Origin of the sequence: Methylobacterium iners, assembly GCF_022179305.1 — a bacterium.
GTDB lineage: Bacteria > Pseudomonadota > Alphaproteobacteria > Rhizobiales > Beijerinckiaceae > Methylobacterium > Methylobacterium iners.
Genome location: NZ_BPQP01000072.1, coordinates 1 through 54,503 on the forward strand (window position 1 = coordinate 1; position 54,503 = coordinate 54,503).

At 67.8% G+C, this 54,503-nt stretch carries 59 protein-coding genes, 2 tRNA genes and 1 pseudogene (1 of these 62 running past the window's edge); 28 read left to right on the forward strand and 34 right to left on the reverse strand.

Annotated features, from left to right (window positions below; genetic code table 11):
* A partial coding sequence (locus tag MFF55_RS20610; protein WP_238245986.1) for a hypothetical protein occupies positions 1-408 on the reverse strand: 408 nt, incomplete at its 3' end.
* 716 nt (positions 409-1,124) lie between these two features.
* On the opposite strand from MFF55_RS20610, the gene MFF55_RS20615 reads away from it, so the two are divergent.
* The 3 genes from MFF55_RS20615 to MFF55_RS20625 all read left to right on the forward strand — a co-directional run bounded on the left by MFF55_RS20615 (position 1,125) and on the right by MFF55_RS20625 (position 2,657).
* Complete coding sequence (locus MFF55_RS20615) at positions 1,125-1,388, forward strand: DUF6894 family protein (protein WP_238245987.1); 264 nt, start codon at positions 1,125-1,127, stop codon at positions 1,386-1,388.
* Between the two features lie 8 nt (positions 1,389-1,396).
* Positions 1,397-1,732 (forward strand): hypothetical protein, encoded by a 336-nt coding sequence (locus tag MFF55_RS20620; protein WP_238245988.1) that lies wholly within the window; start codon positions 1,397-1,399, stop codon positions 1,730-1,732.
* 103 nt (positions 1,733-1,835) lie between these two features.
* Positions 1,836-2,657, forward strand: a complete 822-nt coding sequence (locus MFF55_RS20625; RefSeq protein WP_238245989.1) for a hypothetical protein — start codon at positions 1,836-1,838, stop codon at positions 2,655-2,657.
* Between the two features lie 373 nt (positions 2,658-3,030).
* Here the strand turns inward: MFF55_RS20625 and MFF55_RS20630 are convergent, their stop codons facing one another.
* Both MFF55_RS20630 and MFF55_RS20635 read right to left on the reverse strand, forming a co-directional pair.
* Positions 3,031-3,207, reverse strand: coding sequence for a hypothetical protein (locus MFF55_RS20630; protein WP_238245990.1), 177 nt, complete (start codon positions 3,205-3,207; stop codon positions 3,031-3,033).
* A gap of 84 nt (positions 3,208-3,291) precedes the next feature.
* Positions 3,292-3,369, reverse strand: a tRNA-Ala gene (locus MFF55_RS20635).
* 382 nt (positions 3,370-3,751) lie between these two features.
* Between MFF55_RS20635 and MFF55_RS20640 the strand changes: the two genes are divergently transcribed.
* Complete coding sequence (locus MFF55_RS20640; RefSeq protein ID WP_238245991.1) at positions 3,752-3,937, forward strand: hypothetical protein; 186 nt, start codon at positions 3,752-3,754, stop codon at positions 3,935-3,937.
* A 791-nt stretch (positions 3,938-4,728) separates the two neighbouring features.
* Here MFF55_RS20640 and MFF55_RS20645 read toward each other — a convergent pair.
* From MFF55_RS20645 to MFF55_RS20660, 4 genes are all read right to left on the reverse strand, one after another.
* Positions 4,729-4,896 (reverse strand): hypothetical protein, encoded by a 168-nt coding sequence (locus MFF55_RS20645; protein WP_238245992.1) that lies wholly within the window; start codon positions 4,894-4,896, stop codon positions 4,729-4,731.
* Positions 4,897-5,463: 567 nt separating this feature from the next.
* Entirely contained in the window at positions 5,464-5,733 is a 270-nt protein-coding gene (locus MFF55_RS20650; RefSeq protein WP_238245993.1) for a hypothetical protein, read from the reverse strand.
* Positions 5,734-5,735: 2 nt separating this feature from the next.
* Complete coding sequence (locus tag MFF55_RS20655) at positions 5,736-5,948, reverse strand: hypothetical protein (protein ID WP_238245994.1); 213 nt, start codon at positions 5,946-5,948, stop codon at positions 5,736-5,738.
* Between the two features lie 193 nt (positions 5,949-6,141).
* Positions 6,142-6,714: a Ros/MucR family transcriptional regulator gene (locus tag MFF55_RS20660; protein WP_238245995.1), complete on the reverse strand. Its 573-nt coding sequence runs from the start codon at positions 6,712-6,714 to the stop codon at positions 6,142-6,144.
* 500 nt (positions 6,715-7,214) lie between these two features.
* Between MFF55_RS20660 and MFF55_RS20665 the strand changes: the two genes are divergently transcribed.
* From MFF55_RS20665 to MFF55_RS20680, 4 genes are all read left to right on the forward strand, one after another.
* Positions 7,215-7,739, forward strand: a complete 525-nt coding sequence (locus tag MFF55_RS20665; protein ID WP_238245996.1) for a histidine phosphatase family protein — start codon at positions 7,215-7,217, stop codon at positions 7,737-7,739.
* A gap of 791 nt (positions 7,740-8,530) precedes the next feature.
* Positions 8,531-8,896: a hypothetical protein gene (locus MFF55_RS20670; RefSeq protein ID WP_238245997.1), complete on the forward strand. Its 366-nt coding sequence runs from the start codon at positions 8,531-8,533 to the stop codon at positions 8,894-8,896.
* Complete coding sequence (locus MFF55_RS20675) at positions 8,883-9,209, forward strand: hypothetical protein (protein ID WP_238245998.1); 327 nt, start codon at positions 8,883-8,885, stop codon at positions 9,207-9,209. Before MFF55_RS20670 ends, MFF55_RS20675 begins: the two co-directional genes overlap by 14 nt.
* A gap of 4 nt (positions 9,210-9,213) precedes the next feature.
* On the forward strand, positions 9,214-12,561 hold the full coding sequence (locus MFF55_RS20680; protein ID WP_238245999.1) for a phage tail length tape measure family protein: 3,348 nt from the start codon (positions 9,214-9,216) through the stop codon (positions 12,559-12,561).
* A gap of 186 nt (positions 12,562-12,747) precedes the next feature.
* On the opposite strand, the gene MFF55_RS20685 is transcribed toward MFF55_RS20680, so the two are convergent.
* The 4 genes from MFF55_RS20685 to MFF55_RS20700 all read right to left on the reverse strand — a co-directional run bounded on the left by MFF55_RS20685 (position 12,748) and on the right by MFF55_RS20700 (position 14,093).
* Positions 12,748-12,981, reverse strand: coding sequence for a hypothetical protein (locus MFF55_RS20685; RefSeq protein WP_238246000.1), 234 nt, complete (start codon positions 12,979-12,981; stop codon positions 12,748-12,750).
* Between the two features lie 129 nt (positions 12,982-13,110).
* Positions 13,111-13,323 (reverse strand): hypothetical protein, encoded by a 213-nt coding sequence (locus MFF55_RS20690; protein ID WP_238246001.1) that lies wholly within the window; start codon positions 13,321-13,323, stop codon positions 13,111-13,113.
* A gap of 185 nt (positions 13,324-13,508) precedes the next feature.
* Complete coding sequence (locus tag MFF55_RS20695; RefSeq protein WP_238246002.1) at positions 13,509-13,733, reverse strand: hypothetical protein; 225 nt, start codon at positions 13,731-13,733, stop codon at positions 13,509-13,511.
* Positions 13,734-13,841: 108 nt separating this feature from the next.
* Positions 13,842-14,093 carry a pilus assembly protein PilZ gene (locus MFF55_RS20700; protein WP_238246003.1) on the reverse strand — a complete coding sequence of 84 codons (252 nt, stop codon included), beginning with the start codon at positions 14,091-14,093 and terminating at the stop codon, positions 13,842-13,844.
* 112 nt (positions 14,094-14,205) lie between these two features.
* Between MFF55_RS20700 and MFF55_RS20705 the strand changes: the two genes are divergently transcribed.
* The 4 genes from MFF55_RS20705 (at position 14,206) to MFF55_RS20720 (ending at position 17,206) form a co-directional block, all read left to right on the forward strand.
* A complete protein-coding gene (locus MFF55_RS20705; RefSeq protein WP_238246004.1) occupies positions 14,206-14,634 on the forward strand; it encodes a hypothetical protein in 429 nt (142 codons plus the stop codon).
* A 686-nt stretch (positions 14,635-15,320) separates the two neighbouring features.
* Complete coding sequence (locus MFF55_RS20710) at positions 15,321-15,512, forward strand: hypothetical protein (RefSeq protein WP_238246005.1); 192 nt, start codon at positions 15,321-15,323, stop codon at positions 15,510-15,512.
* A 258-nt stretch (positions 15,513-15,770) separates the two neighbouring features.
* Positions 15,771-16,652: a TIGR04255 family protein gene (locus MFF55_RS20715; protein WP_238246006.1), complete on the forward strand. Its 882-nt coding sequence runs from the start codon at positions 15,771-15,773 to the stop codon at positions 16,650-16,652.
* Positions 16,649-17,206, forward strand: coding sequence for a hypothetical protein (locus MFF55_RS20720; RefSeq protein WP_238246007.1), 558 nt, complete (start codon positions 16,649-16,651; stop codon positions 17,204-17,206). Before MFF55_RS20715 ends, MFF55_RS20720 begins: the two co-directional genes overlap by 4 nt.
* Positions 17,207-18,064: 858 nt before the next feature.
* On the opposite strand, the gene MFF55_RS20725 is transcribed toward MFF55_RS20720, so the two are convergent.
* From MFF55_RS20725 to trpB, 7 genes are all read right to left on the reverse strand, one after another.
* Entirely contained in the window at positions 18,065-18,409 is a 345-nt protein-coding gene (locus MFF55_RS20725; RefSeq protein ID WP_238246008.1) for a hypothetical protein, read from the reverse strand.
* A gap of 49 nt (positions 18,410-18,458) precedes the next feature.
* Complete coding sequence (locus tag MFF55_RS20730; protein WP_238246009.1) at positions 18,459-18,725, reverse strand: hypothetical protein; 267 nt, start codon at positions 18,723-18,725, stop codon at positions 18,459-18,461.
* A 119-nt stretch (positions 18,726-18,844) separates the two neighbouring features.
* A complete protein-coding gene (locus MFF55_RS20735) occupies positions 18,845-19,003 on the reverse strand; it encodes a hypothetical protein (RefSeq protein ID WP_238246010.1) in 159 nt (52 codons plus the stop codon).
* Between the two features lie 69 nt (positions 19,004-19,072).
* Entirely contained in the window at positions 19,073-19,369 is a 297-nt protein-coding gene (locus tag MFF55_RS20740) for a hypothetical protein (protein WP_238246011.1), read from the reverse strand.
* Between the two features lie 532 nt (positions 19,370-19,901).
* Positions 19,902-20,123: a hypothetical protein gene (locus MFF55_RS20745; RefSeq protein WP_238246012.1), complete on the reverse strand. Its 222-nt coding sequence runs from the start codon at positions 20,121-20,123 to the stop codon at positions 19,902-19,904.
* Positions 20,124-20,776: 653 nt separating this feature from the next.
* A tRNA-Met gene (locus MFF55_RS20750) sits at positions 20,777-20,853 on the reverse strand.
* A gap of 84 nt (positions 20,854-20,937) precedes the next feature.
* On the reverse strand, positions 20,938-22,179 hold the full coding sequence (gene trpB, locus MFF55_RS20755; RefSeq protein WP_238246013.1) for a tryptophan synthase subunit beta: 1,242 nt from the start codon (positions 22,177-22,179) through the stop codon (positions 20,938-20,940).
* 172 nt (positions 22,180-22,351) lie between these two features.
* Between trpB and MFF55_RS20760 the strand changes: the two genes are divergently transcribed.
* The 6 genes from MFF55_RS20760 (at position 22,352) to MFF55_RS20785 (ending at position 26,226) form a co-directional block, all read left to right on the forward strand.
* Complete coding sequence (locus tag MFF55_RS20760) at positions 22,352-22,531, forward strand: DUF1328 domain-containing protein (RefSeq protein WP_238246014.1); 180 nt, start codon at positions 22,352-22,354, stop codon at positions 22,529-22,531.
* 31 nt (positions 22,532-22,562) lie between these two features.
* Positions 22,563-23,432: an SDR family oxidoreductase gene (locus MFF55_RS20765; RefSeq protein ID WP_238246015.1), complete on the forward strand. Its 870-nt coding sequence runs from the start codon at positions 22,563-22,565 to the stop codon at positions 23,430-23,432.
* A 296-nt stretch (positions 23,433-23,728) separates the two neighbouring features.
* Entirely contained in the window at positions 23,729-24,112 is a 384-nt protein-coding gene (locus MFF55_RS20770) for an exopolysaccharide production protein YjbE (protein WP_238246016.1), read from the forward strand.
* 310 nt (positions 24,113-24,422) lie between these two features.
* The gene (locus tag MFF55_RS20775) at positions 24,423-24,995 is read left to right on the forward strand and encodes a sigma-70 family RNA polymerase sigma factor (RefSeq protein WP_238246017.1); all 573 of its coding nucleotides are present in this window, start codon (positions 24,423-24,425) and stop codon (positions 24,993-24,995) included.
* Positions 24,992-25,729, forward strand: coding sequence for an anti-sigma factor (locus MFF55_RS20780; RefSeq protein ID WP_238246018.1), 738 nt, complete (start codon positions 24,992-24,994; stop codon positions 25,727-25,729). Before MFF55_RS20775 ends, MFF55_RS20780 begins: the two co-directional genes overlap by 4 nt.
* Before the next feature lie 233 nt (positions 25,730-25,962).
* Positions 25,963-26,226, forward strand: a complete 264-nt coding sequence (locus tag MFF55_RS20785) for a hypothetical protein (RefSeq protein WP_238246019.1) — start codon at positions 25,963-25,965, stop codon at positions 26,224-26,226.
* 20 nt (positions 26,227-26,246) lie between these two features.
* On the opposite strand, the gene MFF55_RS20790 is transcribed toward MFF55_RS20785, so the two are convergent.
* Together MFF55_RS20790 and MFF55_RS20795 are read right to left on the reverse strand one after the other, a co-directional pair.
* On the reverse strand, positions 26,247-26,426 hold the full coding sequence (locus MFF55_RS20790) for a hypothetical protein (RefSeq protein WP_238246020.1): 180 nt from the start codon (positions 26,424-26,426) through the stop codon (positions 26,247-26,249).
* Between the two features lie 110 nt (positions 26,427-26,536).
* Positions 26,537-26,986, reverse strand: a complete 450-nt coding sequence (locus MFF55_RS20795) for a GNAT family N-acetyltransferase (protein ID WP_238246021.1) — start codon at positions 26,984-26,986, stop codon at positions 26,537-26,539.
* 138 nt (positions 26,987-27,124) lie between these two features.
* Here MFF55_RS20795 and MFF55_RS20800 point away from each other — a divergent pair, with 138 nt between their 5' ends.
* Together MFF55_RS20800 and MFF55_RS20805 are read left to right on the forward strand one after the other, a co-directional pair.
* Positions 27,125-27,358: a DUF2171 domain-containing protein gene (locus MFF55_RS20800; RefSeq protein WP_238246022.1), complete on the forward strand. Its 234-nt coding sequence runs from the start codon at positions 27,125-27,127 to the stop codon at positions 27,356-27,358.
* A complete protein-coding gene (locus tag MFF55_RS20805) occupies positions 27,343-27,687 on the forward strand; it encodes a hypothetical protein (protein WP_238246023.1) in 345 nt (114 codons plus the stop codon). The genes MFF55_RS20800 and MFF55_RS20805 overlap by 16 nt, the downstream gene beginning before the upstream one ends.
* 49 nt (positions 27,688-27,736) lie before the next feature.
* On the opposite strand, the gene MFF55_RS20810 is transcribed toward MFF55_RS20805, so the two are convergent.
* Positions 27,737-28,726, reverse strand: coding sequence for an Ldh family oxidoreductase (locus MFF55_RS20810; protein ID WP_238246024.1), 990 nt, complete (start codon positions 28,724-28,726; stop codon positions 27,737-27,739).
* A 414-nt stretch (positions 28,727-29,140) separates the two neighbouring features.
* Entirely contained in the window at positions 29,141-29,542 is a 402-nt protein-coding gene (gene lanM / locus MFF55_RS20815; RefSeq protein ID WP_238246025.1) for a lanmodulin LanM, read from the reverse strand.
* Positions 29,543-29,862: 320 nt separating this feature from the next.
* Between lanM and MFF55_RS20820 the strand changes: the two genes are divergently transcribed.
* From MFF55_RS20820 to MFF55_RS20840, 5 genes are all read left to right on the forward strand, one after another.
* On the forward strand, positions 29,863-30,978 hold the full coding sequence (locus tag MFF55_RS20820; protein WP_238246026.1) for an efflux RND transporter periplasmic adaptor subunit: 1,116 nt from the start codon (positions 29,863-29,865) through the stop codon (positions 30,976-30,978).
* Position 30,979: 1 nt separating this feature from the next.
* The gene (locus tag MFF55_RS20825) at positions 30,980-34,129 is read left to right on the forward strand and encodes an efflux RND transporter permease subunit (RefSeq protein WP_238246027.1); all 3,150 of its coding nucleotides are present in this window, start codon (positions 30,980-30,982) and stop codon (positions 34,127-34,129) included.
* On the forward strand, positions 34,126-35,538 hold the full coding sequence (locus tag MFF55_RS20830) for an SGNH/GDSL hydrolase family protein (RefSeq protein WP_238246028.1): 1,413 nt from the start codon (positions 34,126-34,128) through the stop codon (positions 35,536-35,538). Before MFF55_RS20825 ends, MFF55_RS20830 begins: the two co-directional genes overlap by 4 nt.
* Before the next feature lie 392 nt (positions 35,539-35,930).
* Positions 35,931-37,079, forward strand: a complete 1,149-nt coding sequence (locus MFF55_RS20835) for a glycosyltransferase (RefSeq protein WP_238246029.1) — start codon at positions 35,931-35,933, stop codon at positions 37,077-37,079.
* A complete protein-coding gene (locus tag MFF55_RS20840) occupies positions 37,067-38,194 on the forward strand; it encodes a hypothetical protein (RefSeq protein WP_238246030.1) in 1,128 nt (375 codons plus the stop codon). Before MFF55_RS20835 ends, MFF55_RS20840 begins: the two co-directional genes overlap by 13 nt.
* Here the strand turns inward: MFF55_RS20840 and MFF55_RS20845 are convergent.
* From MFF55_RS20845 to cobF, 12 genes are all read right to left on the reverse strand, one after another.
* Positions 38,161-38,964 carry an MBL fold metallo-hydrolase gene (locus tag MFF55_RS20845; protein WP_238246031.1) on the reverse strand — a complete coding sequence of 268 codons (804 nt, stop codon included), beginning with the start codon at positions 38,962-38,964 and terminating at the stop codon, positions 38,161-38,163. The two genes, MFF55_RS20840 and MFF55_RS20845, sit on opposite strands and share 34 nt — an antisense overlap.
* An 18-nt stretch (positions 38,965-38,982) precedes the next feature.
* Positions 38,983-39,762 carry a TatD family hydrolase gene (locus MFF55_RS20850; protein ID WP_238246032.1) on the reverse strand — a complete coding sequence of 260 codons (780 nt, stop codon included), beginning with the start codon at positions 39,760-39,762 and terminating at the stop codon, positions 38,983-38,985.
* Between the two features lie 35 nt (positions 39,763-39,797).
* Complete coding sequence (gene metG / locus MFF55_RS20855; protein WP_238246033.1) at positions 39,798-41,363, reverse strand: methionine--tRNA ligase; 1,566 nt, start codon at positions 41,361-41,363, stop codon at positions 39,798-39,800.
* 72 nt (positions 41,364-41,435) lie between these two features.
* Positions 41,436-42,494: a DNA polymerase III subunit delta' gene (locus tag MFF55_RS20860; protein ID WP_238246034.1), complete on the reverse strand. Its 1,059-nt coding sequence runs from the start codon at positions 42,492-42,494 to the stop codon at positions 41,436-41,438.
* A complete protein-coding gene (tmk, locus tag MFF55_RS20865; protein WP_238246035.1) occupies positions 42,484-43,197 on the reverse strand; it encodes a dTMP kinase in 714 nt (237 codons plus the stop codon). The genes MFF55_RS20860 and tmk overlap by 11 nt, the downstream gene beginning before the upstream one ends.
* A complete protein-coding gene (locus MFF55_RS20870; RefSeq protein ID WP_238246036.1) occupies positions 43,194-44,399 on the reverse strand; it encodes a D-alanyl-D-alanine carboxypeptidase family protein in 1,206 nt (401 codons plus the stop codon). Before MFF55_RS20870 ends, tmk begins: the two co-directional genes overlap by 4 nt.
* Positions 44,400-44,597: 198 nt before the next feature.
* The gene (locus MFF55_RS20875) at positions 44,598-45,875 is read right to left on the reverse strand and encodes a septal ring lytic transglycosylase RlpA family protein (protein WP_238246037.1); all 1,278 of its coding nucleotides are present in this window, start codon (positions 45,873-45,875) and stop codon (positions 44,598-44,600) included.
* A 183-nt stretch (positions 45,876-46,058) separates the two neighbouring features.
* Positions 46,059-46,370, reverse strand: a complete 312-nt coding sequence (locus tag MFF55_RS20880; protein WP_238246038.1) for a ribbon-helix-helix domain-containing protein — start codon at positions 46,368-46,370, stop codon at positions 46,059-46,061.
* Positions 46,354-46,992 (reverse strand): division plane positioning ATPase MipZ, encoded by a 639-nt coding sequence (locus tag MFF55_RS20885; protein ID WP_238246039.1) that lies wholly within the window; start codon positions 46,990-46,992, stop codon positions 46,354-46,356. The genes MFF55_RS20880 and MFF55_RS20885 overlap by 17 nt, the downstream gene beginning before the upstream one ends.
* Before the next feature lie 301 nt (positions 46,993-47,293).
* A complete protein-coding gene (locus tag MFF55_RS20890; protein WP_238246040.1) occupies positions 47,294-47,878 on the reverse strand; it encodes a hypothetical protein in 585 nt (194 codons plus the stop codon).
* Between the two features lie 16 nt (positions 47,879-47,894).
* Positions 47,895-49,076 (reverse strand): hypothetical protein, encoded by a 1,182-nt coding sequence (locus MFF55_RS20895; RefSeq protein ID WP_238246041.1) that lies wholly within the window; start codon positions 49,074-49,076, stop codon positions 47,895-47,897.
* A gap of 234 nt (positions 49,077-49,310) precedes the next feature.
* Positions 49,311-50,069: a precorrin-6A synthase (deacetylating) gene (gene cobF / locus MFF55_RS20900; RefSeq protein WP_238246042.1), complete on the reverse strand. Its 759-nt coding sequence runs from the start codon at positions 50,067-50,069 to the stop codon at positions 49,311-49,313.
* 501 nt (positions 50,070-50,570) lie between these two features.
* On the opposite strand from cobF, the gene MFF55_RS20905 reads away from it, so the two are divergent.
* From MFF55_RS20905 to MFF55_RS20915, 3 genes and pseudogenes are all read left to right on the forward strand, one after another.
* Positions 50,571-50,972 carry a hypothetical protein gene (locus MFF55_RS20905; protein ID WP_238246043.1) on the forward strand — a complete coding sequence of 134 codons (402 nt, stop codon included), beginning with the start codon at positions 50,571-50,573 and terminating at the stop codon, positions 50,970-50,972.
* Positions 50,973-51,056: 84 nt separating this feature from the next.
* The gene (locus MFF55_RS20910; RefSeq protein WP_238246044.1) at positions 51,057-52,754 is read left to right on the forward strand and encodes an efflux RND transporter periplasmic adaptor subunit; all 1,698 of its coding nucleotides are present in this window, start codon (positions 51,057-51,059) and stop codon (positions 52,752-52,754) included.
* A pseudogene (locus MFF55_RS20915) lies at positions 52,755-54,503 on the forward strand (efflux RND transporter permease subunit) (it continues 1,358 nt past the right edge of the window).

Below are 54,503 nucleotides of genomic sequence, written 5' to 3' on the forward strand. Positions count from 1 at the left end.
ACGCTCCTCGGCTGCCTTCACACGCTCGTCAGCAGTCTTGAGCAGCTTTTCAGTGCGGGCCTGCATCTCGGCGGTGCGCGCATCGGCGGCACGCACACGCTCAGCTGCTGCCTGAATGTCCTCTCGGGCACGATCCAGGAGGGCCTGAACGCGCAGCTCCTGCTCATGGGCCTGGGCCTCGATTTCGCGGCTATGGGCTGCAGCCTCACGGATGCGGTCGATCAGCTTCGTCCAATCGCGTGCTGAGGACCGGTGGGTCGGGGGTGGTGCTTGGCTCTCCAGCTCATCGAAGGAGCCCACCAAACGCAGGACGTTGCTCAAGCTGTTGTCTCCGGCCACGGCTGCCTCTGTGCCACGAGCATCGAGCTGAGAGGGGCGATCCCAGGGCAGGCGCTTGATCGGGTCCATGTCACGACTCCCCCTGCCAGCGTCACCGCGGACGCACCACTCGCAGCTGTGGCGAGAGGATCTAGAGACCAAATTCCTGTGTCAAATTTGCTGGATTGATCTATGTAAATTCTGATGACTTTGTGGTTGCTTGCTGCTGATTTATCACACTGTCGGAAGTCGGTGTTCCCGTCGAGCAGGTCGGTTGTAAGCGCCGGATCATCTCTGCAGATCTTGGATGTTAGCAAGGTCTGGCTCAGCCCCTACAGCTGTTGCCGTCCCCTGCAGCCCTGATTGGGCGTTGCATTGAGGTCCGCAGCCTCGGTTTGCAAATCGGTGCGGAGCCACTCTCTGGAACGGGCGTTGCCCGCCCATGCACACGGCGCTTGGTCTTCTCGTGCTCGGATAGGCGCTCTGCGAGGCTGGTGGGCTCCTCGTCGGTTGGTCGCGAACCGACGTCGTTCGTCGCTCTGGTGCCTTCGCCCAGCTCACGGGTGTCATGCTCGGCACCACGGCGATGCTCCTGGCAGTCGTCCGCCTCGTCGATTGACGACTATTGCGGCTCCGCCTAGCTGCGAGCCGGCCCGTAGGGCGTGGTTGACGAAGGGAATGCGCCCTTGGCGACACGACCGAACGCGCTTTCGCACCCTGGGAGCCGAACTGACCGCTGGGCTTGCCGAACGTTAGCGCGGCAGGTCCCTGCCTCACGATAGCGTGCCTCCGTCATGGAGGATCCGATGCCGCGTTACTTCATCGACACGAGCGACGGCACGTTTGACGTACGGGACGACAAAGGTCTCGACCTGCCCGATATGGAGGGCGCGCGTCGCGAGGCAGTGACAGTCCTGCGCGAGATGGGCCGCCATAGCCTCGACGGAAACGTACGCAGTCAGATTGCCGGCAGCGTGCGCGACGAGGCAGGAACTGTTCTGTTTGAGGCTGTGCTGGTGTTGTCCCAGTACTTGATGGTCAGGCCACCATCGACCTTTCGGGGGGTGTAGGAGCCGCAATGCTGGAGTCATGGGTACGCTCGCCGGGCACATGGTTGTTCGCAAGTCTGCAGCCTGTAACCTCCGATGGGGTGATTCCCGGAGGCATCGACATGCCTGATGCGCCTATCGAACCACCGGCCAACGACCGCCATCGCCTTTTGCAGGAATGGGAGCGGGCCGCCGACGTTGCCGCCCACAACCTGGGCGTCGACAAGATGCTGCCAGATCTTTGCCCTGAGCATTGGCAATGGGTCCTCGCCAGTGTTGAGGCTCGAATGAAGCTGCGAGGCGTTCCTCTGCCGCTCGGCTGGGAGAAAGCCCTGGCGCTCCAAGTCGGTCGGCGCCAGGAGTGACGTATTCTGAACCTGAGGTAAGTCGGTGGCTTTGCCTCTTGGATGAGCGGGCTCAAGGACCAGCAAGTTGCCAGCAAGACGTTCTCGTCACCTTCGATCAGCCTTGGCTTTCGCGCTGTTTACCTGTCAGCTTCTGCCGGGCGCTGCTTCTGCTCAGGATGAGCCGATCAGCCTGGCCGATGATCCCTTCGAGGTCACTGATCCGAACGCCACCCCCGTTGGCGAGGCGGTCTTTGGCATTGCAGGTTCGTATGAGCGAGCACCGAGCGGACGAGTGCGCAACACGTACGGCGCAGAGACCGAGATTGGCTTTGGAATTGCCCCCGACCTTGATCTCCGGATCGGCCAGTCCGGCGCCTACGGCAACCTCGACATCGGTCGTCGGCTTGGCACCATCGCCTCTGAGCAGTCAGAGGACATGGTCCGTAGTGGGCGCGCCGAGCTTGGGGGCGTGACGCAACTGGGCAGCCTCTACCAGCTCAGCAAGGAGCAGGCTGCTGTACCGTCCGTGGGACTGCTCGGGCGCGTGCGGGCGCTCTACGGACCGGATGGGACGGCCTATGAGACGGATGCGGTCGCTCTGTTCGGGAAGTCCCTCGTAGGAGGCGAGAGGCCGCTTGGGATCAGCCTGAACGCGGGCCTGATCTCCCGCATCGACCCAGGACCGAGCGACCGGCCGCATCGTTATCTCGCCAACGCCTCCATCGGACAAGCGATCTCGCGAGACACAGCTTTAGTGGCGAGCTACGCGCGAGAGCAGCAGGAGCGTGGCGATCAGGATTTTAGCTTGGCACAGATTGGCGTTCGCCATCGCTTGCGGAGCCAGAAAGCCATCGTCGGCGTGGCGGTCGGGATCGGGCTGAACCGAGACACGCCGCAGTACCAAGTCGCTGTCGCAGTTCAGTGGCAGATCGGCGCCCCATAGAGGCTCTTTCCCCCACAGTCCTCGCGGATGTTAATCAGAGCGGATAGGCGCATTTCTCTACCCCGTCAGCCAACCCGCTATGACGGGTCATGCATTGAGGGCCCGGCCGTCGCGAGCTGTGCCCCACAAGGTTGGGACCTCACCGCCGCTTCCCATAAGGCCTGCGCCAGGGGTTCATCTCCTTTGCCATCCAGAGCCCGGCCCGCAGGTAGGCAAGGGCACGCACGAAAACCCGTCTGAGGCCGACGGGGGCTTGGTTGTCGTTCAACACGCGGTTCCTCGAATGATCAGGGGCCGACTGCAACGAGCGGGCTAGAGCCCAAACAAAAGGACGGCCCGATGCCGCCCCTAAGTCCATCGCCTTCTAAACCAATCAAAGATTGAGGACTTCGACCTTCAGCCCTCGATCCAAGATCGCTTGTGGGATGTGGGCAGCGTCCAGGTAACCCGCCTCGTGCGCCATGGCTTCGAGAGCAGACGCGTCGCCTGCGGCCGCGCCTGTCCAGAGAATGCTGCCCGTCGTCGCTTGTCTCACCTGAAATACGCGCATTGCGCCCTCCGTCGCCTGTCGATTCGACGGATCAAGGCCTGAGCGTTCACCCGGTTCCGGTTTTCGGCCTCCCACATCGTGAGATGGAGGGCCGGGCTCGGAATCGAACCGAGCCTGTGACGCCTTGCACGGCGTCCGGGTGATCCGCTCCCCCACCGGCCCGTAGGCCTGGTCTCGCGCCTGAATTGTTTGCGCCGGCCTAAGCGGGTCCGTCGAAGTCTAGCGATCCCTCTTCATCTTCGACTGCATCAGCGCGACATCGACAAGGTCTAGGAGGCATCGTCACCCGCGGCTAGCACGCCCGGGTCTGGACCTCTGAGGAGCAACAGAACGCCAACCTGCAGCGCCAGATAAACGACATAGAGAAATCGTTCAGCGACACGTTCAGCCTGCGGGGCGCCTTGGCTCAAATGCAGCGTCGGATCGATGCCTTGGAGGAGGTGCGGTCGAGGCGATAGGCTTAAATCACGGACGGGGCTGACCATGCGAGCAACGTGACAGCCTCAATGATCCCGAAGGCCAGGCTCACGACACGACCGCGGACATGCCGAAGAAGCTGAAGGAAGGTCCCGCGACGGAGCGGCTGCAGATCGTGGCGCCAGTCTCATTCGTTCAGAACGTTGATGCGTTCAGGCGGGAGCATCCTGACCTTCCAAACCGATCAGAGGCCATTCGGATGCTGGTGACTGAGGCGCTGGAGATGCGGCGCGCGAAGAGCCGAAAGCCCTGACCCTGGCACGCACCCTGCTTTTCTGCCGCGACCTTCCTCACGTTGGGCGATTGGCTCAACTTCAGCCCCGCCGGCACCCGCCGCGCTGGGCTTTCCTTTGCGGCTCAGGCTGGGCATCATTCCTTGGTCCGGGAGCTTCTTTCCTGTCGCATATCGGACAGGTCCTGCCGTTGTGGATCGTCCCCCGATCTGCGGCGGCAGGGCCACCCGTCGTTCAGCCCTCCTCGCTCGCACCGCGGCGGGCTCTTCTGCCACGTCGAGCTTTAGCGAAGGTCAAGCCCTGCAACGAAGTTCTAGGAGGCTTGTAGCCTAAGATTGAAGCTGAAGCCTTCCCGAATAGTGGCGGGAACTGGCCTCGACATTTCAGCATCTTCGCTTAGCCGCAGGCTGTATGCGAAAGTTTCAGGCTGCGCCGGAATGGCAATCGGTGCAACAGCATAGGAAACTCCGGTTCCGAGTGCTGCCGCCATTGCGAAATAAGCTCCGACGTAGGTCGCCAACTTCTTGACTGGTTGATGATGTACGAGCGCGGGCCCTGAGTCACTTGCAGAAAAACAATGAGGCGCCAGCTCTGACACCGCTGGTTCAGAGACATGTGCGAAGTCGAAGGTGTCTTCGCATGCGATAGTGTTCAGACATAACGTGCTCATACCAATCGATTTATAAGACTCACGCTAACGGCGCGTTAAGGACCTGACCACCGCAATGACTCTCTTGTTTCAGTCATCCCGCTCCCGCACCAGCGCCGGCCCGGCCGCCGTCAGGAACCAGGCTGTCCCACAAGACCGGTGCTACTTCCAGCGCGTCAGCCCTTCCTCGACCAGCCCGCGCGCGACCAACACCAGCACCGGCATCGCGGACGTGTAGACGCCGCGGCGCAGGCCGAGCGGACGCAGAGCGCAGGCGCGCAGCGCCTTAAGATGGCGGCCTCGGACGGGCGCGGCTGTGTCGTCGCGCACTGTGCGGCCAGGTCGAGGTTAGGGTGTATCGAGGGGCACTGGGCTTGAGGGCTCAGCAGTACCCCGTGAAGTCCTCTCCGCCGAGAGACTGGCGCTCACCCTTTCATCCGCCAGCCGCCAGTGCTTTTCTGAAGCAAGCTTGCGCTTTTCCTCGTCCAATTCATCGGTTAGCTTACCAAGGCGCGACAGGGCTCTAAGTCGGGATCTAAGTGCCGTACCCAGAACGGAACTCATCAGCCCTATGACGGCAGCCATGATGAGCAGCGTCAGCTTGGCCCAATACGGTAGGTCGAGGAACGCGACGATGAACTGAGACGGATCGAGCACTCGAACTCCTCCCGACATGCACACTGCTCTACGAGCGACAGGAGCTTGTCCGACTTACCGCATGTTTCGTATCAGGATCCATAACGTCCAAGCGACAGACGTCCGCTTCCGGAGGCGACAAAGGCGTGCTCTCAAAGTGAGGTTGGGTCGAAGGTGGATGGTCCGCTTCTGGTTAGAGGATCAAGGTCCGGGTGCCACCCGTAGTGGGCGCAAGACAATCCTGCACACTTCAGTATGACGTCACCCCTTCACCGGCCGGGCCAGGAGGATCGCCGTGCGCACCGCGCTGCGCCTTGAGCCATCCTTGAACGCCGGGTCGTTTAGCATCCGCATGGCAAAGGGGCTCGCCTGGACGGCTGCGGCAAGATCCAAGACGTACTCGCCGCCGATCGCAAACTCGGCCGTTGTCCGGTCTGTCATGAAGGCGTTCACGGCCGCGACGAGGTCTTCCTCGGTGATGGCGTTGGCCTTGTAGAGCTCGCCGAAGGTCGCTCCGGTTTTCTCGGCCATCGCTACTGCATCCCCTGCAACCCGCCCATCAGCCCCGTATCCCAAGCCAGTGCCACGACGCCACCGAAGGTCACCGGCGGCCCACCGTCAATGCTGTAGGTGTCGGCAGGATCCGCGAGCTTCTGAACGATCCGGCCGGCGATGCGCAGCGCGCTGATCGCCTCGGCAAGGAGGGAGCGGGCGGCATGGGGTAGAGGAAGGTTGTCCGGCAGCATAGCCGGGCGAAACTAACGTGGGTTTATGAGCACGAAGTGAAGGCGCGAAGCAGCCCCTGCTCCTGAACGCTCAGATTGGGATGCCCTCAGGCACACCCGGCACGTCGCGCCGATCGTGCGTCCGCTGGAACAGGGTGCAGTTGCGCACACTCGTTTCGAGTGCGGGTCAGGCTTCCCGCCTGACCCGACAACCTCACTCAGCGGCAGCAACAGCCTTGCTGGCTCGACCGCGCTTCTTCGGTGCTGAAGCCGAAGGGGTAGCAACATTGGTTGTGCGCCGGCCGCCGCGAGCCTTCGGCGCATCCGTGACAGTCTCAGCCACGTCAGCGCTCTTTGGTGCAGCCGGCTGACGCGCCCGCCCAAGCCCAATGGTGCGAGCGAGCTCGGAGCGCTGCCTGGCGTAGCTCGGCGCGACCATCGGATAGTCGGAGGGCAGACCGTACTTGGCCCGGTAGCCTTCCGGTGTCAGGCCACGGCTTGAGAGGTGGCGCTTCAGCGACTTGTAGGGCCTGCCATCCTCGAAGCTGATCAGCCCCTCATCCCCGATCGACTTCTTGACCTGCGCCGGGGTGGCCTTGGTCACGGGCTCCTGAGCAGGAGCGCTCGGCTTGCCGAGGCCGAGCAATCCTGAGTGGACGGACACGATGAGGTCTGCAAGGCCGGAGGCCGGGACCGAGTTGTTGGACACGTAGGCCGCCACGATCTGCGTTGTTAGCTCGACCGTATCATCCTGCTCAACGATTTGCGTTTCGACGTTGTCTGTCATGGCGGGCCTTCTTTCGCTAGTATATACGCAATCAGCGAAGGGCGCTCCAAGATCAAGGCCTCTACGCAATTTTATTCGCAGCGATCTTGTAGGCAGCCCCCACGGAAATTTGCTGCAGGTCGCGCCGTTACTCAAGGCGGAGCTGACCTGAAGTTCTAGCTTCGCCGCGGGATTTTCCAAGACGAACGTAGCACTTCGGAGTGAGCAGCGACGGAGTGGCCCGGCCTGTTTGCCCCGCCGCCCGATCTGGTCACGGGCTGGCGGGGCGAGTCGTCCATCTCACAGGTGAGCCGGTACGCAACTTGGCTCGCGGATAGGATGGATGAGGCCAGTTAGCCAAACCTCAGTCTGGCGCCATCACGCGATCTCAGAACGGGAAGAGAATGGCTGGACCCGTCGTCAACTGCTTGGGTTGGCACAATGGCGGTCGATGTGACGAATGAGGCTGCTGACGGGTTGCTGTCTCGGGCCACTCAGTTCCTCACGTCAGAAAGCCCGCCATGAGCCCCAGCCGCATCATGATCATCCGTCACGCAGAGGAGCACGAGACACCGGGCGTGACCAGCGAGGGCCAAGCCGATCCCGAAAGCCTGACCGTACGGGGCTGGCAGCGCGCAGGCGCCCTGGCGTCTCTCTTCGGCTCGGGACAACGGGGCCTTGCGACGCCCGACGTCATCTTCGCCTCGGGCGTCGCCCCCGGCAGCGAGAGCCTGCGTCCTCAGCAGACCGTCGCACCGCTCCACGCCCTCCTGGGGGAGAGGGGTGCCATCGACTACAGCGAAGCCTTCGCGAAGCCGGAGACGGGCGCCCTGATGGCCGAGGTGATGACGCGCTCGGGCGTCGTCCTGATCGCCTGGAACCACTCGCGCATCCCGGATTGCGTGGCCGCACTGGCAAACCCGCCGCAAGCCCCCGACGAATGGCCGGGGTACCGCTACGATCTTGTCTGGGTGTTGGACCCCGCGGAGGAGGGTTGGACCTTCAGGCAGATCCCTCAGCAACTCCTGGCGGGCGATGCTGCCTGAGAAAACTCTCCTCACGAAAGCTCCCGTCGGCGGGATCTCCCATCCCAAAGAAAAAGGCAGCAGCCCGACCAACCCTGGGCGGTTCCCGTGAGTTGCTGTTTGTAAGGCTCGCTCAGGCTGACGCGACCGCGTAGGGAACGTAAGTCGGCTCGGACTGCGCCAAGCAGGGCATCGCCATGAGTCGGTCGCTTCCGTTTATCGCTCTAGCCCTACTCATCGCCGTGGCTGTGGGCACCGCCGTGTTCTGGGGCTTCGGCCTTCTCAGGAGCCCGAAGGACGACACGTCTGGAAAGCCGGCCGTCGCAGCCTGCGAGCCGCAGGGATACGACAAGCCGCCACGTCCTGCCGACTGCCCCCAATCCGCGCCGCCGACGCAGCGCACGCCCTGAGGCTATGGACTGGCTACCGAAAGAGCGAGCGGACGAGGGCGTGCCCAGCTTCATGGTGACAGGTGGAGCGGCGCCGGCCCTTCGTCCTAGCCATGCTTCGAACCATCACTCCGATCCCGGAAGCAGATACCGATACCTCCTCGGTTCTCGGAAATAAATTCAAGACCGGCAGCTTCCAGAGTGAGCTTCACCGCCCAGAGATCTAGGGCCTGTCAGCTGAAACAGGGCGGCTCGGCATGCGCAAAGGCGGTGCATGCCGCGTTCAGGCAGCTTGAAGCGAGACAGGCCTTCACGATACGTTCCCACGTCGCCGCGGCTCTGAAGCCGTAGCCGCGACATGCCATAGGCGCTCCACACAGAGCGCGCGGGCCCCGATCCGGTCACCGGAGGAGCCCTGCCTGCATGTCGTCCGACCTCCCAAACTCCAGACCCGGCCGCAAGGCGATCATCGCCAACCATCCGCATCGGCAGGACATCGAGCTTGCGCGAGCCGCAGGTATCAGCCTCGCTCGGATTGCTCAGCGCTTCGGCGTTGGCCGTGGAGCCGTAGACCGACACTGGCGTGGCCTCTCGTCGGAGTACCGAGCTGAGCTCGTTGCCACCGCCCGCTCTGTGGAGAGCCAGCACTGGCGGGAGGTGACCGCCGAGCTCGCCTCGATTGCGAAGCGTTATCCCGAGGCGCGTGCCGATATCGACGCCCTTGCGCAACTACTACAGCAATCGCCGCCGGGCAGCATCATGGGAGGCTGTGCCAATGGCACCCATTGAAGCCTCCGTGAATATCCCCGCAGAGGCGCAAATGTCCGCGCAACGCATGTCCCGCCGGGAGCTCACAAAGGCCGGCAGCATGATGGGCGCCGACTCTGTCCGTTTCATCGATGACACCCTGCCTGAGGGCGCGACGAAAGCCTTCGCGGAAAAGGCCGTCGACCTGTTTTTGACGGCAATGGAGCAGCAGGCTGCGATCTACCTCGAGGATGGCGTCCCGCCAAAGTGGGTCCGCGAATTCAAGAGTGCCTTCCTGCGCACGATGCGGGCTGAATTCCTGGCCCTGCAACGGGCGGCAGCTCAGAGGAATTAGCTCTATGCCCTCGATCGAAAGCATCCGCCGCATCACGCTCCAGGCCCGCGCCGTTGGTGTGACCGAAGCGCGGACGGCCATGGATCGTTTGGTGACCACGGTCGACGGGGTCACGGTTGCCAACGAGCGCATGGCCAGGGCCACCGAGGCGACGGCGATCATCACCGACATGGCCTCACGCCGGCAATTGTCGGCCACCGCGGCCGTCGACAAGCTTCGGGCCTCGATCGATACGCAATACCGCTCGACACAACAGCTCGAGAAGGGAATGCGGACCCTCGACAGGGCGTATGCGCAGGGTGCTGTCGACGCCACGGCCTACGAACGGACCTCGGGGCTGCTCGAGGCTCGATATGGCACCCTGGCAGCCGCCTCACAGCGCGCGGCCGATGCGCAGCGTGCCGCCTGGAAGGATCTCGGGGGCGTCGGCGCCAAGCAGCTCGAAAGCGTGGAGCTCAGCCGGAAGGTCGCCTCGATGGGCTCCACGCCGGCCATGGGCCCAGCCGCGAACAGCAACCGCCTCCGCGGCGACCAGGTCCAGAATTTGGCCTACCAGGCGTCCGACATCGTCTCATCACTCGGCAGCGGCAGCAGTCTGGCGACGGTGGCCTTTCAGCAGGGTCCGCAGATTGCCCAGGCCTTCGGTGGACCGGGCGGCGCGAGCGTCCGCGGGGCGCTGGCTCAGGCCGGGGAGGCGGCCTCAGGACTCGCGGCCCGGGTTGGCCTGGTGGGCGCGGCGATCAGCGGGGTGGGCACCGTCGCACTCACAGGCGTTGCGGCCTTCGTCAGCTGCCGGAATTCGATGCGCGACCTGCAGGCCTCCCTGTCGGGAATTGGACGCGCCTCTGGAACGACCGCGGACGAGATTAATGCGCTGGCGCCGGCAGCGGCCGCCGCGGGTGACGTGTCGGTCCGTACCGCCCGTGAGATGGCGGGACAGTTCGCCGCCACGGGCCGGATCGGATCCGAGATCTATGCCGGGCTAATTGGGTCCGTGAAGGATTACGCCGCCACGACAGGCCAGGAATTGCCCGACGCCGCGAAGGTGCTCGCCGAGGCCTTCGCTGATCCGGCCAAGGGTGCGGACGACCTCAACAAGCAATTGGGCTTCCTGTCGGACGCGACCCGGGAGAATATCCAGCGCCTGCAGGCTCAGGGTGACCGGTTGGGCGCACAACAGGCCTTGCTGGCCGCCTATCGAACCGGTCTGACAAGCGCGACCGAATTGACCTCCGGATGGGGCAGGGCCACCGCAGCGGCGGGGACGCTCATCTCGGATGCGTGGGACAAGGTCGGGCAGGCGATCGATCGCGTGGCCACCGGTGGTGACCTAGAAACCCGACTGGCGACCGCACAGACCGTGCTGGCCAATTCGAGGGCGCGCGAAAGCTACCTGCCATTCGGGATCGGTGCGCGGGACACAGCCGCGGCACAGGCCGAATTGAAGCGCCTCCAGAGGGAGATCGACAAGCGTCGGAGGCAGAACGAGGCGGCACAGACGGCACAACGGTCGCTGCAGATCGGCGTGATTGTCCGCTCGACGGATCCCGAGCGCCAGGAATTGAAGAAGCTCCAGGATCAGGCCGAGCAGCTCCGCAAGGCAATTGCCGACCCGATCAAGTTCGGCCTGGACCGCAGCGCCCTCACGGACACCACCACTGCCTTCGAGGGCCTGAGCCGTGCCACGCGCAACATGGCCGACGACATTGCCCGGTTCGGGAGCGTGGCGACCGCGACCCTCAACCGGACGGCGGAATTCAACAATCGCACCGCCACCTTCGCACCCACGGCACGGGCAACGGCGGCCATCGAGAAGGAATACGCCGACAAGGAACGCGACGCCGATCCGCGCGACCTGGCCGGCATCCGGCGGGCCCGGGATCTCGAATTAGAAACCCAGCGCCTCCGGACGATCAACGGGAGTTCGTCCGGCAGCGGGCGCTATTCCATGGGTGTGGGACAGGCGCCGGCGCAATACCGCGATCAGATCATCGCCTCGTCCAATGCTAGCGGTGTGAACGCCGATCTTCTGGCCGCGCAGATTCGTCAGGAGAGCCGGTTCAACCCGAACGCCGTGAGCTCTGCCGGCGCGCAGGGCATCTCGCAGTTCATGCCGCAGACCGCCCGCGGCATGGGCCTGCGGAATCCGTTCGACCCAATGGAGTCCATCGTGAAGCAAGGCGAGCTCATGGCTCAGTTGCTTCGGCAATTTAACGGGAACGAGGTGGCAGCGCTCATTGGCTACAACGCCGGGCCACGCACGGCTCAGCGCTTCCTCAATGCCGGCAGCGATCCGTCCGTGCTCCCGGCTGAGACGCGGGATTACATCAAGCAGATCCTGACGCCTCCGCCTGGCGCCGAGCAGATGATAAAGGCCGAAGGCGATCGCGCAGCAGCCCTCGAATTGGAGCGGAAGAACCTCGAGGCGAACAATCGGCTGTACGGCCAGAACGGCAAGGCGCTCGAGACCACGATCGAGGTGAACCGTCGTCTGTTCGAGGAGCAGCAGAAGGGCGTCACGATCACGGAGTCCTATGCCGCGGCGATTCGGCAGGCAGAAGTTGAGCGAGCGGCTATCGCCCAGCAACTGGCAACCACGCGCTATGGCCGGGACGCTGCCTTCGAGCGTGAGCAGCTTGGACGCCCTGCCTCGGAGCAGAGCGCCTACAGCCGGGCTCGCTCAGTGATTGGCGACACCACCTCGCCGGCCGCGCAATTCATCATCGAACAGGAGGCCATGACCGCGAACATGCGCGAGCTTCGGTCCGAGGCGACTAACGCTCTGGGCGGGTTTGCCAGCGATCTCGCGCGCGGCTCCACCGCCATGCAGGCTCTGGCCAATCAGACCACCCGATGGGCTGACAAGCTCCTGAACCTGGCAGCGGACCAGGCCGTGAGCGCACTGTTCCGGGGCTTCCTGGGCGGCAGCGGAGGCGGGAGCGGCGGATTGCTCGAAGGCCTCCAGAGCCTGAACCTGGCCAGCCTATTTGGGGGCAGTCCCCTCCCGACCTTCGCGGCTGGCGGCATCAGCAATGGGCCGAGCATCTTCGGTGAGGCAGGGCCCGAGGCTGCGGTACCGCTGCCGGATGGTCGCCGGATCCCAGTGCACATCAGCCAGCCGGCGAACAGCAATCAGGCCGGGGAGGGTAACACCGTGCTCTCACCATCCTTCGCAGTGTTGATTCAGGCGACGGGCTCGTCGGGTGACGCTGCGATGGATCGCCGAAATGCTGAAGCCAACGCCAAAGCCGCCATGGAGCAGGCCGAGGTGATGTGGGTGAGATTCGCCAGCAAGCACATGCGACCTGGCGGGGTGGTCTACGAAGGCGGCGCTCGCCGCTCGAACGCATAGATGCATCAGCGGCCTTCCGCAGGGGTGGACTGCTACTGACGCAATTCGTTGGGTCGAGCGACAAGATGCCGAACTTCGCAGGCTCGGTGATGCAAGCCTCCACCGTTGCCGCCTCCGCGACGGCGCGGTGGGGGGGTCGGGCTCGTGATGGGGCCTCGAATCATCGGTGGCTTCGCACGCCGCGGGTCAGTCCTTGCCCAGTCCCTTATCGGACGGACCCGAGGCATATTCATCAGCTTCCGTGCCAGGGCGCGCGCCGGCACGCTCTGGCGTCGCCGGAAGTCTGCCTGTTGCCGGATCAGCGGCGCTCGTCACAGATCCTTCGGGCTTGGCCCCCGGCTTCTGGGTCAAGTGGCCAGCCTTTTGGTCGTAGGCGCTATTGGCCAGGTCTTCGGTCGAGGTCTTCGGCTCGTCGGACATTCGCCGTGCTCCGCTAATCAATCCAACGCTCCAAGTTTTCACTAGGTCGGCGGACCTTGCCCTGGTTGTGGGTATGCCGGTCTAGGATCGTGGTCGCTCAGCTCAACCAGTGGCGATTCGGTCCGCTTGTCACGTTGCGGAGATCGACTCGGGCGTACGGCGACCGGATGTATGCCGCAGCGACTGCTCGCAAATCATCGCCGGAATGTCCCCCTCGCCGCGCTGCTGGGTCCATTGACCGGCTTTTCGATCCTCAAAGTCGAGGCGTGCTGAGATCTGCTTTGCCAGATCGGCGCCGATGATGCTGACGCCGAGAGCGTTGCTGACATCCTGGTTCATCATGGCGTGCGGTCCTCCGAGTGCCGATCTTCCGCGGCCAAGCCGCGCTGTCGGGTTCATGCGAACTACGCGCTTAACCATAAAGCGTTCCGGCTGGTCCCCTACCAGCCGCCTTTTCGTGACACTGGCCACACCGTAGCCACCGGGTTGGTAGGGTGAGCGCATGACGGCTGCATCCCCAACCGTGACTATTCCGCAGCTTGGACGTTTAGCCCCGGCAGCGCCGACATCGCCAATAGCACGCCGACACAGGCAATCGCTGCCGCGAGCACCCGGCTGCCGTCGAAGTCGAGAAATCGCAGCCTGAGGGTCCCTGCCAGAGCGAAGGCGAGGAGCGCGACGGTCAGCGCCAGAGGGCACCAGACCAGTCGGAAGCCGGGAATGCAGCGGAGGAAGTGCGAGAGGGTCGTCATGCGTGGCGGTGTAAGCCAGCCCTGTTGCGCCACGATCTCTTCGGGCGCGACGATTGTTGCGTCGCGTGGGCGAGAGCGCAGCAGTCTGACTGCTCTCTTTCGCCTCCGTCACACCGTGAAGGCGACGCCGATCTTCGGGCCCTCACGCCAGATTACGAAGCAGGAACGACGTGGCTCATTTTCGTCGACGAACAGTTCGAACTCGTTAGGCACGGGCTCTAGAGACAGCGGCTCAATCTGCGCGCCGCACTCCGAGATGTTCCAGATCAGACACTCGATGTCGACGGAGCATGCATTGATCTGGATAGCGCCGATCTTAAAGGCGATCTGCCGTGGAGACTTGCGGAGATTTACGTTCACGGCAGAGCCTCTGAGGCCTAACTGCGCAAACGATGGTGGTCACAAATTAAGCGCGGTTCAAAGCAACCATTCAAAAGCTACGCTGTGCCGTCTCATTCTCGCTAGGGGCCGCATGAGCGCCCTTCCCACCTATGGCCTATTTGGCATTACCCTCACCGAGCCGACCAATCAGGCTGATGACCCTCAGGCCGAGAGGGACCCAGTGACGAACTCATCCAGTGCTCGACGGACCGCTTCCAATCCCGCGATGCTGGCGACTTCAGATGCCGGGAGTCTCGGAAGACGGATTGCAGCGAACGGCTCGGCATTGAGCTTCTGCGCCTTTAGACGCGCTTTCACGGCGAAGGTACGGCCATCGGAACTGCCATTCATCGCGGTTACTCCTGTTGAGCTGCTCGGAAAGCTGAACAATGTGAGTAAGCATTTCCATGCCTCTCAGTTCCCGCAGAGAGACCACGAGCTTAGTCGTCTCAGCGGCCCTGGCTACTGTTTTTCCAACCCATCGGTATTCGAACGCGGGATGCGGCTGACGGAGCAGTGATGAGCCCGCGGTAGATCTCCTCAGGCACCCCATAGTTGTTGTACGCATGACCGAACAGATGCGGACGGGCGGCATGCTGTACGGGGGCGGCGCCCGGCGGAGCAACGCATAAGTGCCGGAATGGGCTACCGCGGGCGCATATTGCTGGTGATCCTAAAGGGTGATCTGAACCGCGTTCAATCGCAATGGGAGGGGTATTCCGAAGCCGGATGTAACCTAAGACTTCGTGGCAGAGGCAGTAGACCTACCGAGCCAAGGCGCTCGAGGTCACCGCACCGGCTCCGTCAGCCGTTGCGCCAATCCTCGGCCGCCGTGCGAATGAGAATGTGCCGCCGAGGCGCGCCCTTCGGCCCGAGGACTTCGGCGCATTGCCGATCTTGCCTCGATAACCTGCCCGCTCCCTCGGCCCCTTTACTGAGCACAGCCGCGGGGCTGGTTGGTTAGCTTCTTGGCGGATCGCGACGTAGGCCTGCATCTCGGGGCCGGTCGCCTGACAGGGAAGTGAGCGCCGGCGCTAACGAGTCAGATGGAAGGCGACGAGCCGACGGCACTGGCCATGTGCGAAGGCGAAAGCTGCGAGCATCACGGCAAGCCCCACGTCCGCATCACCCACGTCGATTTTGTGGCGCTCGAACAAGCGTTCAATTTAACCGTTGGTCCTGCCCGAGAGAGATTGCGAGGAAGCAATGACCGAGAAGAAGCCACTCCATGCCGAGGACCCGGGCGAGGTTGGTGGAACCGGTGCTGAAGGCCACGGCACTCGTACGGTCGAGATCGGTGCAGGGGGCGAGACTCCCAAGCCCAAGATCGAGGGCATCCACGCGACTGAGAGCGTGGATCCAGCTGAAGACCCAGGCATTCAGAACAGCGTCGCGTGAATTGATCCGCACGACGACCAGAAGCCCCGCCTCATGTGGGGTTCTCTGCATTTCGCGATCTAGGTCGAGAACGACTTACGATGTTCCGATCCCGCTAGAGCGTCACTGAGCGTCGAGGGAGACCAAGCGCATTGCGGCCACAGAGGAGCGAGCCGCCTACGCTGAGCGGTGGTTGCAGCGTCTGCGGGATGCCGTCTTGCAATCCTCCGTTAACACGTCGAGATGATGCTCTCGCGGCTTTGGGGATCGTCTGACTAGATGCGGTGGAAACCTGCTCATGACGCCCACGCCATTGAGCGTGTGAGCCTGTCTCTCCAGTTTCCTGAGCCTATCCCGTCAAAGCCTTGGCAGACGCTTCTGAATGCTGCCGCTCTCGAATTTCCTGCAGCCGGGTTCAATGTGACCCTGGAGGAAGTGGAGATCAACATTGGGCAGTTCGCTGGCGGACCGGGGATGCGGATACCGATCGCGGGCGCTCCTGGTTTTGCCGTTGGGCCTGGCCAAATGGTGCAAGCGCCCATCGCAGGCCGCAGCTTCCAGCGCGTGGTCAGTAATGAGGTCCGTGAGGAAATTACGTTGAGCCGCAATGGATTTGCGTATGCAGCGGTTCGATACGACGGCTGGGCTAGCTATCGCGAAAGGGCGATGTCTCTCTTGGCGAGGTGCATCGATACCACCTTGCCCCTCGTGAACCTGCAGCTCGTCAAGCTAGAGTACTGGGACCGCTTCGTTTTCCAAGGTCCACGCGAGGAGGTGGACTATGCCGAGCTTTTGCGGAGGCACTCCCCTTATCTTCCGTCCTTTCCATACGGCAGCAATCAGCTGTGGCACTCCCATGTTGGGCTCTTTGTGCCCTCCGGGACATCGGCTCGCCGCCTCCTGAACCTGAACGTCGATGTGCTCGATTTGGCTGACAATACGGGAACGACTGCCGAGGCGCCTACTCCTGTCGGAAAGCGTTCGGTTGGCATCTACTCCCTGGCTCAGGACACCTTCTCGTCTGATGGCTCACCCTCTGATCGGAGTGGCTTGGTCTCGTCGTTCGAAGGGATGCACACCATCTTGAAGGTGGCGCTCGCGGAAGTTATCACTCCTGAAGCGTCGAGCCGCATTTCTCTCAACCCTCAGGCACCAGCGTGATCACTGCCGTACCCACGACAGCTGCATACAGCCTTGCTGCCTACCTCAGCAGCGCCGAACTCCTCGATGCCACGACATCGACGACGGCGCGCGCTTCGATCAACGTTGAGGAGCCCCTGGTCCGCTCCTACGCCAGCGCTGCTCCCTGGAACTTGATTCTGGGGCAGTCAACGCGCGTTCAAACCGCGGTGTCTGACACTGCGCCGATGCTGGTCGGTCCGCATCGCTTCGAGGACGAGGTGATAGCAAGGATCGCGGAGTTCCTTGAACTCGAGGATGGTTGGGACGGCGAAGATGCGGCCAAGCCTACTGCTTCAGCCGTTTTGGATGCAGTGCGATTCATGCGCTCGGCTGGCGACATGGCCTCGCGGCTTGAGCCTACCCTCCACGTCGATGGATCCGTGATCTTAGAGATTGAGGACGGCGCTGAAGGCTCACTGCGCTTCAGGGGCGATGGAACGATTGTCTATGCGACGGCTCGCGCAGGCATGGGCTCTGTGCCTTTTGATGGCTTCAACGTACCTGAGGAGATCGCTCGGACCCTGGCTGCCTGACAGCAACTCTTATGGGCTGCGAGGCATGCCGATCGACATTCGCTTCCCTAGATGGCGATTACGTCGAGGGTGGACGAGCTCTTCGACTGGATGAGGCAGAGCCGCACTGCCGGTGTGAGATTCACTCGGTTAGCGAGTACTCGACTGGGCCCGTTGATGGAGCGGAAACCCTAGTCCGCATCCTTGTCGCCCCACAGCACATTGACGGGAAAGGCCGCCCACGAGCTGCGGCGTTGTCAGACGCCGAGCGGAATGGCCTCTCTCTGTTCCGTGTCGCCGGCGCCCGGGACGACGAAATCCGTACAGTTGCCGAAGGGTTGGTCGAAAAAGCTCGCATCCACAATGGGGCTAAGGCTGGTGTTTTCGGCGTCTTGCTTATGGACTGCGCCGTGATCCGTTCCTGTCGTGGCCAGTCCGATGAAACCCCATGTTACTGCGTCTACGACACCGCTCTGGAACACAGCCCAGCGCATGCAGAGACGTTCCAGCGCATCGCAGGAGCGGAAGATCCCGTCCGAGAAGATCGCCGTCGAGTTCTCTTCTCGCTCGTCCGAGCGAACTTCGTCCCAGTTGATGAATTTCGCGGCGGACTCCTGAGCGACCTCGCGCCAGGACGGTAACTCTGTGCCGCAACGTTACTCCGGCACCTTCGGCTTTCGCCGGTTTCCCCCATTCCGCTTGAACAGGCTCGGCCGCGGTGGCGCCTCCAGATCGGTGCGTGGCGTCAACCGGACTTTTGCAACGGTGTCGGACGACGTCTTCGGCCCTACGGGAACATCAGCGTAACCTCTAGGCAGCTCGATAGGGCCGAATTGACGGTCGTAGAGCGCCCGCACCGCTGGCACGTGCTGAAGCCACTTAACCGCGCGCCTGCCCCATGCCGCCTTCGGAATTGAACTCGACGCCAGCGGCTTCGAGACGAGCACGAAAGCGAGCGTGCGCCTCCACCAGCAGCCGTGCTTGTCTGTCCTCGATGCCGCGACTCTCACCCGCCTCGACGACGGCGTGAACGCTTTTCTGCAGGTCGTCGGCGGCCGCATCCAGGCCGGGGTTGCGCTCGATGAGGCCGAGCAGATCAATCAGATATGCACGAAAGGTCAGAGCAGCGTCTTTGGCGTCTCGGCCTAAGCCGATCTGAAGCAGGGCGGCGTCGATGCCCTCGACTCGCCTGCTCACAAGCTCCTGGCGTAGCTCTGGCGTCATTGGATTGCGGTCCTGGGTCTCACGGCTGAGGCCTTCTCAACGCCTGGTCCTACTGATCCTTTTGCCCCTGTCGAGGACGCAGCGACTGCGCAAGGCGTTCGATGCCCGCAATCTCTGCCTCGTCGTGTGCGTCGGGCGCTTTTGGCCCTTCCTGCTCGCGATCCTGATGCATGATGCGGCTCAGCAAAGGTGGGGCCGCTCGCCCGTACTCCTCCAGCAGCGAGCAGGCCTTGATCAAGGCCTGAATCTTCGCCTTGGAGGGTGGTCGTCCCAGAAACTGCGCACTCAAGAGCTGATCCGCCAGCTGCTCAGCCATGTGCGCGACCTGGTCCAGCCGATCGTGCTCAGGAGGAGTGACGGTCCCTGAAGCTTGCTCGCTCACTCCAGATCGCCCTTCTCCATCAAGTGCTCGGTGAGGGCCGCCGCCTGCCCCACTCACGAGGAGATCGTTAAGGTCACAACCCCGGCCGCGCCAGCCGCGAAGAGGGCATCGAGTTCAGCGTGGGCATAGCCGGCGCGCTTGAGCGCGAATGCGGCTCCGACAATGAGCAGCATGCCGGTCAACGCGAACAACCGTGACAGCGCTGATCCCATTCGTTCGCTCCTAGTTTCCTGAGGCGCATCTCGACGCCCTCGCACGTACGATCGATGAGGCTTGGCCTGCTACATCTGACAGCGGATATGGGCTATGGCCTTGTCGTTCTTCGCATAGCCACGTCTGGGCGCTTCTGACGTTTCCTCCAGAAGCTCGAGGCTCCGCGTCTCGTCGAGCCGCAGCAACTTCCAGCCCGTGCGTTCGCCGCTCTCGCTACCTCCTCGGACTTGCCACACCCGCATCACTGCGTTGCCGTCCGAGGTGGTTCCACACGCATGAACCTCAACGACGCGGGTATAGCCGTCGTACCGGATCTCAAGCCGACGCTTCTCCCGCAAGGCTTGGCAGGCGGTTTCAACGCGCATTAGCTGCCTTCCTCGGTCTGACCCCGGCCTGCGCCATACTTCTCGGGACTAAACACAAAACCGGGTGACTTAGGCCCAGCCGTCAAGTTGCACGGCCATACCGGCTGCCCCGTGGACAGGGAGTGCAGCAGATACGGTGCGCCTTTAGCAGCTGCCCTTCAGCACACGCGAGGGCTGTGCGTTGCTATCCGCAGCCTGGCCACCGTTTGCCTCGTGCGAGTGGTTCACGGTGTTCCAACCCCACACGATGCATCCGATCCAGGAAGGCCTTCACCGCAGGCCAGTACCGGCCGCCAAACAAAGGATCGATCCGAGGAAGGCCTTGCCGCTCGAGCACGATGGCTAGGTCTGACCAGGCCCAGCTGCGCTCAGGGCCAAGAATGCAAAGCGCGATCTCACTCTCGTCTGGGAAAAGGCATGAGGGTTCTGATGTCCGCGGCACTCTTCGAGGAGGCACTCTGACGTCTCTTTCCCACTTTTGGGCTTCTCAATGAGCGCTCCTCGGGCTTGGCCCGGTGGCGTGCGGACGGATCTAACCCGGCCCGAGCGTAACCTCGACGCTTGGGTTCACTACAGCCGCGGCAGGTGGCTTGGTCGCGATCGCGTCGGCTAGCAGGTTCAGGCGGCGGGCGAGGTCGGTGATCTCGTTCAAGGCGACTGCCTTCTCGCTACCCTTCACCGCCCGTGTGATGTCGCTGATCTGGACCTTCGCCATATGGGTCAGCTGGGCGGCGATCTGCTGCTTCGTCAACAAGGCGGTCTCAAGCTCCCTACAGGATGACCGAGGTGGCCTAGAGAGACAGGGTTACCGCGTGGTTCCTGCGCCTCAGGTTGGTCCTCCACCAAGCCAGCGATCAGGCGCCATAGCTCCTGATGCTCAGGGCCACGCCGCTCAGCGCCAAGAAAGTCCGGGATCGCGCAGTCCGTTACGTGGCCACCTGAGGCCTCGTTGGCACGGTGGCGCACGAACACCGACCCGCTGGTAGAGCCGCGCACCAAATGCCAGGTGTCACCGTTCTCGCTGACGTACAGCGGCCGCTCATTCAGCATGGGCTCGCAACTCCGACAGAGGCTGAAACGCCAGCAAGAGCAATAATCCGGCCGCCATTACGCTGTGGCGAACAAACGACCGTCACCTGCCTATCGGCCGTCTGCAGACACCCGGATGGAGTCATAGCACCCGCCACCACACTGTCCTCACTAGGTGATCGAGGCTTCGTACTACGCGCGATGGGCAGCTGAGTGGGGCGGCAAAACGTGTTGCGCCCGTGTTGCATGGACCAGGCGCCGGTCATTTGTAACTCGTTGTAAAATCAGGGTTCGTGTTGCAACGTGTTGCAAATCCTATCGGTCACCGAAGAAACACGAAAAAGCCCGCTAAGTCATTGACCTAACGGGCTAAAATCTTGGTAGCGAGGGAGGGATTTGAACCCCCGACACAAGGATTATGATTCCTCTGCTCTAACCAGCTGAGCTACCCCGCCACGACGTTTCGCGGCCCTTGAGGAGGACCGCGATCCGCAGGATCGGCGGTATAGGGAAACCCGCCTTTGCGTGTCAACGGCCCGTCAGAGCTCGGTGCCGAGGATCTCGGCGACCTGGGGTACGTCCTTGTCGCCGCGGCCCGAGAGGTTGAGCACCATCAGGTGGTCGGCGGGCTTGGTCGGCGCGATCTCCAGGACCTTGGCGAGGGCGTGGGCCGGTTCGAGGGCCGGGATGATCCCCTCGAGCATGGAGCAGAGCTTGAAGGCCTCCAGGGTCTCGGAATCCGTGGCCGAGAGGTAGGTGACGCGGCCGGCCTCGTGCAGGTAGGCGTGCTCGGGGCCGACGCCGGGATAATCGAGGCCGGCCGAGATCGAGTGCGCGTCGGCGATCTGGCCGTCGGCATCCTGCAGCAGGTAGGTGCGGTTGCCGTGCAGCACGCCGGGCTTGCCGCCCGAGAGCGAGGCGGCGTGAAGGCCCGAGGCGATGCCGTGGCCAGCCGCCTCGACGCCGTAGATCTCGACCTCGCGGTCGTCGAGGAAGGGATGGAACAGGCCCATCGCGTTCGAGCCGCCGCCGATGCAGGCGATCAGCGAATCGGGCAGTCGCCCTTCGAGGGCCAGCATCTGCTCTCGTGTCTCGCGGCCGATGATCGACTGGAAGTCGCGTACCATCGCCGGGTAGGGATGGGGGCCCGCCACCGTCCCGATGCAGTAGAAGGTGTCGGCGACGTTGGTGACCCAATCGCGCAGGGCCTCGTTCATCGCGTCCTTGAGGGTCTTGGTGCCCGATTGCACGGGCACCACCTCGGCGCCGAGCATCTTCATCCGGAAGACGTTGGACGCCTGCCGCGCCACGTCGACGGCGCCCATGTAGACGACGCATTTCAGCCCGAAGCGCGCGCAGAGCGTCGCGGTGGCAACCCCGTGCTGGCCCGCCCCCGTCTCGGCGATGATCCGCGGCTTGCCCATGCGGCGGGCGAGCATGATCTGGCCGAGCACGTTGTTCACCTTGTGCGAGCCGGTGTGGTTCAGTTCCTCGCGCTTGAAGAAGAGCTTGGCGCCGTAGCCCGGCGCGGAGCGCTCGCGCAGGTAGGCCGTCAGCCGCTCGGCGTAGTAGAGCGGGCTCGGGCGGCCGACGTAATGGGTCAGGTGACCGTCCATCTCCCCCTGGAACGCCGGGTCGGCCTTGGCCGCCTCGTAGGCGGCCTCGAGGTCGAGGATCAGCGGCATCAGCGTCTCGGCGACGAAGCGGCCGCCGAAGATGCCGAAGCGGCCGCGCTCGTCCGGGCCGGTGCGGAAGGAGTTCGGTGCGGGCGCGATGGTCACGGGGCTCGTCCTTCGAGGGTCTTGGGATGCGTCGATGGGTGCCTAGACCCGGGTCGGGTCCGGCCACAATGCGGCGAAGGCGCCGATTTGTGAAATCCTTACGTCGGAACCGGACGGAACGGTTGAGCTTGCGCGCGGTTGTCGAGCGATTGTTTCACCGGAGTCCGCGCGCATGACGCTGCTGAAATGGGCCCTCATCTGCTTCGTGATCTCCCTTCTCGCGGCGGGCCTCGGCTTCACCGGGATCGCCTCGGGCGCCCGCTCCCTGGCGCGCATCCTGTTCGGTTTGTTCCTCCTGCTCGCGATCGTCATCGTCGTGGTGGCGCTCGCGATCGGGCAGGCGATCTTCTGAGCGGATGACGGGCGCGATGCGGGAGAAGACGATGCGGGGAAAGACCTGCCTCGTCACCGGAGCCACGTCGGGGATCGGCTACGAGACGGCGCTCGGGCTGGCGCGCGCGGGCGGGCATGTCGGCCTCGTCGGCCGCGATCCCGCCCGCGTCGCACAGACCGCCCGCCGCATCCGGGCGGAGGTGCCGGACGCCGGCCTCGACACCTTCGTGGCCGATCTCTCCGATCGGGCGGACACGCGTCGGCTGGCGGAGGCCGTGCGGGCGCGCCTCGCCCGGCTCGAGGTTCTCGTGAACAATGCCGGGGCGATCTTCGACAGGCGCGAGATCACGGCCGACGGCGTCGAACGCACCTGGGCCCTCGACCATCTCGGCTACGTGCTCCTCACCCTCGAATTGCTCGACCTCCTCAAGGCGAGCGCCCCGGCCCGCATCGTCAACGTCGCCTCGGCGGCCCATGCCCGCGCCCGGATCGATTTCGGCGATGTGCAGGGCGCGCGGTCCTACGGCGCGGTGAAGGCCTATTCGCAGGCCAAGCTCGGCAACGTGCTCTTCACCTATGCGCTGGCGCGGCGGCTCGAGGGCACCGGCGTCACCGTGAACGCCCTGCATCCCGGCGTCGTGGCGACGGGCTTCGCGCGGGACACCGGCGGCTGGTTCGGGATCGCCTGGAGCCTGATCCGTCCCTTCCTGATCAAGCCGGCGGACGGCGCGGCGACCTCCCTGTTCCTCGCGACCTCGCCGGAGGTGGAGGGGGTCAGCGGGCGCTACTTCGCGAGGTGTCGGGAGACCGCGTCCTCCGCCTACAGCCGGGACCCGGACGTCCAGGAGCGGACCTGGGCGCTCAGCCTCGTGCAGCTCGGTTTGCCGGCCTCTGCCGCGTCGCCGTCCGGTCACACCTGAGGGACGCGCCGCAGGAATCAGGCGGCAACTTGAACCCGATCTCAGCCAAGCGTGGCCCCATCCGGTCCAAGCCCGGCTAAGGCCTGCAGATCTCAGCGGATCCCTGCACGATTTGCACGCAGACGATTTGCACGCACCTGACCCGATCGTCCCAATATAGCCAAGCTTACAACAATCGGCCGAGTGTTCGTTCGTATTCCGGGCGAGTTCGATGCCGCCCGATGAATGATCCGTTTCGGAACGATACTTCGTGTACGGAATTGTTGCTGGCGATAACAGCTTTGGAGGAGCAGCCCATGAAACTCTCGATGATCGCCAGCGCCGCGGCCATTCTTGCGCTCACCGCAGGAACGTCCCTGGCCGCACCCTGCAACACCGGCTCCACGGCGGGTCAGCAGACCTCGAACGATAGGAATTCGCGGGTCGATCCGGGCGCCAAGAACCTGGCCGGCGGCCAGCAGCCGGCCTCGCCCGGCACCGTCGGCGCCATGAACAACGTCGGCGCCAACCAGGGCCTCGGCGAGAAGCAGGTCGCCAACACCGTGACGGACAAGGGCCGCGAGGACCCCGCCAGCAAGAACCTCGCCGGCGGCCAGCAGCCGGCCTCGCCCGGGACGGTGGGTGCGTTGAACAACGCTGGCGAGAATCAGGCGCTCGGCAAGAAGGACGACAATTGCTGACCCATCCTGCAGCGGGCGAGTGATCTGCCCGCGCAGGATAGGCCCGTCGTGACCCCGTCGCGGCGGGCCTTTCCATGCCGATGGCCTCCGCCTCGGCGTCACTCGAGCGCCGATGCCCGGCAGGCACGCCTGCTGCCCGAGGAGCGGGCCCGTGCCGATCGGCCGCCCCGAGGCTCCCGCGCCCCTTGGATGCTCTTGCCCCAGACCAGCCCGTCGCCAGGGCATCGGCCATGGCGGCTTGATTTTCCCAGTCGATCCCGCATCCAACCGTGCGGTGTCGGTGTAGCGATGCCGTGACGTCGGAGACGGGATGACGGTTGCCAGGGCCACGACAGCGATGCCGTCACCCGCCCTCGATCTGGAGAAGGCGCTCCTCGCCTGTGCAAGCGGAGACAAGGCGGCCCTGCGCGCGATCTACGACAGCGAGGCCGCGCAGATGCTCGGTGTCGCGCGGCGCTTCCTTCCGCGCTCCACCCTGGCCGAGGAGGTCGTCCACGACGTCTTCGTCAAGATCTGGCGCAATGCGGGGGCCTTCGACCCCGCACGGGGCAACGCCAGGGCCTGGATCTACACGATCCTGCGCCACCACGCCCTGAACACGCTTCGCACCGAACGGCGCATGGACCTGACCGATGACTTGGAACCCTTCGGCCTCGTCAGTCACGAGGAGGGTCCCGAGGCGGTCGTCATGCGCTTGTCCGAGACCAGCCGCCTCCGGCTCTGCCTCAACGCGCTCGAGCCGAAGAGGCGGGAGATGATCGTGCTCGCGTACCTGCAAGGTCTCACGCACGGGGAGCTTGCCGGCCGCTTCGGTGTTCCCCTGGGAACGATGAAATCCTGGATTCGACGCTCGCTGGCAGTTCTGAAGGACTGCATGGCATGACGGGCTCAAGCCACAACGAGACCCTGGCCGCGGAATACGCCCTGGGCCTGCTCGAGGGAGAGGGTCTCGCCCAGGCGGAGCGGCTGAACGCGGAGGACGAGGGTTTCAGCCTGTCGGTCGCCGCCTGGCGCGCACGCTTCACGGAGCTCGACATGACGGCGAGCCCGGCGGTACCCGGATCGGGGCTCTGGGAGCGGATCGCGGCAAGCGTCGTCCGGGGCGACGCGGCGGCGCCTCAACCGGTGGCATCGCCCACCCAGATCCGGCGCGAAGGACCGTCCTTCCTCGCGAGGCTCTGGGCGAGCTTGCCCCTGTGGCGCGCAGCGGGGCTCGTCGCGACGGCCGCCGCCCTCGTGCTCGCCCTGGCCCTCGCCGCGGCCTCGCGCCGAGGGAACGAGCCGGTCTACGTGGCGGTCCTGATGACGGACGCGGCCACGCCCGCGGCCATCGTCAACGCCTATCGCGATGGACGGGCGGAGCTGATCCCCCTCGAACCCATCCCGGTGCCCGAGGGCAAGGCGCTGCAGATCTGGACCCTGTGGGATCGCGAGCGCGGACCGGTCTCCATCGGCCTCCTCGATCGGGCCCGCTCCGTGCCGCTCGGAACCGAGCGGCTGCCGGAGACGCGTGCGGACCAGCTGTTCGAGATCACGCTCGAACCGAAGCAGGGCTCCCCGACGGGCCGTCCGACCGGGCCGATCCTGATGAAGGGTCTCACTCACGCCCCCCTCTGACGTCCCAGGGTCGCGGCCCGGCCGGATCGCACGCTTGTGAGGAGCCCCATCGAGAAGGTTGACGGCGCGTTAACCATACCGGCCTAGCTTCTGTATGATTTCATACGTAAGTTGCAGGATCGCGATGACGACACTGACGATCCTGGACCCGGTGACCGGCAGATACGTCACCATTCCCATGCCGCCGAAACCGACGAAGCCGAACGCCCGACCTCGAACCTGAACACGACGGCATGACCGACGCCCATCTCTGCATCGGCACGTTGAGGGAGCTCGCCAGCCTCCAGCCCGAGGCGTCGGAGGACGAGATCGACGCCGTCCTGCATGGGCACCTGTGCAGCCGGCTCGACGACGCGGCGCGCCTCGCGCTCTTGGACTTCGTCAGCAACGAGGCCGATTACGAGGCGCTCGGCAGCCCGACGCTCCACGCCTTCTGGCAGCGGGTCCTCGTCGTCGTGATCGACAAGCACCGCGTCATGACGCGCGCCTCGGCCTGACCGGGCCTTACGACGCGCCCTCAGCCGATCAGCGTGTGGATGCCGACGACGAGCGCGGCACCGAGGACCGCCAGGCCGAGCAGGTGCAGGCTGCTGGCCTGATCCACGGAATCCACGTCCTGGCCGACGCGATGGACAGACTCGTTCGCCTGGCCGCCGGTTCGGGTCTGGTTAGGTGCCGGATACACACGGGCGTTCATGAACCACCTCCCTGGCTGACGAACGATCAACCTCGCAGCGCGCGCATGGTTCGCAGGCTCCAATGTCGTCGGCCTCGGTCGGGTGAGCACGCAACACGGACCCAAGGCCGTCACCCCTTCTTTCGCAGCGGCCTCACGAAGCTGGTCCCGGCCTGCGTGAAGCCCGTGGCCTCGCGGAAGGCCTGCAGGGCAGGCTGATCCGGCGGCGCCAGAAGCTGGAGCTCATCGCAGCCGGCGAGCCGAGCCGCCTGCGCGGCGGCCTTGAGGAGCAGCCGGCCGACGCCGCGGCGGCGATCGTCGGGAGCGACCAGGAGCAGAGTGATCTGCGCGACAGGGGCGGCGGCCGCGATCGTCCGGTACCAGTGCAGGGCGATGACGCCGCTCGGCGGTCCCCACTCCGTCGCGATCAGAACGGCGCCCTGCTCGTGCCGCAGGGCGCCCAGTCGCTCGGTCAAGTCGCTTGCCGGGATCGACAGACCCGCCGTGCCCAGGAGCCCGGCGAGGCCGGGCGCGTCGAGGCTCGTCGCCGAGCGGATCTCCAGGCCGTATCGGCTTCCCAAGGCTCGAACCTCACCACGCGGCCGCACGAAGCTCGACTCCCCCGCACCGGGCCAGGGTAAGCCAGATAGGGCAGGCAGGCCGCTGCCCGGAACATGAAAGCACTCATCCCGTTGGCTCGCGAACAGGGAGCGAAGCGAATGATCGATGTCTCTCAGCTCAAGGAACACGCCGACGTGATCGGCTCGGACGGCGTCCATGTCGGCACTGTCGACGGCGTGGAGAACGGCGAGATCAAGCTGACCAAGACCGATCCCGCGGCCGGCGGGCTGCATCATTACATCCCGGTCGACTTCGTTCAGACCATAGAGGGCATGACAGTGCGGCTCGACCGGCCGGCCGACGATGTCAAGCGGGAATGGTCGACCTCCTGACGGGCAGCCGCACGACAGGGGGAGACGCGGCGATGGCGGAACTCGACGCGAAGCGCGAAGAGATCGCGGGCCTGATCGCCCAGGAACTCGGCCTCGGCGATCTGAGCAGCTTGAATCCGTCCGAGCGCGCGACCGTCGATCAGCAGACCGCCGAGACCATCGAGGGCTGCGGTGATGACGCGGCCGAGCCGGCGGATTGCACGGAGGCGACGCTTCGACTCCGGCAAGTGCTGAAGGAGTACCGCGACCTCGAGACGCTGCGCTCGGACGAACTCGACGCGCGGCTGGCCGAGGAGGGCGAAGTGTTCGCCCGGGAAGACGACGCCTGACGCGAGCGACCGGAAGCGGGCAGGAGGTTTGACCTCCCGCACCGGGTCCTCAGAGCGCCTCGATCTCGGCAAGCAGCCGGTCCGGAAGGGTCAGTCCCTCCGTGGCGGCGCGGGCCCGGGCGGCGAGGCGGCGGCTGCCGGGCAGGCGTGCCCCATCCTGATCCTCGATCATCGCGGCGAGCTGCGCGAAGCGTTCAAGCGCATCCTCTGCGAAGGCGGCGGCATCCAGCACGATGATCAACTGGCCGGTGGCCGGCGGATCGCCCTCGGCGTCGAGGAACGAGGAAGCCTCCGCCGCGAAGCGTGCGCCGACGAGGCCGGCGGCGAGCAGTTCCACCATCAGCGCCAGCGCCGTGCCCTTGGCGTCGCCAAGCGGGATCATGGTGCCCGCCAGCGCCGCCGCCGGATCGGTCGTCGGCCGGCCCTCCGCATCCACGGCCCAACCCTCGGGGATCGGCTCCCCCCTCTGCTTGGCCGCCACGATGTTGCCCCGCGCGACCTTCGACAGGGAGAGGTCGACGACGATCGGCGCCCGGCCCGGCAGTGGGCAGGCGAAGGCGATCGGGTTGGTGCCGAAGACCGGCCGCGCGCCGCCCCAGGGCGCCATGGAGGCCGGCGCGTTGGCGAACAGCAGCGCGACGCAGTTCTGCGCAGCCAGCGCCTCGACGGGTCGTCCGGCGGCTCCGCAATGATGCGAGCGGCGGAGGGCTGCTGCGGCGATGCCCTGGGCACGGGTCATCTCCGGCAGCTGCGCCACGGCCGCGTCGAGGGCCGGATAGGCGAAGCCGTGGCCGGCATCGATCGCCAGCAATCCGGGGCGTGGTCGGCTGACCGTCACGTCCGCTCCTCCGGCGACCTTTCCGACGCGGACCTGCGCGCAGTAGGCGATGAGGCGCATGAGCCCGTGGCTCGCCAGGCCGTCGGCCTCGGCGCCGACGAGCGCCCGCGCCGTGCTCGCGGCCGCCTCTCGCCGAACGCCGCAGCGGATCAGGGTCTCCTCGGCCAAGGCCGAGGCTTCCGTGAGGGTCAGGACCGGCATGGAGATCTGGAACCGAGGGGAGGGCGCTCCGCAATGGCGGGCATCACCTCTCTATGGCGACGGCCCTCGCGATGCGGAAGGGGTCGCCCTCGATATCGTCGGTTCGTGCAGGACGGCCGGTTTCTCGCCAGCCATTCGCGCACGTCGCGATCGCGACGCGGGATGTGCCCAGCTCGCTCAGCGAATGGCCGCATCCGCTTCCAAGGCACTGCGGCCCCGGAGAATGCCCCCGCTATGCGGGCCGCCGATCTCGGCGGCTACCGAGGCCATCCCCGCATGCTCGCTTCGGTCGACGCGCCTCGCTTACGGCGAGAAGCTGAAGAGGGGGCTCCCGGGACCCGCCGCTTACCGAGCGGAACCACCCTCATCCCGAACCCCTCCCCGCAAAGGGGGAGGGAGGAGTGCCGAACCGAATTACTTCAGCAGGTTGACCAGCGCCTTGCCCGCCTTGGACTTCAGCTCCTTGGCATCGAGGGTGCCGTCCTTGTCGGGGTCGGCCAGGGTGAACAGCGCCTGGGCAACGCCGAGATACTCCTTCTTGTCGAGGGTGCCATCGTTGTCCGGGTCGGCATCCTTCATGTCGGCCTTGCTGATGCGGCCCTTCAGCTCCTTCTTGTCGAGGGTGCCGTCGGCGTCCTTCTCGAGCTTGTCGAAGGTGGCGCTTGCGACCGCCTGGACCTCCTTCAGGTCGATGGTGCCGTCGGAATCCGTGTCCACCATCGCAATGACCTTGTTCGCAGGAGCCGCGAAAGCGGCCGGTCCGGCGACGAACGAGGCGGCGAGAATGGCGGCTGCGACGGTCTGATGGAAATTCATGCTTCAACTCCTTGGAGAGGCCGACAGCCTTAACATAGGTCAGTTATCGGGCAAGGCGAGATGTTGCGCTGCAATATGCTGAAGTCGGGCATCCCCAGCTTCGATCTCATCAGTGCCGACAAGGCCATGGGGGCTGCCTGAAGGATCTAGATTGATAACGTATTCACCTCGAACGGGTCATGGGGCGGGGGAGCCGAGTGGTCGAACCGACTGCCGGCGCATCGCCCGGGGATGGCGCGAGGCGGCGGTTTCGGTCCGCAAACGAACGCGCTATGCCTCACCGGCCGCGGCGTTTGATTGCGGGTGAGGGAGGTGGGGCGTTGAGTCAGCGGGGAGGGCGCTTCATCCTGCTCGCCGCGTTCGTGGGACTGGGGGCGGCGCTGCTGGCACCGGCCACCGGGTTGGTCAGCCTGCCGGCCGCGATCGGCAGCCTCAGCCTCGACGCCGCGCCCCTCCTAGCGGGGATCCGCGAAACCGTTCGTCCCCCCGCGCCTGAGCGCCCGCACCTGCCGGCGCAACGCAGCGTCGTCGAGGAGGGACGCGTCGTGGTGCGGCTCGACGAGGCCGAGCGCACGCGCGTGGGGCTCGAGACGATGGTGGCCGCGGTCGAGCCTCACCGGGAGGAGATGCAGGCCTATGGCAGCGTCCTCGACCTCGCCCGCGTCACCGACCTCACCAATTCCTACGCCGCCGCCAAGGCGGGGCTGCAGACGGCGCAGGCCCGGGCCGACGTCTCCCGCAACGCCTATCTGCGCGCCAGGAACCTCGGTCCCTACGCGACGACGGTCCAGGTCGAGACCACCGAGGGCACCTTCCAGACCGATCAGGCCGCGCTCGCCGCCGCCGAATCGCAGCTGCGCACGCTCGCCGCCACCGCCCAGCAGGAATGGGGGCCGGTGATCGGCCGGGCCATCGTCGAGCGCTCGCCCGTGATCACCCGCCTCATCGAGCGCGTCGAGTTCCTGGTCCAGGTGACGCTGCCGCCAGGCGAGACGCTGAAGGGCGCACCGACGAGCGCCTTCGCCGAGGTTCCACCCCAGAGCGAGCGGATCGCCCTGCGCTACGTCTCGCCTGCGACGCGCACGGACCCGCGCATCCAGGGCCTGAGCTTCTTCTACACGGTGGCGGGCGACAGCGGCTTCCTGCCCGGGATGAGCATGCTCGCCTTCCTCGCCTCCGACCGGACCATCAGGGGCATCACCGTGCCGGAGGACGCCGTGGTGCATTGGGGCGGACAGACCTGGATCTATCGCGGGGTCGGGCCGAACGCCTTCGCCCGCCACCCGCTCAAGGGCGACGGACCGATGTCGGCCGATGCCTACGTGATTGAGGACCTGCCGGACCGCACCGAGATCGTGCTTCGCGGCGCCCAGGCGCTGCTCTCCGAGGAGATGAAGGCCCAGCTCCAGGTCTCTGGTGGCGCGGACGACGACTAGCGTGACGCCGATCTCCGGACCTCAGGCGGCCCTCGTCGCCTTCGCGGTGCGCTTCCGCGGCGTCGTGCTCGGCCTCGCCCTCGCGCTCGCCGGCTTCGGCATCTACCGGCTGGGGGATGCCAAGTACGACGTCTTCCCCGAATTCGCGCCGCCCGCCGTGGTCGTCCAGACCGAGGCGCCCGGCTTGAACCCGGAACAGGTCGAGGTGCTGGTCACCCAGCCGATCGAGGTCGCCATCAACGGGCTGCCGGGCCTCGCGACCCTCCGCTCGAGCTCGATCCAGGGCCTCTCGGTGATCACCGCCACCTTCGGGGCCGGCAGCGACGTCTACCGGGCCCGCCAGCTCGTGACCGAGCGCCTGACCGCGCTCGCCGGCCGCCTGCCCCAGGGCGTGCGGCCGCCGGCCATGACCGCGCTCACGTCGGCGACGAGCACCGTGCTCCTCGTCGGCCTCACCTCGCAGGCGCGCTCCCCCCTCGACCTGCGCACCCTCGCCGACTGGACCCTGCGCCTGCGCCTGCTGGCGGTACCGGGCATCGCGGAGGTCTCGGTCTATGGCGGGGGCGTGCGCTCGCTGCAGATCCAGGTCCGGCCGGCAGACCTGATCCGGTTCCGCGTCGGCATGAACGACGTGCTCGCCGCCTCGCGCCTCGCCACGGGGGTGCGCGGCGCCGGCTTCGTCGACACGGCCAACCAGCGGGTGACGCTGCAGACCGACGGCCAGTCCCTCAGTCCCGAGGCGGTGGGGCGCACGGTTCTGATCAACGAGGGCGGCGCCAGCGTGACGCTTGCCGACGTCGCCACCATCCTGGAGGCGCCCGAGCCGCCGATCAGCGCCGCCCTGGTCGACGGGGTGCCCGGAATCCTCATCATGGTCGGCGCGCAATACGGCTCCAACACCCGCGAGGTCGCGGCCCGGGTCGAGGCGGCACTGGCCGAGCTGAGACCGGCCCTGGAGCGGGAGGGAGTCGTCCTGCGCACCGACCTCTTCCGGCCGGCGAACTTCATCACCACCGCCAACGGGCACGTGCTGCAGGCGCTGGCGCTGGGCGGAATCCTCGTCGTGATCGTGCTGTTCGTCTTCCTGTTCGACTGGCGCACCTGCGTGATCTCCTGCACGGCGATCCCGCTCTCGCTGCTCGTCGCGGTCCTGGCGCTCCAGGCATTCGGGGAGAGCCTCAACACGATGACGCTCGGGGGGCTCGCCATCGCCATCGGCGAGGTGGTGGACGATGCCGTGATCGGGGTCGAGAACGTAGTCCGGCGCCTGCGCGAGAACCGGCGGGCCGGCCTGCCGGTCCCGGAGGGGAGGGTGGTCATCGACGCCCTGCTCGAGGTCCGCACGGCGGTGGCCTACGCGACCTTCGCGGTGCTCCTCGTGTTCCTGCCGGTGCTCGCGCTCTCAGGGATCGCCGGGGCGCTGTTCGGCCCGTTGAGCCTCGCCTACATCCTCGCGGTCATCGCCTCGCTCGCCGTGGCGCTGACCCTGACGCCGGCGCTCGCCATGCTGCTCCTGACGGGGCGGGGGACGGGGGACACCCGCGATCCGGCCGCGATGCGCTGGTCGCGCGCGGCCTATGCCGCGCTACTGACCCGGATCGGGCGGGCGCCGCGCCTCGTCATCGCGACGGGCGCGGTCCTGACGCTCGCCGGCGCTGCGATCGTGCCCTTTTTCGGCAGCACCTTCCTGCCGGACCTCAAGGAAGGGCACCTCATCCTGCACATGGCCGCCGCGCCCGGCACCTCGCTGCAGGAATCGGCCCGGCTCGGCACCCGGATCACGCAGTCGCTGCGCGAGATTCCCGGCGTTCGGGCCGTCGCTTCGCAGATCGGGCGCGCGGAGGTGGGCCAGGATACGGCCGGCACCCATTACAGCGAGATCCATATCGACCTCGAACCCGGCCTCGACGGCGCCGCCCAGAAGGCGACGGAGGAGCGCATCCGCACGCTGATGGCGGGGTTTCCCGGCGCGGCCTTCTCCCTCAAGACCTTCCTGACCGAGCGCATCGAGGAGACGGTGGCGGGCGCGCCCGCGCCGGTAGTGATCAACGTCTTCGGCACCGATCTCGGCCGAATCGAGGCGGCGTCCCGCGATATCGCCCGCGAGCTCGGGGAGGTGAGGGGGGCCGCCGACGTCGCTCAGAGCTCGCCGCCGGGGCTGCCGCAGATCAACGTCTCCTTACGCCCGAACGATCTGCGCCACTGGGGCCTCTCGGCGATCGAGGTGATGGAGGTGGTGCGCACCGCCTACCAGGGCGACACCGTCGGCCAGACCTACGAGGGCAACGCCGTGTTCAACGTCCTCGTCATCCTGGACATCCAGGCACGCGGGCGGCTCTCGGCGGTGGGCGACCTGCCGCTACGGACCTCGAGCGGGCGCTACATCCGCCTCGCCCAGGTCGCCGACATCTACGAGAGCTCGGGCCGCTACCAGGTCCAGCACCAGGGCGCGCAGCGCGTGCAGACCGTCACCGCGAACGTGCGCGGCCGCGATGTCGCCGGCTTCGTCGCTGAGGCGCGCGCCAAGATCGCCCGCGAGGTCGTCCTGCCCACCGGCGTGTATCTGGGCTTTGCCGGCGCCGCGGAAGCCGAAGCACGGGCGCGGCGCGACCTCCTCGTCTATTCGGGCGTGGCGGGCCTCGGCATCCTGATGCTGCTCGCCGTGGTCACGGGCTCGGTGCGCAACCTCATCCTCGTCCTCGTCAACCTGCCCTTCGCCTTCGTCGGCGGCGTGCTGGCGGTGGCGCTCACGGGCGGAACCCTCTCGATCGGCTCCATCGTCGGCTTCGTGACCCTGTTCGGCATCAGCTTGCGCAACACCATCATGATGGTCTCGCATTACGAGCACCTCGTCGGCGTCGAGGGGCAGCCCTGGAACGCGGAGACCGCCGTCGCCGGAGCGGCCGACCGCCTCGTGCCGATCCTGATGACGTCGCTCGTGACCGGGCTCGGCTTGCTGCCGCTGGCGCTCGGCGCCGGCGAGCCCGGCCGCGAGATCGAGGGGCCGATGGCGCTCGTGATCCTCGGCGGCCTCGTCACGTCGACGGTGCTCAACCTCCTGATCCTGCCGACGCTGGCGCTCCGCTACGGCCGCTTCACGGCTCCGGAGGGCAGGGGGCTCGAGCCCCTGCCCGGCACGGCACAGGGGTGAAAGCTCCCGGTCTCGCCGCCCTGCGCCGGCTCTGGGCAGAGTGGGGTGCGCCCTCGCCCGGGCGCCACCGCCAGCGATCGCCTGCTGGCGGCTGCGGGTCCTTCGAGGTGGCGCTGCCGGCGATCACCCTGGAGACGCCCGCCGGCCAGCGTCGTCTCGAGCGACGGACGCTCGCCGTCGAGGCACCGCCGATCGAGACGGTGACCGGGGTCCGGGCCGAACTCAGGGCGGGCGCCTACACGGCCTTGGGCCATCGCTGGATCGACCATGTCCGCGTCGCCCGCGAGGATGGGACGGCGCTCGTGGAGGGGACGGATTTCTCGGTCGACCGGATCACCGGACGGCTTCGGAGCCGGTGCGACGCGCGCGTCGAGGTCGCCTACGACTGGGGTCGCCATCGCTACGATGTCATCGCGCTCGACCCGGCAAGTGGGCGCGTCGACCTCCTGCGCGGGCCGGACCGGGTGAACGATCCGAACGAGCATATCCCGGTCCTGCCCGGGGGTTGGACCGCACTCTTCCACGTCTACGTGAACCGCGATTTCTGCGAGACGGTGGCGACCCACGAGTGGCGCGGGCTGGTGCGCCGCGGCGAGGAGGAGGCTCACCGGGCCTGGGCGCGGGAGTCCCGGACCCGTTTTCCCCGGACCATGCAGCGCCTTCGTGCCGGGCAGCCCCTGGTCGTCGCCTCCTACGGCGACTCGACGGGTGCGCTGGGCGAGGGCGCCGACATCACCGCCGCCGGAGGCGCCCGCGACACGGTGGCGTTCTGGGCCGGCTACCCAGAGGACACCCTCGCCCGCCTCGACCGGATCGACGGCCCGCTTGGGCCCGGGGCGCATACGCGCGACGGCTGGAACTGGCGGATCGTGCTGGGTCTTAAGGCCCGCTACGGCGCGTCCTGCAGCTACCGGAACTGGTGCATCGGCGGCACGGTCATCGGCCCTGAGACCGTCCTCGAAGGCCGCCCCGGCGGCCTCGATCCGGCCCGGCTCGAACGCTTCCTGTCCGCGGAGTGGGATCTCGCCCTCATCCAGTTCGGCGGAAACGCCATCGACCCGAGGCGATATGGCGAACGCTACAGCTACGACTGCACCCTGACCCTCCTCGAAGCCATACGCCGGACCGGCCGCGAGGCGATCGTACTCGGATTGCCGCGGCTGAACCCGTGCTCGTCACCGGCCTTCACGCGGTCCTGGCAGCGGGTGAACCGCCAGATCGTTGAGGCCGCGCGCACGGCCAGCGTCGCCTATGTCGACTTCGCGGCGATCGCAGGCCCGGGACGCGAGGGCGGCCTCGGCCTATCGCCCCTTACGCTCGGCGAGCAGAACCTGTTCAACCATCCGGGCCTCTACGAGCACGCAAGATACGCCGCGTATGTCCTTGAGATCTTTGGGAACGAAGGATAGCGGGGCAGGGCGATCGGACAGGGTTGCATCGGGCACAGGCCGCGAGATGGAAGTGGGCTGATGCCGTCAATCGATCAGTTCCATCGACCCGTTCGGACACGGGTCCGGCATTCGCATAAGATATATTATGGAACCTGATTGGGCTTGCGCGCGGGTGAGGGGGGCTCGTTGTCGTAATCCGTAACCGGCGCGATGGCCGGCGCCGGCTGCAACTTGGCTGTCCGTGTCGCGTAGTCGAGGCGGCGGTACCTTCGCGATCAGGACCAGCCCAACACCCGGCTATCTCCGCCCGCCCTCATCGGCGCCCTGCCCCGACAGCGAACCGATCCTTAACACCTGGAGCGCGAAGTTGTCGCCCTGGCGCGATGCGCCGGTTGAACGAGACTTACGCGATGCTGCACGCCCCGATCCTGGCTCATCGCCGGCTCGTTCCCGACGACGCACCCCTCGAACTCGCCGTCGTCATCCCGACGCGCAACGAGGCAGGGAACGTCGCAGCCCTGCTCACCGCCCTTGAGGCTGCCCTCGGCGACATCGTGTGGGAAGCGATCTTTGTCGACGACGATTCGCCGGACGGCACGGCCGACGTCATTCGCGAGATCGGACGCACCAACATCCGCGTCCGCGTGCTGCAGCGGATCGGCCGCAAGGGCCTCGCCTCGGCCGTGGTGGAGGGCATGCTCGCGACGGCGGCGCCCGTCCTGGCGGTGATCGACGCGGATCACCAGCACGACGAAACCTTGCTGCCGCGCCTCTACGCGGCCGTCCGCATGGGCGGACACGACGTGGCGGTGGGCTCGCGCTACATCGAGGGCGGCGGCGTCGGCCAATGGGAGGCCCGCCGCCATGCGGGGAGCCGCTGGGCCACCGCCCTCGCCCAGCGCCTGCTCGGCCGTTCCAAGATGGACGGTCCTATGATCGGCGATCCGATGAGCGGCTATTTCGCGATCTCCCGCGACGCTTTCCGGGAGGTTCTGCCGAACCTGTCGAGCGTCGGCTTCAAGATCCTGCTCGACATTCTCGCCTCGGCGCCCCGACCCCTGAACGTCGTCGAGCTGCCCTATGTCTTCCGAAACCGCACGGTCGGCGAGAGCAAGCTCGACCTAATGGTGGCTTTCGAGTACCTCGAGCTCCTGCTCGACAAGACGCTCGGCCGCCTCCTGCCCCTGCGTCTCATGCTCTTCGCTGTCGTCGGCGGCCTTGGCCTCGCCGTCCACTTGGCGGTACTAGGCATCGCCCTGGGGACCGGCCTGACGGCCTTCGCCACCGCCCAGGCGCTCGCCGTCGGCGCGGCGATGACCTTCAACTTCACGCTGAACAACGTCTTCACCTATCGCGACCGGCGCCTGCGCGGCCTGCGCCTCGTCACCGGGCTCCTCAGCTTCTACGGGGTCTGCCTCGTCGGCGCGGCGGCCAATGTCGGCGTCGGCGCCCTCGTCTACGATGCCCAGCATGTCTGGTGGCTGGCGGGCGTGGCCGGCGCGGTTATCGGCGCGGTGTGGAACTTCGCGGCCTCCTCGGTGGTGACGTGGCGGCGCTGACGGCGCTTGGCGCCGGCCAGTTTGAGACGCGGTTCGCAGGCTGGCCGGCGGTGTGGGCGCGGGCACTTCTGGCAGCGCTCGCCGTTTTGGTGATCTACGGCATCGCCGTCGGCATCCCGCCAGAGGCGCTCCCCGCCCCTGCCGAGGCGGCCGATGCCCTCCCCAATGATTCGGATCTCCGTCTCTACAGGGCCATCGCCGGCCGTGTCGCCGCGGGTGAGGATTATTATGCCGCCGCAGCCGCCGAGCAGCGCAGCCGCGGCTATCCGTTGAAACCCTTCATCACCGTGAGGCTCCCGACGCTGGCCTACCTCGTCACGACGCTCGGTCCGGAGACTGCGCTCTTCCTCCTGCGGGGACTGGGCCTTCTCGCACTCGGCATCCTCGCTCTCCGCCTGCGTAAGATCCTCCCCACCGGCCCGCTTTGGGTCCTGTGCCTGTGGGCCGCGGCGGTCGGCGCCGCTCCGGCGCAGTTGCTGAAGCTGGTGCCTCTCCACGAGGCCTGGGCGGCCCTCCTGCTCGTCCTCTCGCTCGTCCTGCGCCGGCCAGGACGCTACGGCTTAAGCCTTGCCCTGGGCTTCGCCGCCTTTGCCGTGCGCGAACTCGCTCTGCCCTATCTTTTCGTCATGGCCGTCCTGGCGTGGCGGGACGGCGAGCGGCGCGAGATGCTGGCCTGGATGGCGGCGATCCTCGCCGCGGCCGCCGTGCTCGGCGCCCACGCCCTTATGGTGGGAGGCGTCGTGACGCACTCGGATGGGGTTTCGCCGGGATGGACGCGGGTGGAGGGCTGGCCGCTCATTCTCGCGATGGTCGGCGGCTACAGCCTGCTCCTGCTGCTGCCCTCGCCCCTCGTCGGCGTTCTCGTGCCCCTCTGCCTGCTCGGCTGGGTCGGCTGGCGGCATCCGCTGGCGGAGCGCGCGGCGCTGACGCTCTGCGGCTACGCCTGCGCCTTCATGATCGTCGGCCGTCTCGACACCGCCTATTGGGGGGTCCTCATCGCGCCGCTGTTCCTGACCGGACTCGCCCTCGCGCCGGCGGCGCTGCGCGATCTCTGGCAGGCCGCAGGGCTCCGATCGACGTCTCAGACCTCAAGCGTGACGCTAAGCCCATCATAAGCCGGTACCACGTTCGACGGCAGCTTGGCGGCCAGTTCCGTATAGTCGAGATCGGTGTGGAGGTTCGTCAGGATCGCGCGCCGCGGCCGCAGATCCGCGATCAGGTTCAGCGCGTCCGACACGGAATAATGGGTCGGGTGCGGCGTCTCGCGCAGCGCATCGATGATGAGGAGGTCGAGGCCGCGCAGGCGCTTGAGGCTCGCCTCCGGCATCAGGCTGACATCGGGCACGTAAGCCGCCGGCCCGAAGCGGAAGCCGTGCGCGGCCTCGTTGCCGTGCTCCACGCGGAGCGCTGTCGTCTCGACCGGGCCGCCCGCGCCATCGATCGTGACGGGTTCGCCCTCGGCGAGGTCGTTCATGTCGAGGATCGGCGGGTATTGGCTGCCGGGCGGGGTCGCGAAGCAGTAGCCGAAGCGCATTTCGAGGAGCGCACGGGTCTCGGCATCGGCGTAGACCGGAATGCGCCGCCGCATGTGGATCACCAGCGGGCGAACATCGTCGATGCCGTGGGTATGATCGGCATGGGCATGGGTGAACAGGACGGCGTCGAGGCGGCTCACGCCGGCCGCCAGGAGCTGCTCGCGAAGATCCGGCGAGGTGTCGACGAGGACCGTGGTAATGCCGGCCTCCGCCCGGCGCTCGACGAGGAGCGAGCAGCGCCGCCGGCGATTCCTGGGCTCGCCAGGGTCGCAGGCGCCCCAGCCGTAGCCAACCCGGGGCACGCCGCCGGACGAGCCGCAGCCGAGGAGGGTGAGGGCGAGTTCAGCCATGGCGGGCGCCCTCCCCGGTCACGCCGCGGCCTTGTCGAACAGGCGGTGGAAATTGGCGGTGGTGAGCGCACAGAATTCCTCGAACGGCAGGTCGAGGGTCGCGGCGAGCGCGCGGGCGGTGTCGGCCGTGTAGGCCGGCTCGTTGGTGCGGCCCCGGTACGGCTCGGGCGCGAGAAAGGGCGCATCGGTCTCCACGAGCAGGCGATCGCGGGGCACGCGCGCGGCGATGGCCCTGAGATCGTGCGAGCGCCGAAACGTCACGATGCCGGAGAAGGATATGGAGAGGCCGAGCTCGACCCCAACCTCGGCCAGCCGCGCTCCGGACGAGAAGCAATGCAGCACCGCCTTGAACGGGCCGCGGCGCATCTCCTCGACGAGGATCGCCTCCATGTGATGGTCGGCGTCGCGGGCGTGGATGACGAGGGGCAGGCCACTCTCGCGCGCCGCCGCGATGTGAGCGCGAAAGACCCGCTCCTGCACGGCTTCCGGCGCGGCGTCGGCATAGTGGTAGTCGAGGCCCGCCTCCCCGATCCCGATGCAGCGCGGATGGGCCGCGAGCGCGGCGATGTCGGCCGCCGGCACACCCGGCTCTTCGGCAGCGCCGTGGGGATGGGTGCCGACCGTGTACCAGACCTGAGGGTGAGCCTCGGCCAGCACCCGGTAGGTGTCGGCCTTGGCCACCCGCGTCGAGATCGTGAGCATCCCCGTGACGCCGGCCGCCTCGGCGCGGGCGATCACGCCGGGAAGGTCCTGGGCGAAGTCGGGAAAGTCGAGGTGGCAGTGGCTGTCGATCAGCATGGATGTCTGTCAGCTATCAAGGATCGGGCCGCTTCTCAGCCGGCGTCCGGCTCGACGAAGCGCGGAAACAGCCCGCTCGGCGCGGGCAGGGCGGCGCCGGGGACGAGCCGCCCGCCCTCCCCCAGATCGGCGATGCGGCGATCCTCCGGCGCCACCGCGAGAAGGTCGAGGAGTTTGGCGGCCGAGCCCGGTATGAAGGGCTGGACCAGGATGCCGATCGCCCGCAGGGTCTCGGCCACGACGTAGAGGCAGGCGCCCATCCGCGCGGGATCGGTCTTGCGCAGGACCCAGGGCTTCTGGGCGTCGAAGTAGCGGTCGCAGGCCGTGACGAGGGTCCAGATCTCACTGAGCGCCGTGTGCAGCGCGAGCCGGTCCATCGCGGCGCGGACAGTCTCGGGCAGGACGTCGGCGAGCGCCAGCAGCGCCCGGTCGTCCGCGGTGAGGTCGCCGTGCTCGGGCACCCTCCCCTCGCAGTTCTTGGCGATCATCGAGAGCGAGCGCTGGGCGAGGTTGCCGAGGCCGTTCGAGAGGTCCGCCGTGTAACGGGTGATGATCGCCTCGTGGCTGTAATTGCCGTCGCTGCCGAAGGGTACCTCCCGCAGCACGAAGTGACGCACGGCGTCGACGCCGTAGGCGCCGATCAGGTCGAAGGGATCGACGACGTTGCCGAGAGACTTCGACATCTTCTCGCCCTTGGAGAGCAAGAAGCCATGACCGAAGACGCGCTTGGGCAGCGGCAACCCCGCCGACATCAGGAAGGCCGGCCAATAGACCGCGTGGAAGCGCACGATGTCCTTGCCGATCACGTGGAGGTCCATCGGCCAGAACTTTTTCCGCGTGTCGGCCTCGTCCGGGAAGCCCGTGACGGTGACGTAGTTCGTCAGCGCGTCGACCCAGACATACATGACATGGTCCGGGTGGCCCGGCACCGGCACACCCCAGTCGAAATTGGTGCGGCTGACCGAGAGATCCTTGAGGCCTGAGCGGACGAAGCTCGCGACCTCGTTCCGCCGCGTCTCAGGGCCGATGAAGTCAGGCTGCTCCTCGTAGAGCGCAAGCAGGCGGTCCCCATAAGCCGAGAGCCGGAAGAGGAAGTTCTCCTCCTCCATCCAGGCGACCGGCGTGCCGGTGGCCTTCGCTCGCCGCTCGCCGTCGGGGCCGGTCTCGGTCTCGTCCTCGGCGTAGTAGGCCTCGTCGCGCACCGAGTACCAGCCGGCATATTTCGACAGGTAGATGTCGCCCCGCGCCTCCATCCGCCGCCAGATCTCCTGGACGCTGGCGTAATGGGCGGGCTCGGTGGTGCGGATGAAGCGGTCGTAGGAGCAGTCCAGCGCGTCGGCCATCGCCTGGAAGCGCGCGGCCATGTCGTCGACGAAGGCGCGGGGCGCGAGGCCGGCCCGGGCGGCGGTCTGCTGGATCTTGAGGCCGTGCTCGTCGGTGCCCGTCGTGAACAGCACGTCGTAGCCGTCGAGCCGCTTGAAGCGGGCGATGGCGTCGGTGGCGATCACCTCGTAGGCGTGGCCGATATGGGGCGCGCCGTTGGGGTAGGAGATCGCGGTCGAGATGCCGAAGGTCTTTTCCGCGCCGTCTGTGGCCGTCACGTCCTGTCATCCCCGGATACGCGGTTCATCGGATCGCAGGACGGGGCGTCCCGCTGTCGGCCCTCCCCCGGCTCAGGCCGCACGGACGGCACCGGCGAGATCGCCGAACAGGGAGAGGACGAGGGGCCGGCGGTCGAGATTGTAGGTTGCGGCCTCCCGCGCGGCGCGGGCGATCTTGTCACACACCTCGACGAGGGCGGCAAGGCGAGCCGGCGGCTCGTGCCGGCGCCGGTCGAGCTCGTCCGAGACGAAGCGGAAGACGGTCTCCAGGCTCGCCGCGAACAGCTCCTCCGCCTCGCGCGGGGCGAGGCGCTCGGCGAGCGCCAGGATGCGGCGCCAATCCGGCTGGTCAAGACGGGCGAGCAGCGCCTCGACCTCCGCCACGAGGCTGGCCGTCGCGGGGTCGAGCATCGCCACCGCCCGGGCGACCGAGCCCTCGGAAAGGGCCGCCGCCCGGGCGAGCGCCTCCGGTGCGGGCGCGGGGAAGGGCGGCGACAAGCCGGTGACCACCGCGCCGACCTGCTCAATCGTCAGCGGCCGCAGGGTCAGGGCGCGGCAGCGCGAGCGGATCGTGGGGAGCAGGCGGCCCGGCGCGTGGCTGACGATCAGGAAGAGCGCGCGGGCAGGCGGTTCCTCGATCATCTTGAGCAGCGCATTGGCGCTGTTGGCGTTCAGGTCCTCGGCGCTGTCGACGATGCAGATCCGGTAGCCGGCCTGGCCTCCCGTCGAGCCGAACAGGTCGAGGGCGCGGCGCGCGGCATCGACCGAGATCTTGGTCGCCAGCGTCTTGGCGCCCGGGGGGCGGGTCCGGCGCAGGGCCACGAGATTGGGATGGGACAGGGCCGCCACGCCGCGGGAGGCGGGATGGGCGGGGTCGACGGCCAGCGTCCCCGGCTGCCCCCCGTCGGGATGGGCGAGGAGCCAGCGCGCCACGCGATAGGCCAGCGTCGCCTTGCCGATGCCGCGCGGGCCGCCGATCAGCCAGGCGTGATGGAGCCGGCCCGCGCCGATCGCGGCGGCGAAGGCGGCCCCGGCCTCCTCGTGCCCCACGAGCCCGGCCTGCTCGCGCGGACGCGGGATGCCGGCGAGGTCGCCCGGCTCGACATCCTCGGGGGCGCGGTCAGGCGGCATCGTGGCGGCTCTCCGGTCCCTCGGCGCCCTTCTCCAACAAGCCGGGCATGCGCTCGGCAACGACCGCCCGGATGGCCGCCTCCACCGCCTCGGCCTCCGCGCCCGCGTCGATGACGGCGCAGCGCTCCGGCTCGGCCGCGGCGATGCGGAGAAATGCCTCGCGCAGGCGGCGATGGAAATCCAGGGTCTCCGCCTCGAAGCGGTCCGGCTCCTCGGACGGTCCCGACCGCGCTCTCGCTCGAGCAAGTCCGATCTCCGGGTCGAGGTCGAGGATCAGGGTGAGGTCGGGCTGGGTTGGTCCCACCACCACGCGCTCAAGACTCGCCAGGAGCGCGGGTTCGATGCCCCCGGCCGCGCCCTGATAGGCGCGGGTCGAATCCGTGAAGCGGTCGCACAGGACGATTTCGCCGCGGGCCAACGCCGGGCGGATCAGGGTGTCGAGGTGGTCGATGCGGGCGGCCGAGAACAGCAGCGCCTCCGCGAAGGGGCCGTAGGGCTTGGCCACGCCCGCGAGCAACGCCTCGCGGATCGCCTCGGCCCGGGGCGAACCACCTGGCTCGCGGGTGGTCAGCACCAGGTGATGTCCCCCGCGGCGCAGGTGCTCGGCGAGGCGGGCAATCTGAGTCGACTTGCCCGCCCCCTCCCCGCCCTCGAAGGTGATGAAGACGCCTCGGCCCAGAGCCTCGGTCCCAGATCGCGTCACGAGGCGTTGCTGGCCTTGCCGAAGGCGCGGCGGAACAGGCCGGTCCCGAATTCAAGGGCTGCGTCGAGCGCCCGCTGCGGGATGGTGCCGGCGGCGACCGTCTCGGCGGCGTAGAGGGGCTGGTCGAGGGCCTGGGTCTCGCCGCGCATGACGCGCAGGCGGGCGATCTCGCGGCCCTGCTCGACCGGCGCGGTGAGCGGGCCCGTGTAGACGACGCGGGCCGTCACGCGGTCGCCCGAGCCTTTGGGCAGCAGGAGCCGGACGGGTTTGCGGGCCACGAGAGGCACGCCGCCGCGCTCGCCGCCATAGACGGAGGCCTCGGCCACGGTCTCGCCGGCGGCGAAGATCTGGCGCGGCTCGAAGGCGCGAAAACCCCATTCGACGATCTTGCGGGACTCGGCGGCGCGGTCGCGGGCGGTCTTGAGGCCGGAGATCACCATGACGAGACGCTGCCCGTTCTGCACGGCCGAGCCGGCGAGCGCATAGCCGGATTCCTCGAGATAGCCCGTCTTGAGGCCGTCGGCGCCGATATCGAGGGTCAGCAGCGGGTTGCGGTTCTGCTGCTTGATCTTGTTCCAGGTGAACTCGCGCTCGGAGTAGATCTTGTAGAAGTCGGGATAGGTCTCGATGAGGTGGATCGAGAGCTTGACGAGGTCGCGCGCCGTCACCTTCTGGTCGGGCGCCGCGTAGCCGGTGGCGTTGCGGAAGGTCGAGCGCGTCAGGCCGATCTCCTTCGCCCGCGCCGTCATCATCCGCCCGAAATTCTCCTCCGAGCCGGCGATCCCTTCCGCGAGCGCGATCGCCGCGTCGTTGCCCGACTGGACGATGAGGCCGCGCAGGAGGTCGGAGAGCTTGATGCGGCTGTTGAGCTGCGCGAACATCGAGGAGCCGCCGCCCCCCGCCCCGCCGCGCCGCCAGGCGTCCTCCGAGATCTGGAACTCGCTCTCCATGGTGAGCCGGCCCTGCCGGATCTCATTGAACACGATCTCGGCGGTCATCAGCTTGGCCATGCTGGCCGGGGAGAAGGGCTCGTCGGCCGCCTTCTCGAACAGGACCGACCCGGAATCCGCGTCGACCAGGATCGCGTGGGACGCGGCCGTCTGATAGGCCTGGGCCCGTGCGCCCGAGAGGCCGGCGGGGGTCCCCAGGAGGAGAGCGCCGGCGATGCACGCCGTGGCCGCCCGGATCCATCTCATACGCATGATCGCCTCACACCTGCCGACCGGGAACGGTCAGCCCCCGGCCCCCGGTTCCGCAAGCGTGACGATATAGCGGTTTCGGCCAGGATCGGCCAGGAATCGAACGCCCCTTCTCGCGCGGCGGCGCTGAATCCTGTGTCCGGACGAGGAGGCTCGCTCCCTCCCGCCACCCGGCGGGGGAGGAGACCGCGCTGGCAGCTCTCAGTAGATCTCGGCGATCTGCGAGCGGCGCGGCGGCGCCGCCTTCGCGAGTGGCAGAGCGGGCGTCTTGCCGACCGGGGCCGTCGCGAGCTTGGCGATGGCGAGCTTCGAGGTGGCCGGCAGCGGCGCGACGGACCGGGAGGGCGCGGGCGGCAGGGCGGCCGTCCGGGTCGCCGGGGCGAGCGTCGGCCGCGGACCGGGCTGGGCGGGCTTCTGGGCGACGATCGCAACGAGGCCGCTGCGAGGGCCCGCGAGGTTCAGGCCAGTCGGAGCGGGCTTGCCCGCCAGTCCGGCCGCGGCGAGCTGCATCGTGGGCCGCGCGCCGGAGGGGGCGGGCTTGACCCCCGCAAGCGGGGCTGGCGCGGGCGGCTCGCGGCCGGCGACCGGGGCCGGCCGGAACGCCGTCTGGGCGACCCGGGTCGGCTGCAGGGCCGCGGGGACCGCGACGGTCGGGGCCGCCGCGACGACGACGGACGCGGGACGCGTCGGACGCGGCACCGGGGGGGCCTCGTCCTGAGGGTCCGGCCGGAAGGCGAGCGCAGGACGGGCGGGCCGCGACAGCCGCTCGACGGGCGGCTCCGCCTCCGGCCCGAGATCGGCCATCATCACAGGCGCGCGGCCGCGGATGCCGGCGGGCTGGCCGTCGGTGCGCAGCGTCGCCATGAGCTTGCGGTCGTCGCTCCCCGCGGTCGAGGCCTTGCCGACATACTCGACGCGCACCCGCGCCGTGCCGCGCCGACGGAAGTCGAGGGCCTGGGCCGCCTCCTCCGACACGTCGATCAGGCGGTCGGCGTGGTAGGGGCCGCGGTCGTTCACCCGTACGATCATCGAGTGGCCGTTGGCGAGGTTCGTCACCCGGGCGTAGCTCGGCAGCGGCATCGTGGGATGGGCGGCCGCGATGGAATTGCGGTCGAAGACCTCGCCGTTGGCGGTCAGGCGGCCGTGGAAGGCGGCACCGTACCAAGAGGCGAGGCCCTCGCGGATGTAACCCTTGGCGTCCTCGCGCGGCACGTAGGTCCGGCCGGCCACGACGTAGGGTTTGCCGGAGAAGCGGCGGCCGCCGCCCTTGGGAATCACGTCGCCCTCGTTGTAGAGGCGCGGGCTCGCCTTGACGCCGTATTTCGGGTCGATCCCGGAGCCCGACCCCGAGGGAGCCGCGTATTTCTGGGGGTTATTGGCGCAGTTGGCGGTCGCCAGAGCGAGGCCTGAGACAGCGAGGAGCCGCCAAAAGGGCACCGTCCGCGCGAGCTGTCGCGCGGCCTTCGTGGAACCCGCCATCACCCGATCCGCCCTGCCCGCCGCCTACGCCACACAGGGCCGCGCCGGCGCGGTGGGCGGGCCGGCGAAACCTTTCGAGGGCGTGCCACCAACGGGGGCCCGTCCTCGGAACACCGACAATTGTCGATCTGGCGTAAAGGAAGGCTGAACGGTACTCCGACCCGTGACCGCTCGCGGCCGGCCTCAGCGCCCGTCAGGCTTGGTGAGCCCGTCGATGGAGCGGGCGCCGCGCTGCTTGAACAGCAGGTCGAGGGCCTCGAGCATCAGGGCGTGCATCTTGGTCCGCTCCGCGTAGGCGAGGTCGCGGAGCTGATCGTAGACCGGCGGCTCCAGATAGACCGACATCTGGCGCGCCCGCGCCTTCAGCGTCGTCGCGGGCTTCGCCGCGGGCGCGGCGCCGGTGTCGAGCTGAACGATCTCGGCGGTCTGGACCGGCCTGACGGGATTCGCTGCGGCGACGATGGAGGCGAGGTTTGGCTTAAGCGGCTTTGACATGCTTGGAGACCTGCATCCGCTTCTCGATCCAGGTCCAGAGCTTGCGCACTTCCGCCGCCGCCTGGCCCTTCGGGTTGAACTCGGTGACGCCCTGGCCGACGCCGATGGCGTCCTGGTGATCGGTGCGGGCGACGATGTTGACGTCGGGCAGGATGCCGAGCACCGCGAGCCCGTCGGCCGCGTCGCGGATGCGGTAGGAGCGCGGCGGCGTCTGGTTCAGCACGAAGGCGAATTTCTTTTCAAGGCGGTAGACGGCCGCCAGCGTCGGCTTGAAGGCGCGCAGGTCGGCCGGCGTCGGGCGGCAGGGGATGATGCAGAGGTCGGCGGCGCGGATCGCCGAGAGGGTGCCGGTCGAATCGACGCCGGGCGTGTCGATGAAGACGTAGTCGTAATCCGAGGCGCGCAGCTCCGCCATGACCGCGTCGATCTGGGTCGCGTCGATCTGGGCGACCTCGGGACCCTCGGCGGTGCGGTGGTCGAGCCAGTCGCTGATGGTCGCCTGGCGGTCCATCTCGAGGATGCAGACGGAGAGGCCGCGCTCCTGGGCGGCGACGGCGAGCGAGATGCACAGCGTGCTCTTGCCGCTGCCCCCCTTCTGCGTGACGAACGTGATGGCCTTCATCCTGACGCCCTCCCGCGGATGGCTCCTGGTCCTTCGAGGCCCGCGGCCCGCGCCGCGTCCTGTGACCCAGGGATGCCCTGATCACGGGGTTTGGCCGATCATGGTTAACGAACGGTTAAGCTGGACCACGCAGAACACCGACGGAAACGATCGATAAGGCAATTTGAGGTTGCCTCTGCTGACGGTAATTCGCGCAGGGCTCTTTCATCCGGTGAGGCTTTTGCGTAGGCTGGTCGCACCTGGAGCCCGGCAGGGCAGCGTATAAACCTCAGGTTTCTATCGGCGCCGGACCGGTCGGGTGTTAAGGAAAGCCATGTCGCGGCCCCTGCTCCGGCCTCCGGCCCTCCACGCCGACGACTTCGCCGCGGCTCTCGCCGCCTCTGGCGTGATCGGGGCCTGGCGCCACGATCTCTGGGCCGATCGCCTCGTGCTCGACACGCCCCTTGCCGCCCGGCTCGGCATCGATCCGGACGAGGGCGCGCGGGGCGTGCCGCTGGCGGCCCTCCTGGCGGCGGCCCACCCCGAGGACCAGGCCCGGCTGGAGAACGCCCTGCACGCCGCGGGCGAGTTCGGCGGCCCCTTTGCGGTCGAGTTTCGCACCGGCGCGCAGCGGCTGGCCCTGCGCGGCCGCATCGTCAGCGACGTGTCGGGCCAACCGGCGTAGGGCCAGGGCATCGCCCTGGATCTCGGTGAGAAGGTCGAGCCGGGCGCGCCGCGAGAGGACCAGCGCCTCCTGAACCGCGCGGCCGAGCACGCGCTGGCGCTGCGCGGCCTCGCCGAGACGCTGGAGCGGCCCGGGCTCCGCCGCCTCGTCGACGCCCTGATGCTGGAGGTTGGCCGCGAGCTCGCCCGCCACCTGCACGGGGCGGGCGAGGGCCGGCCGCAATAGATGAAGTCCGGCCCTAGGGAAGCGCCGAGACCTCCTGCACCGGCAAGCCGCCGCGGAACAGCAGGTGGCGCAAGGCAGCGCTCGCATCAGGGCCAGGCCGTGCGAGCGCCTCCGCATAGGCGCTGATCAGTTCCGCGCAGGCGCCCCGGGCTCCGCTCGCGCCTCGCGGCGTCTCGCCGGCAAGAACCTGCTGCGCGAGCGCGACATCCCCTGCCCCGCCGATGATCGAACAGATGTCGGAGGGTGCGGCGCGCATCGCCTTGAGCAGGTAGCGGCCGAGCCCCAGGACGGGCGCGGCCTCGGCGCCGCGCGCCGCGCGCATCACCTCCGCCGCCGCCAGGCGCCGCAATCCGTCGAGAGCCTCGCCCTCGGAGACCCCGGCGCGGTAGGCGTCGCGGTACCAGAGCGCCAGGCGCTCGGTCAGCCCGGGAACCTCCTTGAACTCGGCGAGCAGGTCGAGGTTGCGCAGGATCGCCGCGCGGGCCGCGTCAAGGCTGTCGTCGTCGTCGAGGCCCGAATCGGGGAAGCGCCCGCTGTCGACCACGCCCGTGGCGACCCGCGCCGCGAGGAGCCGCGCCGCATCCGGAACCCAGAGGTCGTCGGACGCGACCTGCAGGGCCTCGGTTGCGAAGGCCGCATCGACGCCGGCTGCCAGGTAGGCGCGACGCTCAGGGCTGGCATCGGCCTGGAAGGCCTGCCCGAACAGGCCGGGCTCGTAGGGCGCATGGAAGCCGAGCCGGGAGCTCGCCTGGATGAGGCGCTCGCGCCCGCGCACGAAGACCAGGGTGCAGGCCGAGACGCAATAATCGGGCACGTAGGTGACGAGGCCCCGCGCCGCGACGCGCGCGGCGATCGCCTCGGCCTCGTCGACGAGCCCGCCCTCGCTGGTGAGATGGATGCGCTCGACCTGGCGGTTCGCGTCGAGGAGTTGCCCAAGACGGTCCGCCGCGCCCTCCGCGATCTCACCCCACAGCCGGAGATCGCGGCCTCCCGGACCCAAGGTGATGCGGGTCGCGATCGGCTGCGGCCGGGTCTGGAGACGGCCTTCCAACGCGAGGGAGAGGCCCGCGTAGGTCTTCGTGAGGGCGGCCGGGCCAGCGAGGCAGGCCAGCCCCGCTGCGGCCAGCGCCAGGCCGGCGAGCCCGAGAGCGATGCGGCTGCGACTGCGACTGCGCCCTGCCCCGACAAGTCCCATGCGCTCGCCCCGATGTCAGGATGAAGAGATCGGCCCAGTATTCACCGGCCGAAGTCTCAAGCAAGCATCCTGCCAGTTTGAACATTGTGGACCCTAGTCATCGATATCGATGCGAGAGGTGTTTTGCTCATCTGAACCGCGAAAGGCGGCACAAACGTCCACGAAGCGGCGCGATGCTGGCATTCTTATCCGCGGCGGGGGCCAATCTGTCGCAGGCGCGAACTGTGCTCTTCTTCAGCTCCGGGTCGGGCTGCGCAGCAGGTAGGTGTCCATGATCCAGCCGTGGCGCGCGCGCGCCTCGCGCCGGGCCTCCCGGATCGCATCGCCGACGTCGCCGAGCCGCCCGGCCCGGAGGATCTCGTCGGCCGTGCCGAGATAGGCGCCCCAGTGGATCGTCAGGTCCGGGTCGAGATGGTCGAAGCGCGGGTCCCCGTCGAGCATCACCACGACGGTGTCGGCGCCCGCGGGCAGCCCCTCGGCCACAAGCCGGCCAGTGGTGATGTGGACCGGCGCGCCGATCCGGTTGAGGGGGATACGGTGGCTCGCGGCCAGCGCCTGGACACTGCTGATGCCCGGGATGACCCGGTGCGTGAAGGCGACCCGCTCCCGTGCCGCAACCCGGTCGATGATCCGCAGGGTGCTGTCGTAAAGAGAGGGATCGCCCCAGACCAGGAAGGCGCCGCACTCGTCCTCGCCCAGACCCGCGATCATCGCCTCGTAGAGATCGGCCCGCGCCTCGTGCCAGGCATCGACGGCCGCCGGGTAATCGGCGGGCGCGCGGTCCCGCTCGGGGTCCGGCGCCTCGACGAAGCGATAGGGCCGCGCGGTGATGTAGCGCTCGCAGATCTGCCGGCGGATTCGGACGAGCGCGGCCTTGTCGTACCCCTTGTCGAGGACGAACACGGCGTCGACACCATTCAGCGCGGCGACCGCCTGCATCGTGACGTGTTCGGGATTGCCGGTCCCGATGCCGATGACGAGGATCTGTCTCAAGGCGCGTCCGGACCTGCCGCGTGCGGCTCGGCCGCGAGGGCGCTTCCTGTGGCCTTCCGCCCGGTTGCGTCAACCTGGGTCCGCTGGGAACGGCGGCGCCCCCCGGTTTGATTGCGGCGCTCAGATGAAGATCAGGCAGACGCCCAGGATGGCGGCCTGCGCGACGAAGAGCGCCAACAAGATCCACAGGGTCGGATCATTGCGAGAGGTGAGCCTGCTCACGTCGAACGGTCACTCCATCACCTGGCCGCGACGGGAAAAACGCATCGCACGACTGGGACGAGGCCGCGTTACGGAATGTTAAAGCTTTGCGATTCGATGGGTTGTTGCGAGTAGATCAGCCGAACGCCTTGCGGAATGCTGTCAGGCGGCGCTTCGAATACACGCTGAGGGTCGGACTCGGCTGCGCCGGGGCTCGGATGGCTGCGAGCGGCTCAGGCTCACTGTCGCGCTAGCCCGCGCCATGCTAGACTTGGCGCCGGAATGAGACTCGCCCGGCACATGGCTGCGTTCTGGCTGGCGGTGATCGCGACGATCGCCGTCCTCGGGCTGCCGTCCTCCGCTCTCGCCCATCAGGGTCACCGTCACGGGCTCCATGACGGCGGGCACGGCCACTCCGCCCCGGCCGACATTCGGCACGGGCGAGACGCCAAGGTCTCTCGGGCGATGACCGCCGAGGCGGCCACCCTCACGACTGAGGCAGATGCACCCGGCGAGAGCCTCGCCTGCACCGGCCCCTGCTGCGGGGCCGGCGGTCATTGCTGCGCCGGCGGCCTCGTACCGGAGGCGGGCGCAGGCCCCTTCGCGGATCGCTCCGGCGGGCCGGCACTCGCCCGCGATCCCCCGGCACGGCTGGGCATCGTCCCGGAAGCCCTGCCCGAACCTCCGAGATCCTTCGCCTGACGCGACGCCCGCGTCCGATGCGCCACGGCTGAACCCGGCCGGCGCCGGATGGCCGTTTCCGTGTTCCGGTGAAAGATCCCTTCCATGCCTCTCCGTCCCGCGGCCGCCGCCTGCGCGCTCGCCCTCGCCCTGCTCACCTCGCTCGGCGACGCCTTCGCCCATGAGGGCCACGACCACGCGGCGCCCTCCCCCCTCGTGACCCCGGCGCCGGCCTCCGGCCCGCGAGCCGAGGCGGCCTCCTCGCGCTTCGAACTCGTCGCCCTACCCCGGGGCGAGGTGCTGGTGCTCTATCTCGACCGCTTCGCCACCAACGCGCCGGTGCTTGAGGCCGCGGTGAGCGTCGAGACGCCAAACGGGCGCGTCGCCGCCGCGCCGACCCCGGACGGGACCTACCGCCTCGCCGCTCCCTGGCTCGGACGGGCGGGGCATCACGACCTGTCCGTGTCGGTGACCGAGGCGGGCGAGACGGACGTGCTCGACCTCGCCCTCGACATCCCCGCGCCCGCCCCGACGGCGGCCCCTGCCTCGTCCGAAACGGCGGCGGACGCGCTGCGGGCGCATCTCGCCCGGCAGAACCCCCTTGCGACCGCGGCCGGCGGCTTCATCCTCGGCCTCGCCACGGTGCTGCTGATGCGCGGGCGGCGCCTGGTTCCGACCCTGGCGATGATCGCGGTGACCGCGACGCTCCTGATCGGTACGGCCGTCGCGCATGAGGGTCATGACCACGGCGCCGCGCCGGTTCAGGCGGGCGGAGCCGGTGGCATGGCGCTCGCCGCCCCCCTGCCCGGCGAGCGGGCCGCGCGGCTTGAGGACGGCTCCGTCTTCGTGCCCAAGGCGACGCAGCGCCTCCTCGCCCTGCGCACCACCATGGTCGCACCCGAGATCGTCGCCCGCACCCTCGAATTGCCGGGCCGGGTCGTCCCCGATCCCAACGCCAGCGGCGTGGTGCAATCCTCCGTCGGCGGACGCCTCGCCGCCCCCGAGGGCGGGTTCCCGCGCCTCGGGACGCGGGTGCGCCGGGGCGCGGTGCTCGCCACGGTGACGCCGCCGGTCCAGGCGGTGGACGTCTCCGACATGCGCCAGCGCCAGGGCGAGCTCGACCAGCAGATCGCGATCGTGGCGAGGCGCGTCGCCCGGTTCGAGCGCCTCGCGCCGACGGGGGCGCTGGCGCAGACCCAGCTCGACGACGCCCGCTCCGAGCTCGAGGGCCTGAGGGACCGCCGCGCCGCCCTCGACCGGGTGCGCGGCGAGCCGGAGGCGCTGGTCGCCCCCGTCGACGGGGTGATCGCCGAGACCAACGTGGCGGCCGGGGCGATGGCGGTGCCGGGCAGCGTCCTGTTCCGCATCGTCGAGCCGGGCCGGCTCTGGATCGAGGCGCTGAGCTTCGAGACGCCCGAGGACGACGCTCCGGCGAGCGCCCGGCTCGGCGACGGGCGGATCCTGGCGCTGAGTCCCCGCGGCATCGGGCTTGCCGACCGCAACCAGGCAGTCCCCGTCCAGTTCGCGGTGGAGGGCGACACCACCGGGCTGCGGCTTGGCCAGTTCGTCACCGTCCTCACCTCGGCCGTGGGCGAGCGCCGGGGCCTGCCAGTGCCCCGCGGCAGTGTTCTGCGCAGCGAGGGTACGACTCGCATCTACGAGCATGTCGGGGCCGAGCGCTTCGTCGGGCGCCCCGTCCGGGCCGAGCCCCTCGATGCCGAGCGAATGCTGATCGCCGAGGGTCTGGAGCCGGGCCGCCGCGTCGTCGTCGAGGGCGTCGAGCTCCTGGATCAGGTCCGCTAGATGTTCGCCGCCCTCGTCGCCGCTTCCTTACGCAACCGGCTGCTCGTGCTCGCGCTCTCGGCCGCCCTGGTGGTCGCGGGCCTGCTCGCCCTCACCCGGCTGCCCGTCGACGTCCTGCCCGATCTCAACCGGCCGACCGTGACGGTGATGACCGAGGCCGAGGGCCTGGCACCCTCGGAAGTCGAGCAGCGGGTCACCTACCCGATCGAGACCCGGATGAACGGGCTTCCGGGCGTGACGCGGGTGCGCTCGGTCTCCGGCATCGGCCTCTCCGTCGTCACGGTCGAGTTCGATTGGGACACCGACCTGTTTCGCGATCGCCAGTTCGTCGCCGAGCGCCTGGCGCTCGCCCGCGCCGAGCTGCCCCCCGGCGTCGCGCCCCAGATGGGGCCGGTCGCCTCGATCATGGGCGGCATCCTCCTCGTCGCAGTCACGGGCCCCGAGGCGAGCCCGATGCAGCTGCGCGAGACGGCGGATTTCACGATCCGGCCGCGGCTCCTGGCGATCCCGGGCGTGGCGCAGGTGATCCCGATCGGCGGCGAGGTCCGCCAGTTCCGGGTGGCGCCGAACCCGGCCGCGATGCGGGGGCTCGGCGTGACGAACGAGGCGCTCGAGCGGGTGCTGCAGGGCTTCGGCGGCAATGCCGGGGGCGGCATCGCGGAAGCCGGTGGGCGCGAGGTCCTGATCCGCGCCGTCGGACGAAGCTTGAGCCTCGACGACCTGCGCAGCCTCGCGATTCCGACGCCGAGCGGCCCGGTCTACCTGCGGCAGGTCGCGGAGGTCTCCTTCGCCGCCAAGCCGAGGCGGGGCGATGCCGGCTTCATGGGCCGGCCGGCCGTGGTGGTCTCCGTGGAGAAGCAGCCGGGCGTCGACACGATGCGGCTCACGGGGGCCGTCGAGGCGGCGCTTGCCGAGCTGAAACCCGCCCTGCCCCGCGGGATCGAGGCGCAAAAAATCCTGTTCCGCCAGGCGGACTTCATCGAGACCTCGCTCGGCAACGTCCTGCAGGTCTTGGCCGAGGCCGCCGCCGTTGTGGCGCTCGTCCTGTTCGCCTTCCTCCTCAACCTGCGCACCACCGTGATCTCGCTCTCCGCGATCCCCGTCTCGATCCTCGCCACGGCGGCGATCTTCTCGGCGCTCGGGCTCTCCATCAACACGATGACCCTCGGCGGCATCGCCATCGCGGTCGGCGAGCTCGTCGACGACGCGGTGGTCGACGTCGAGAACATTTTACGCCGCCTGCGCGAGAACCGCCTGGCCGGCGAACCCCGCTCGGTCTTCGCGGTGATCGTCGCGGCCTCGAACGAGGTCCGCTCCGGCATCGTCTACGCCACCGCCATCGTCTGCCTCGTCTTCCTGCCGCTCTTCGCGCTCTCAGGCATCGAGGGCCGGCTCTTCGCGCCGCTCGGCCAAGCCTACATCGTCGCCATCCTGTGCAGCCTCGCGATTTCGGTGACCCTGACGCCGGCGCTGGCCTCCTGGCTGCTGCCGGCCCTGGCGCGGCGACAGGACCGGGAGAGTCGCCTGATCCGCGCCCTGAAGCGGTGGAACGCCTCAATCGTCGGCTGGGCCCTCGCTTGCCAGGCTCCCGTGATGGCGGCCGCACTCGTCGCGGTCGGCCTCGCCGCGCTCGGGGCGACCGGTTTGCCGCGCGCCTTCCTGCCGGCCTTCAACGAGGGCTCCTTCACCGTCAACCTCGCCCTGGCGCCGGGCACCTCGCTCAGCGAATCCGCCCGCCTCGGCGCCATC

What these genes read in the sequence shown, in the direction of transcription:
- MFF55_RS20615 (WP_238245987.1), top strand. Translation starts at nt 1,125, where the DNA reads ATGCCGCGTTACTTCATCGACACGAGCGACGGCACGTTTGACGTACGG.
- MFF55_RS20620 (WP_238245988.1), top strand. Translation starts at nt 1,397, where the DNA reads ATGCTGGAGTCATGGGTACGCTCGCCGGGCACATGGTTGTTCGCAAGT.
- MFF55_RS20630 (WP_238245990.1), bottom strand. Translation starts at nt 3,207, where the DNA reads ATGCGCGTATTTCAGGTGAGACAAGCGACGACGGGCAGCATTCTCTGG.
- MFF55_RS20640 (WP_238245991.1), top strand. Translation starts at nt 3,752, where the DNA reads ATGCCGAAGAAGCTGAAGGAAGGTCCCGCGACGGAGCGGCTGCAGATC.
- MFF55_RS20650 (WP_238245993.1), bottom strand. Translation starts at nt 5,733, where the DNA reads ATGGCCGAGAAAACCGGAGCGACCTTCGGCGAGCTCTACAAGGCCAAC.
- MFF55_RS20655 (WP_238245994.1), bottom strand. Translation starts at nt 5,948, where the DNA reads ATGCTGCCGGACAACCTTCCTCTACCCCATGCCGCCCGCTCCCTCCTT.
- MFF55_RS20660 (WP_238245995.1), bottom strand. Translation starts at nt 6,714, where the DNA reads ATGACAGACAACGTCGAAACGCAAATCGTTGAGCAGGATGATACGGTC.
- MFF55_RS20665 (WP_238245996.1), top strand. Translation starts at nt 7,215, where the DNA reads ATGAGCCCCAGCCGCATCATGATCATCCGTCACGCAGAGGAGCACGAG.
- MFF55_RS20670 (WP_238245997.1), top strand. Translation starts at nt 8,531, where the DNA reads ATGTCGTCCGACCTCCCAAACTCCAGACCCGGCCGCAAGGCGATCATC.
- MFF55_RS20675 (WP_238245998.1), top strand. Translation starts at nt 8,883, where the DNA reads ATGGCACCCATTGAAGCCTCCGTGAATATCCCCGCAGAGGCGCAAATG.
- MFF55_RS20680 (WP_238245999.1), top strand. Translation starts at nt 9,214, where the DNA reads ATGCCCTCGATCGAAAGCATCCGCCGCATCACGCTCCAGGCCCGCGCC.
- MFF55_RS20685 (WP_238246000.1), bottom strand. Translation starts at nt 12,981, where the DNA reads ATGTCCGACGAGCCGAAGACCTCGACCGAAGACCTGGCCAATAGCGCC.
- MFF55_RS20690 (WP_238246001.1), bottom strand. Translation starts at nt 13,323, where the DNA reads ATGATGAACCAGGATGTCAGCAACGCTCTCGGCGTCAGCATCATCGGC.
- MFF55_RS20695 (WP_238246002.1), bottom strand. Translation starts at nt 13,733, where the DNA reads ATGACGACCCTCTCGCACTTCCTCCGCTGCATTCCCGGCTTCCGACTG.
- MFF55_RS20705 (WP_238246004.1), top strand. Translation starts at nt 14,206, where the DNA reads ATGAGCGCCCTTCCCACCTATGGCCTATTTGGCATTACCCTCACCGAG.
- MFF55_RS20710 (WP_238246005.1), top strand. Translation starts at nt 15,321, where the DNA reads ATGACCGAGAAGAAGCCACTCCATGCCGAGGACCCGGGCGAGGTTGGT.
- MFF55_RS20715 (WP_238246006.1), top strand. Translation starts at nt 15,771, where the DNA reads ATGCGGTGGAAACCTGCTCATGACGCCCACGCCATTGAGCGTGTGAGC.
- MFF55_RS20725 (WP_238246008.1), bottom strand. Translation starts at nt 18,409, where the DNA reads ATGACGCCAGAGCTACGCCAGGAGCTTGTGAGCAGGCGAGTCGAGGGC.
- MFF55_RS20730 (WP_238246009.1), bottom strand. Translation starts at nt 18,725, where the DNA reads ATGGCTGAGCAGCTGGCGGATCAGCTCTTGAGTGCGCAGTTTCTGGGA.
- MFF55_RS20735 (WP_238246010.1), bottom strand. Translation starts at nt 19,003, where the DNA reads ATGGGATCAGCGCTGTCACGGTTGTTCGCGTTGACCGGCATGCTGCTC.
- MFF55_RS20740 (WP_238246011.1), bottom strand. Translation starts at nt 19,369, where the DNA reads ATGCGCGTTGAAACCGCCTGCCAAGCCTTGCGGGAGAAGCGTCGGCTT.
- MFF55_RS20760 (WP_238246014.1), top strand. Translation starts at nt 22,352, where the DNA reads ATGACGCTGCTGAAATGGGCCCTCATCTGCTTCGTGATCTCCCTTCTC.
- MFF55_RS20765 (WP_238246015.1), top strand. Translation starts at nt 22,563, where the DNA reads ATGCGGGGAAAGACCTGCCTCGTCACCGGAGCCACGTCGGGGATCGGC.
- MFF55_RS20770 (WP_238246016.1), top strand. Translation starts at nt 23,729, where the DNA reads ATGAAACTCTCGATGATCGCCAGCGCCGCGGCCATTCTTGCGCTCACC.
- MFF55_RS20775 (WP_238246017.1), top strand. Translation starts at nt 24,423, where the DNA reads ATGACGGTTGCCAGGGCCACGACAGCGATGCCGTCACCCGCCCTCGAT.
- MFF55_RS20780 (WP_238246018.1), top strand. Translation starts at nt 24,992, where the DNA reads ATGACGGGCTCAAGCCACAACGAGACCCTGGCCGCGGAATACGCCCTG.
- MFF55_RS20785 (WP_238246019.1), top strand. Translation starts at nt 25,963, where the DNA reads ATGACCGACGCCCATCTCTGCATCGGCACGTTGAGGGAGCTCGCCAGC.
- MFF55_RS20790 (WP_238246020.1), bottom strand. Translation starts at nt 26,426, where the DNA reads ATGAACGCCCGTGTGTATCCGGCACCTAACCAGACCCGAACCGGCGGC.
- MFF55_RS20800 (WP_238246022.1), top strand. Translation starts at nt 27,125, where the DNA reads ATGATCGATGTCTCTCAGCTCAAGGAACACGCCGACGTGATCGGCTCG.
- MFF55_RS20805 (WP_238246023.1), top strand. Translation starts at nt 27,343, where the DNA reads ATGGTCGACCTCCTGACGGGCAGCCGCACGACAGGGGGAGACGCGGCG.
- MFF55_RS20810 (WP_238246024.1), bottom strand. Translation starts at nt 28,726, where the DNA reads ATGCCGGTCCTGACCCTCACGGAAGCCTCGGCCTTGGCCGAGGAGACC.
- lanM (WP_238246025.1), bottom strand. Translation starts at nt 29,542, where the DNA reads ATGAATTTCCATCAGACCGTCGCAGCCGCCATTCTCGCCGCCTCGTTC.
- MFF55_RS20835 (WP_238246029.1), top strand. Translation starts at nt 35,931, where the DNA reads ATGCTGCACGCCCCGATCCTGGCTCATCGCCGGCTCGTTCCCGACGAC.
- MFF55_RS20845 (WP_238246031.1), bottom strand. Translation starts at nt 38,964, where the DNA reads ATGGCTGAACTCGCCCTCACCCTCCTCGGCTGCGGCTCGTCCGGCGGC.
- MFF55_RS20850 (WP_238246032.1), bottom strand. Translation starts at nt 39,762, where the DNA reads ATGCTGATCGACAGCCACTGCCACCTCGACTTTCCCGACTTCGCCCAG.
- MFF55_RS20860 (WP_238246034.1), bottom strand. Translation starts at nt 42,494, where the DNA reads ATGCCGCCTGACCGCGCCCCCGAGGATGTCGAGCCGGGCGACCTCGCC.
- MFF55_RS20870 (WP_238246036.1), bottom strand. Translation starts at nt 44,399, where the DNA reads ATGCGTATGAGATGGATCCGGGCGGCCACGGCGTGCATCGCCGGCGCT.
- MFF55_RS20875 (WP_238246037.1), bottom strand. Translation starts at nt 45,875, where the DNA reads ATGGCGGGTTCCACGAAGGCCGCGCGACAGCTCGCGCGGACGGTGCCC.
- MFF55_RS20880 (WP_238246038.1), bottom strand. Translation starts at nt 46,370, where the DNA reads ATGTCAAAGCCGCTTAAGCCAAACCTCGCCTCCATCGTCGCCGCAGCG.
- MFF55_RS20885 (WP_238246039.1), bottom strand. Translation starts at nt 46,992, where the DNA reads ATGAAGGCCATCACGTTCGTCACGCAGAAGGGGGGCAGCGGCAAGAGC.
- MFF55_RS20895 (WP_238246041.1), bottom strand. Translation starts at nt 49,076, where the DNA reads ATGGGACTTGTCGGGGCAGGGCGCAGTCGCAGTCGCAGCCGCATCGCT.
- MFF55_RS20905 (WP_238246043.1), top strand. Translation starts at nt 50,571, where the DNA reads ATGGCTGCGTTCTGGCTGGCGGTGATCGCGACGATCGCCGTCCTCGGG.
- MFF55_RS20910 (WP_238246044.1), top strand. Translation starts at nt 51,057, where the DNA reads ATGCCTCTCCGTCCCGCGGCCGCCGCCTGCGCGCTCGCCCTCGCCCTG.